Genomic DNA, 55,134 nt, shown 5'->3' with positions numbered 1-55,134 from the left:
TCTCGTGGCGACTGCCGCCGCTCTTTTCGCCGCCGGCACGCTCGCCACGGCCGTCCAGGCCCAGACCACCAAGTGCAGCGGCGCCAACGCCTGCAAGGGCACCAGCGCCTGCAAGACCGCCAATTCGGCGTGCAAGGGCCAGAATGCCTGTAAGGGCCAGGGCTGGACGGAAGCCGCCAATGCCGGCGAGTGTACCGCCAAGGGCGGCAAGGTGATGTAACGAACCGGCTTGCCGGATGACGGGCGCCGCGAGCGATCGCGGCGCCCGCTTCGTTTTCACCAAAGCGTTACCACCGTCGTTGATCGGCTCTGCTGCGGCGCACGTAGACGGGGAGCAACGCCATCAGCGCGTTGCTTCGCCATTAGGGAGATGATCGTCATGACCAAGCGCACTCTCGCGGCCACCGCCGCCACCGTCTTTGCCGTGAGCACCTTCGCGGCCGCCGCCCACGCCCAGGTCGCCTGCTCGGGCGCCAACGCCTGCAAAGGGCAGAGCGCGTGCAAGAGCGCCTCTTCTGCGTGCAAGGGCCAGAATGCCTGCAAGGGCCAGGGTTTCGTGATGACCGGCACGTCCTTCGAGTGCACGGTCATCAAGAGCAAGTAGCGCACAGTGCAGCCAGGACGGGTATCCGGCCGGATGCCCGTCCTGGCCATTCATAGATTGTGTGATTCCACCGTGCGGTACATACTTCTGCCGCTCGGCCGGCAACGACCGGTCCGGGTCCAACACAGGGAGAAGTTAGATGAACGCCAAGACGATTGTTGCCACTGCTGCCACCGCGTTCGCGGTCGCCACCTTCGCGACAGCCGCATCCGCCCAGGTCCCGTGCACCGGCGTCAACGCCTGCAAGGGCCAGAGCGCCTGCAAGAGCGCCAACAACGCCTGCAAAGGCCAGAACGCCTGCAAGGGCAAGGGCTTCGTCAACGCGGGCAGCACCATCGAGTGCACCGTGCTCAAGTCGAAGTAACTGTCGAACAGTCCTTTGCCGAGGACAGGCGGGCGTCCCGAGAAATCGTGGACGCCCGCTCTTTTCAGGAGGTGTAGACTCATCGTATGAGCGCCGCCGTCGATTTCGGCCTCGGGCTGCGTCCCGAACACTATGAGGAGATCGCCGCCACCCCCGGCCGGGTGAGTTGGTTCGAGGCGCTGTCGGAGAACTACATGGTGCCGGGCGGCAGCCCGCTGCGCTGGCTCGACCGCCTTCGTCGCGACTATCCGATGGCGCTGCATGGCGTCTCCTTGTCGATCGGATCCATCGATCCGCTCGACCGGCGCTATCTCGACGAGCTGAAGGCGCTGGTCGAGCGCGTCGAGCCGATGTGGCTGTCGGATCATCTCTGCTTCACCGGCCTGCGCGGGCAGAACATGCACGACCTGCTGCCTCTGCCCTACACCGAGGAGGCGCTGAACCACGTCGCCGAGCGTGTCATGCAGGTCCAGGACCATCTCGGCCGCCGGCTGGTGCTGGAGAACGTGTCGAGCTACGTCACCTACGCCGCTTCCGAGCTCACCGAATGGGAGTTCATCGCCGAGCTCGCCAAGCGCGCCGACTGCGAGATCCTGCTCGACGTCAACAATATCTACGTCAGCGCCTTCAACCACGAGTTCGACGCCATGGCCTTCCTGCGCGCCATGCCGCGCGAGCGCGTGCGCCAGTTTCACCTGGCCGGCCACACCCACAAGGGGAGCCACATCATCGACACCCACGACGAGCCGATCGTGCCCGACGTGTGGTCGCTCTACGCCGAAGCGGTGAAACTCTTTCCCGGCGTGCCGACCATGATCGAGCGCGATGCCAACATCCCGCCCTATGCTGAATTGCTGGCCGAACTCGACGAGGCGCGGCGCATTGCGGCCAGCGTCACGCGGCGAGCCGCGTGATGAGGGCGGCATGAGCAGCAACGCCGGTTCCTTGGGCGACCTTCAGCGCGCCTTCCAGGATTACCTGCTTGCCGCCAGCGACGGCTTCCAGGGTGCGGTGCGCGACACCAGCAAGGCCGATCGCCTCACCCTGCTCGACGTCTATCGCGACGGCTATGCCCTGCGCCTGATCGAGGCGCTGACGACGGACTATCCCGGCGTGATGGCCATGGCCGGACCGGCCGACTTCGATCACATGGCGCGCGCCTATATCGCCAGCCATCCGTCGCGCCGTCCCTCGGTGCGTTGGTACGGCCGCGATCTCGCCGACTTCCTCAGCTCCACGGAGCCCTATCGTCGCACGCCGGCTGCCGCCGAGATGGCGCGCTTCGAGTGGGCGCTGGGCGAGGCCTTCGATTCGCCCGACGTGACACCGATCACCGCCGACGCGCTGATGGCCTTGCCGCAGGAAGCGTGGGAAACGCTTGCCTTCGCCACCCTGCCCTCGCTGCGCCGACTGATCCTGGCCTTCGAGGTGCCTCAGGCCTGGCAGCGCCGAGAGGAGGTCCAGCCGGGCGATCTTTTAGTCGAGCGCGCACCTGGGCCGCTCACCTGGGCGATCTGGCGCCCCGATCTGGTGTCAAACTTCCGCTCCCTGGACACCGACGAGGCGGCAATGCTCGACGCGCTGGTCGAGGGTCGCTCTTTCCCCGAATTGTGCGAAGCCGTCGCGCCGTTTACCGGCGAGGCGCAGGCGCCGGCCCGTGCCGCTGGCCTGTTACGGGCCATGGTCGAGGGTGGCATGATCGCGGAGTATCGTTACTAACTTCCCTTCCGCCGCCGGCCTCAATATGGTCGCGCGCAGGAGGACGAAGGAGAACGAGAGCGAATGCGGACGTGGCGGAACCGGTAGACGCAACGGACTTAGACGGATGGTTTGAGTGCTCGCCGGGAAACCGGCGATGCAGAACTGCTCAAAGTCGGGGAAACCTTCAATGGCAATCCCGAGCCAAGCCCGGCAACGGGAAGGTGTAGAGACTAGACGGGCAGCACCTAAAGCAATCGCCAAGGTGAAGGGATAGTCCAGACCACGAACGGCCATCCTGCCGAACGGCTGGATGGCGCGGCGGCGAAAGCCGAAGTGGTATGAAAATCCGTTGAGGGCAACCTCGTGAGGGTTCGATTCCCTCCGTCCGCACCACTCCTCTCGAATCCTTTCAGAGCACCTTGCCCGTGCTGTCGTCGATCAGGTGCATGTTGCTGAGGTCCGCCCTGAGCTTCATGGGCTTTTCTGCCGTCGCGCCGGCGTTGGGATTGACGCGGCCACAGACCTCGGTGCCCTCGATGGTGAAATAGACCAGCGTCTCCATGCCCATCGGCTCGACCACGTCGATCAGGATCTCGAAGTCGTGCTGGTTGGGCTCGATGTGCGGCCGGGTCTCGATGATGTGCTCCGGACGCAGGCCCAGCAGCAGGTTGGGCTTGCCGACATGCGGCGTATAGCGCGCCGTCCGGTCGGCTGGCACCGGGAAGGAAAGCGTATCGCTCAGCCGCAGGCGCAGCGCACCCGCCGCCTGTTCGACGCGGCAGGCGATGAAGTTCATGGCGGGTGAGCCGATGAAGCCGGCAACGAACTTGGTGGCCGGCGAATGATAGAGATCGTTGGGCGAGCCGACCTGCTCGATCAGCCCGGCGTTCATCACCACGACTCGGTCGGCGAGCGTCATCGCCTCGACCTGGTCGTGGGTGACGTAGACGGTGGTGGTGCGCACCTTCTGGTGCACCTTCTTGATCTCGGTGCGCATCTGCACGCGCAGCTTCGCATCGAGATTGGAGAGCGGCTCGTCGAACAGGAACACCTTGGGATCGCGCACGATGGCGCGGCCCATGGCGACACGCTGACGCTGGCCGCCCGAGAGCTGCTTGGGCTTGCGGTCCAGGAGCTCGGTGATGTCGAGGATCTGCGCCGCCTGCTTCACGCGCCGCTCGATCTCGTCCTTGGGCGTGCGCTTCAGCTTCAGCCCGAATGACATGTTCTCGTAGACGTTCATGTGCGGGTAGAGGGCGTAGTTCTGGAACACCATGGCGATGTCCCGGTCCTTGGGCGGCACGTCGTTGACCACGTCGCCGCCGATGGCGATGTCGCCATCCGAGATTTCCTCGAGCCCCGCGATCATGCGCAAGGTCGTGCTCTTGCCACAGCCCGAGGGCCCGACCAGCACGATGAACTCCTTGTCGACGATGTCGAGGTCGATGCCACGGACGGCCAGGACCTCGTCGTACTTCTTGACGACCTTACGCAGCGTAACTTGTGCCATTTGTCAGTACCCTCTCAGCCCTTGGTCGCGCCGGCCGTCAGACCAGCGACATAGTAGTCCATCAGAAACGTGTAAATGAGAATAGGGGGAGCTGCCGCCATGACGCATGCAGCCATGATCGTACCCCAGGCGAATACGTCGCCGCGAATCAGTTCACGCACGATGCCCACGGTCAGCACCGCTTGATCCGCGCTGTAGAGATAGGCCAGGGGATACAGAAATGCCCCCCAGCCGACTGTGAAAGCGAAGATGGTCGCGGCGATGATCCCCGGCATGGCCACGGGGATGAAGACCTTCAACAGGATCTGTAGATAGTTCGCGCCGTCGATCAGCGCCGCTTCGTCGAGCTCTTTTGGGATGGAGCTGAAATAGCCGATCATGAGCCAGGTGCAGAACGGCACTGCCAAGGTGGGAAACAGCAGAACCAGTACCCAGGTATTATTGATGAGTCCGAGAGCACCGACGATCTGAAACAAGGGGATGAAGAGCAGCGACGGCGGAACCAGGTAGGTCAGGAACACGCCGGTAGAGATCACCTGGCTTCCCTTGAATCCCATCCGCGACAAGCTGAACGCGGCAAGGATGGCGATCGTCATACTCAGGATCACGACGAGCCCCGTGACCCAGACCGAGTTCAGGAAATAGCGTTGGAACTGTGCGTTCGTCGCCAGGTAGATGAAGTTGTCCAGAGTCGGATTCTGCACCACCCACGGACTGCCTTGCTGGGCCGAGATTTCGGCCGACGACTTCAGGCTCGTCATGATCATGTAGAACGGCGGAACAAGGAAGATCACCACGAAGACGCTGAGCGCCGCATAGCTGCCGCCCAGCGCCCAGCGACGCTGTCGCTCCAGGCTGCCGACCTTGGCTTTGCGCGGGGTCGCCTCCGAAGTCGCCATCGTAGTGGTCATGTCGAGACCTCCCTGCTCCGCTTGAGTACATCGCGCAGCACGAAGAAGGCGAGCGTTGCCAGGACCGGGAACATGAACAGGCTGACCGAAGCACCACGCGGAATGTTGCCCGACTCGATTCCGACATTGAATGCATAAGTGGCGAACAGGTGGGTGCTGTCCTGCGGGCCGCCATTGGTCAGGATGCGCACGATGTCGAAGTCGGCAAACGTGACGATCAGGCTATAGAGCATCGTGATCAGGATGATGTTGCGCATCATCGGCAGAGTGATGAACCTGAGCTTCTGCCACGCCGTGGCGCCGTCGATGGCGGCGGCCTCGTAGAGTTGCTCGGGCACCGACTTGAGCGCTGCAAGGTACATGATCATGAAGAAAGGCGCGCCGAACCAGACATTGACGGCAATCACGGCGATGCGCGCGTTCCACGTCGTGCCAAGGAACGGGATCGATTCGAAGCCCAGCCAATTGAGCGTCCAGTTGAGCGCCGAATAGGACGGGTCGAACAGCCACCACCAGGTCAGTGTGGAGAGCGCCAGCGGAATCACCCACGGCACCAACAGCAGGCCGCGCCAAATGCGCTGGTTCCTGCCACGGATGTTGTGCATGAGATGCGCCACAATGAAGCCTATCACCGCCTTCATCACCACCGCGGTGATCGCGAACAGACAGGACTGGAAGATCACCAGCTGGAAGGAGGGGCGCGTCAGCAGGAAGGCAAAATTGTCGAGCCCGACGAAGTGCTCCATCTTGCGGTCGAGCATGCTGAGGAAGATCGCATAGAAGGTCGGATACAGTTTCAGGCCGACGATCAGGACGATCAGCGGAGCGCACAGCAGAAGCGCGGTCGTGGAGCGCCGCCGTGCCAGCTTCTTCAGGCTACCCGCCCGGCGCGACGCCGCCGACGCTTCCGTGCCAATACCGATTGCGATGGTGCGACCGTTGGCCAAACGAGCCTCCTCGATCAGGTGGTGCAAGTCGGCCGCCCCAGAGGACGGCCCTGCCAGTGCGGGCCCAGCCGGCAACGAGGTGCCGGCTGGGACTCAACGGTCGTCAGAGGAACCCTTCGAGCTCGCGATTGCCCCAGGTAATGACTTGGTCGATCGACTCACCCGCCTTCATCTTGGCGAACATGGTGGGAAGCGTGCCCCGGTTGTAGATCTGTACGGCGATCTCCGGAGGTGCCGGCATGTGCGCAAGATGCGGCACCGCGTTGTGCTGCTTGCGGACCGGGTAGTTGAAGAGGCTGCCCTCAGGCGGTCCGATCTTGTCCCACACTTTCGACTCCGCCATCTTCGCGAAAGGCGGCAAGTCATATCCCATGACGGACGTGCTGCGGGCGTCGACGTTGTCCGGCTGCATCAGGAACTCGATCAAGTCCTTTGCCGCACTCTTGTTCTTGGCGAATTGCCAGATCCCCCAGAAATTCATGCTATGCGGCACGAACCTGCCCTTGGGACCTGTCGGCGTGGGGAAATGCCATGTGTCCGCGGCGACGGCTGGCGCGTCGCGGACCGCAACAGCCCAGGCCGAAGGCGGGTTATAGATGAGCGACGCGTTACCGGCGATCAGCGCACGGTTGTTCGATGCATCGTCCCAGCTCTGCGCATCAGCCGGCAGGAACTTCACCAGCTTTTGGCAATATTCCAGCGCCTGCCGCACCGCAGCCGACTTGATCTGGATGTTCCCCTTGGCGTCCACCAGCTCGGCGCCGAAGGAAGCGAAGAGCGAGCCCGCCGTATCGACGTTGTCGGCCGTCGTCCCGAGGCCGATGCCGAACGGCTTGCCTGCCTTGGCGCAGGCCTCGGCCGCCTTGAGCATAGCCTCGTTGTCCCATGCCTTCGCCTCGGCAGTCTCCACGCCAGCCTCGGCCGGATACATCTTCACGACATCGATCCCGGCGTACTCCTTCATCATGCTGATGCGTGCCGCCGGCCCTTTGTTCTGCGTGCCCCAGCTGGACGGCACCGCCACCCACTTGCCCTTGTTCTTGCCGAGATAGTGGGCAACTTCGTTGGCTTCACCGCCGCTGGCGACGAGCCGACCGACGACGTCGTCGACAACCTCGAGCTTGTCGGCGTGTTCACGGACGTTCCAGTTTCCGATGGTGATGATATCGTGGCCACTGCGGGCCTGCGCCTCGGCGTTGATGGTCAGCAGGTTCTGCCGGCCCTGTGAGGTGATGAAATCCGCCTTCACCTCGACCTTGTTCTTGTTGGACCAGGCGGTAACCTGCTTCTTTATCTCGTCGTTGCCGGCGGGTACCCAGTGGTCCCAGAAAAAGACCGAAACCTGCCCGGCGGCGTAGGCGCCGCGAACGAATGGGGCAGCGACCAGTGCCGTCGACGCCGCGGCAGTGGCCGAGACAAAGCGACGACGCCCTACCTTCTTGACTACCATGCATTCCTCCCAATACTTGTTGACTCTGATGAATAGAGTCTTGACGGAATGCTAGGCATATGCCGCAGGACAAGCAATGCATTTTCGGCGGACCCGACCGATTCTGCCCACCATGCGCCCGGTGAGAACCAGCCGCCGCGTCATCTTCCAGTCCACTTGAGAAGTATTCGCGGTGTCCGATTTTCACGTCGACGGCCCGGAGAACGCGGCAATACAGACGACACAATCGGCAGCGTTTGCAACACGGCAGCGATACGCGACATGATTAAACGGATACCTGCCGGAGAGTGCCGACCAACAGGGGTGCCATGAGGCCGACGTCGATCGTGAGGAAGCCTACCGCCGTTTTTCGCCAGACCGGTTCTCTCGAGGTCGGGCAAGGCAAGATCACCGGAATCATCGCCCTGACACTGGGCGGGCTTGCCGTCCTGTCGGTGCTCGCCTTCCATTTTCCCGAATACTTGACCACGCCGGATCTGCGCAAGAAGTACGACGTGAACGTTCTTCGCGAAGTCCTGCTCGTAGGGATGGTGATCGGCGGCGGTCTCGCCCTTGCCAACCTTGTCCGGTTGCGCAATCGCTGGCTGAACGGCACCGCCCTCCTCCTGATCGGCATTGCCGTGGCCGCGGGTGGCCATCGCGTTCCAGTCGGCGACTTTCCAGACAACACGCCCTACATCGGACTCGATTGGTTCGTGCTCGACCTGCTGGGCTCCAGCTTGGTGTTCATCCTGATCGAGAAGCTGTTTCCGCTGCATCGCGGACAGCCCGTCTTCCGGCCGGACTGGCAAGTCGACTTCACGCATTTCGTGATCAACCACCTTCTCGTCGGACTGGCGCTGGTGATCGTCAACTTCGCCATCCACCGTCTGTTCGGCTGGCTGGTCTACGCGCCGCTTCAGAAGTGGGTCGGTGGACTGCCGTTCTTTGCCGAGTTGTTCTTCGCGCTGCTGGTCGCCGATCTGGTCCAATACTGGACGCACCGGGCGTATCACGAGATTCCATTCCTCTGGCGCTTCCACGCGGTCCATCACAGCGCCAAGCACATGGACTGGATGGCCGGCTCCCGGCTGCATCTGTTCGAGCTCCTGACGACGCGCGTGTCGATCCTGGGCGTTCTATACGTGCTCGGTTTCACCGAAGCGGTCATGAACGTCTACATCGTCATCGTCGGCTTCCAGGCGGTGTTCAACCACGCGAACGTCGCCCTGCCGACCGTCTTTGCCCGCGCGCCGCTGAAGTGGCTGATCGTGACGCCCGACTTCCATCATTGGCATCACAGCTCGGAGCGGGAAGCCATCGACCGCAACTACGCCGCCCATTTCGCCTTCATCGACTACCTGTTCGGCACGGCCGTGAAGTCGGACCGGCGTTTCCCGGGAACGTACGGCGTGTTGGGCGACTACATGCCGAATGGCTACGTTCGGCAGCAGCTCTTCCCCTTTACCTGGCGGCATTGATTTCCCGCCGGGAGCAGACCCCGGACGCGATCAATTCCATCCCCTATCGGCTTATCTCGCCTGAACGCGGAAGGTTCAGATGATACCGGGTGTGCTTCAGCTGCCCTGTCTTCGTGAGTGCCCCTCTTGAAACGAGGTCCTGCAGGTCGCGCGTCGCCGTCGCACGCGATGTTCGCGTGATGGCGATGTAGTTCTCGGCGCTCAGGCCGCCTTTGAAGCCGTCAATTCCTTCCCTGAACATTCTCGCGACGGCCTTGTCCTGACGGTCGTTCATCTGGCCACGCACCCGCTCATAGAACTTTGCCTTGGCGAGGTAGAATTCCAACCGCTTGAGGGACGTTGCCTGCGCGTCAAGGATGACCTGGCCAAAGTACGTCAACCAATCGGTGATATCGTTGGCCTTGTTGTTCCGCTCCAGCGCCGCGTAGTAGTCTTTGCGCCTGCGTTCAATCGTCTGCGCCAATGCGATAAGGCTTGGTTGACCAAGATTTTGCGCCAGAGCCTTTTCCGAAATCGCCCGTCCGATGCGGCCATTGCCGTCTTCAAAGGGATGGATGCTCTCGAAATAGAGATGCGCGATCCCCGCCCGGGCAATCGACGACAGCGCCTTCTTCCCGCGTTGGGCGGATTCATTGAACCAGGCATTGAAAGCCTTCATCTCCTTCGACACCTGATTCGAAGGTGGCGCCTCGAAATGAATCCTCCGTCGGTGCAGCGGTCCGGAAACGACCTGCATGGGATCGCCGCGCTTTCGGTAGCCGCCGATCACCGAGACGTCACGGCTTCCCTTCAAGAGCATCCTGTGCCAACGAAACAACATCCGGTCGGACAGCGGCGACGCGAAGGTGCGATAGAGATCCACCATCATCTCGGCGATGCCACGCTCCGCCGGGGAAATGCGTGGCCTGTCCGGTCCCAGGCCAAACTGATGAAGGAGCGAGGACTGAACGCTGTCACGATTGAGAAGTTCACCCTCGATCTCGGACGTCTTGACCGCCTCATCGCTGATCAGTTCGATCTTGAGTCGATCCTGATCGGCCGCGCTGACATGCTTGCAAGCCCCGATGAACTCGCCGGAACGCAGCAGAAATTGCCGCTCAAACGGCTCCAAGGCTACCGAATCGTAACAGAACTCGGGCCAGTCGGACTGCTCCCAGTTCCACTTCATGAGTTATAAGTGCCCTTTCTATAGCTCAGTATGGTTCAAATCATGAGTTATAGCAATGAATGTCATAACTCAGTTCTCAGCTCTTTCTGTCAGTGGCGAGTGCCATCTCCACACTCGTCTTGACCAGTGAAACGGCGGTGGTGCCAGCCCCTTTGCATCCCGACCGTTTTTGCGCATTCTCGGCGGCATAACCCCGGGAAGGACCAGCGCATGAAGTTCGGCATCTTCTATGAGTTGCAGCTGCCGCGTCCCTGGAAGGAGGGCGACGAGCACCGGCTCTACCAGAATGCGCTCTCCCAGCTCGAGCTCGCCGACAAGCTGGGCTACGACTACGCCTGGGAGGTCGAGCACCACTTCCTGGAAGAATATTCCCACTCGCCTTCGCCCGCCTCGTTCCTTGCGGCGGCCAGCCAGCGCACCAAGCAGATCCGGTTGGGACACGGCATTCTGCAGCTCACCACCAACCACCCCGCCCACATTGCCGAGCGCGTCGCCTGCCTCGACCTGCTGTCGAGTGGCCGCGCCGAGTTCGGCATGGGCGAGAGCGCCTCGATCACCGAGCTGGAGCCGTTCGACGTCATCATGGAGAACAAGCGCGAGGTCTTCGAGGAGGCCGTGCGCGCCATCATCCCGATGTTCAAGGACGGGCCCAGCGAGCACCAGGGCAAGTACTTCAACTTCCCGCTGCGCATGGTCGTCCCGAAGCCGATGCAGAAGCCGCATCCGCCGCTCTGGGTCGCCTGCTCGCAGCTCGAGACCCTGGCCAAGTGCGGCGAATGGGGCATGGGCGCGCTCGGCTTCCAGTTCGTCTCGGCCGACGCCGCGCACGCCTGGGTGCACGCCTACTACAACGCCTTCGTGAAGCGGCAGAAGCTTTTGGCCGACTACAAGACCAATCCCAACATCGCCTTGGTCTCGTTCTTCATGTGCGCCAAGACCGATGAGGAGGCGCGCGCCCGCGCCGACGGCGACACCTTCTTCCAGTTTTCACTGCGCTTCTACGGCGCATCGAGCGACCGCCGCCGGCCGCCGGCCGGCACGGTCAACATGTGGGAGGAGTACCAGAAGTGGAAGGCGGCCAATCCCGAGGCCCATGCCGCGGCCCTGCGCGGCGGCCTGATCGGCTCGCCCGACACGATCCGCCGCAAGCTGCGCAAGTTCCAGGAATCCAACATCGACCAGGTCGTGCTGCTGAACCAGGCCGGCAAGAACACGCATGAGCACATCTGCGAATCGCTGGAGCTGTTCGCCAAGGAAGTGATGCCCGAGTTCCAGGAGGCGCATCCCAAGCTGCTCAAATGGAAGGAGCAGGTGCTGAACCGCGACATCCAGCTCGACGAGATCGACACCACGGCCTTCACCGACCGCTACGGCGGCACCATGAAGGCGATCGCGCCAGCCAAGGCCCAAGCGGCGGAATAGGGCCGCGGAGTAGCCTCCGCCGGACATGGCCCGGGTCCATATTCTAGGCGCCTCCGGCTCGGGCACGACGACGCTGGGGGCAGCCCTCGCCGACCATCTTCGGCATCCGCATATCGACGCCGACACGCTCTTCTGGCTGCCAACGGACCCGCCGTTCACGACGAAGCGGCCAAAGGACGAACGGCAGGCGATGCTGCATCGGCTGCTCCCTGCATCGGGGCAATGGGTATTCTCGGGATCGGCGCCGGAATGGGCCACGGCACTCGAGCCGTTCTACGATCTCGTCGTCTTCCTGCGGCTGGACCGGGCAGTCCGCATGGAGCGCCTACGGCGGCGCCAGGTGGTGCAGTACCGCGGGCGTATCGAAGCGGGCGGCGACATGGCGGCGGCTAATGTCGAATTCATGAAATGGGCTGAGGCCTACGATGTCGCGGGGCCGGAGCTGCGTAGCCTGTTCGTTCACGAGACTTGGTTGGCGACGCTGAAGGTTCCCGTGCTCCGACTTGATTCTGCCGCTCCTCTGAAAGAACTCGTCTTTGCTGTTCTCTCAAGGCTCGATCACAGGCAATAATCCGCCGCGGTTTCAACCTTGTAGAGTGGTGGCTTACCCATGACCGACGAGACGAACCAACCGCCTGCCCTCGCCGTCATCGATTCCCTTGGCGTCGACGTCCTCACCGACAATGTCAGCGACACCTATGTCAGCAAGACGACCTTCGCGGTGTCGGAGTTCGCAAACGTCGTGCTTGCCGGTGCGACGGAAATCTCCGGCGAGACACTTCTTGCCGCCAACCTGGGCTACGGCCTGCGGCTGCGCTCGAAGCTCGGCGGCCGCCAGCACACGATGCTGTTCGACACCGGCACCGAGGGCGCCGTCTTCATCCGCAACTGCCGCAACCTCGGGCTCGACCTCGGCACGGTCGAGGAGATTGCGATCACGCATGGCCATTGGGACCACATGGGCGCCCTGCCGGCCGCGATCGACGCCATCGTCAAGCGGCGCGGCCGCAACGCGGTCACGGTGCACGTCAATCCCGGCATGTTCAACGAACGCGGCGTGCTGCTGAAGAGCGGCACCATCTTCCCCGCCGCCCGGGTGCCGACGCCGGCCCAGATGGAGGAGCGCGGCGCCAAGGTCGTCAACGACGGCAAGGCCCGCCTGCTGCTCGACGGCCACTTCTACTACAGCGGCGAGATCCCGCGCGTCAGCTCCTTCGAGACCGGCCGTGAGGACCATCTCTGCCGCAAGGACAACTCCGAGGACTGGCGGCCCGATCCCTACCTGATGGACGAACGCATGCTGATCGCCAACGTGCGCGACCTCGGGCTGATCGTGTTCAGCGCCTGCAGCCACGCCGGCATCGTCAACGTCTGCACCGAGACGCGGCGGCTGTTTCCCGGCATCCCGATCCACGCCGTCATGGGCGGCCTGCACCTGGGCGGCGTCATGGAGCATCTGATCCCGCAGACGGTGGAGGCGCTGAAGCCGTTCGACATCCGCAATCTCATCACCGGCCACTGCACCGGCTGGCGGGCCCTGCATGCGCTGGCCGACGCCTATGGTGAGCGGGTCAGCCAGTCGGCCGTCGGCACCAGCTACACGTTCGACGCCGCGGCACCGCCGGCCGGCGCATGACGTCGCCCGCGACGTTCACCGTACCGCGCCGTGCCAGAAAACTGCCGGTGACCCTGGTCACCGGCTTTTTGGGCAGCGGCAAGACCACGCTGGTCAACCACATCCTGTCGAACCGCGACGGCGTGAAGGCCGCGGTGCTGGTGAACGAGCTGGGCGAGATCGGCATCGACAACGACCTGATCGTCGCAGCCGAAAGCGGCATGATCGAGCTCAGCAACGGCTGCATCTGCTGCTCGACCAACAACGACCTTCTGGACAGCATTGTACGCGTGCTGAGCCGGCCCGACCCGGTCGACCACATCCTGGTCGAGACCACGGGCGTCGCCGATCCGCTGCCCGTCGCGCAGACGTTCCAGCGGCCGGAGTTCCGCGACGCCTTGCGGCTCGACGCCATCGTCGCCGTTGCGGACGCCGAGCAGTTCAGCCTCGATCTGTTCGACAGCCCCGCCGTGCGCAGCCAGCTCCGCCACGCCGACGCCATCCTGGTCAACAAATGTGACCGTGTGGGCGAGGAGCGTCTTGGCAGTGTCGAGGGGAAGATCCGCGCAGTGAACGCCGAGGCGCGATTGCTGCGCACCACGCGCAGCGCCGCACCGTTGCCGCTGATCCTCGATGTCGACCTGCATCGGCCGGCGTCTCACGACCACGGCCATCATCACGCCCACCTCGATGAGGACGGCTTCGTCTCACTGTCCTTCGAAAGCGACCGTCCCTTCTCGGTCGCCCGCTTCCAGGCATTTCTCGACGACCGGCCGCCCGGCCTGTTCCGCGGCAAGGGCTTCCTGTGGCTGGCCGAGACCGGCAAGCGCTATGTCTTCCACCTCGTCGGCAGCCGTTTCTCGCTGGACGAAGACCCGTCGGCAGCCGGCGCCAACCGCCTGGTCCTGATCGGACGGCAGCTCGACACCGAGGAACTCCGGCAAGGTCTTTTGCGGTGCCGCGTCGACGCAAACGGGATCGCGTTCGCGCGACCCCGCAGCTAGTGTCTGCAAGCCATTGATGCGCAAACGACGCGTCGCGAGCCGCGGCTCGATCGCAGGCCGGGGCGAATTCCCGCTATTTTCCGCAAGACCCGCATGGCCCGACAAGCCATTGAATCTTCGGCCTTTTTGAATTTGCGCAATTTCCGCAGGCGGTTTTCACCCTGTGGCAAGGCCGGCGGCTTCGGGTGGCTTCGCTCGGGACGACAGATGGCTGGACCCGGCAGGGCTGCTGCCGGGCGCCATGATATCGGATGGACGATGCATAGAGCAGAGCCGCCGGGAGGCGGGCGCAGGAGCAGTATAACTTAGGTGCTTTAATGAATCAACTGCGGTTCTAATTATTGCGCCCCATAAGGGGCGTCGCGACGCAATTTCTCCAGGGTCGAAGGCCGGTGCCAGCAGTGCTGGCAATCTCACCGGACCGGCGCGCGGCCTCCGCTGCGCGCTTCGACGAAGTCCTTGTTGCGTTCACGCAGTGCCGCATCGGCCGCACCGTACAGGAACGGGAGGTAGGCGTAGCGAACGCCTTTCGTCACCGCTGTCGCCTCATGCAACAGCGTGCACGAGAACACGACCGCCCCGCCGGCCGGTGCGCGATAGAGGCGGTCGCCGAATTCCGGGAAACGGAGATCGCCTCCCTCATAGTCCGCATTCAGATTGATGGTCACCGCAAACCGGCGATGGGCGGTACCCGCGGTGGTGTTGTCGCGATGCGGCCGGAAGTAGCCGCCGACGCCGGCGTCGTAGCAGGCCACGATATGGCGCTCGATGCGGGTCGCCTCGAATTGGAAGGCGCGTCTGATCTCAGGTGCGAGGCGGTCGTGCACGCGATGCATCGCCGTATCACGCAGGATCGGGTCGTCGATCGGGCAGTCCTGTCGGCGCTTGAAGCTATGGTCGATCGAACCCACGGTGACGCCATCCCGCTGCGTCATGAAGCCGGAGTCATGCCCGCCGCGCAGCCTGTAGTAGTCGATCAGCCGCCTGCAGAGTGCGGGCTCGAATATCCGTTCCATGATCAGGACGGGGGCGTGATTGATGCTGCCCTGGGCGGCCTGGTAGCTCTCGAGGTTCCGCAGGCCTGCGACGATCGGAGCGAGGTATGGCTTGCGCTCGACGAAGTCGAGCATCTGCAGCAGGCGGTAGTTGCGGTCCAGCACGAAGATCCGGGGCGCTACCGGACCGTCCGTCTTGGCGAGCAGCCCAAAGCTTCGCGCGGCGGACCTGTCATAGTCCATCAGGTAACGGATGCCGGGCATCTCCTCGGCGATGGCAAACGCGTCGACGTGATCCGGGCTCGAAACGATGTAGAACAACGAAGCCAGCACGTCGTCGAACGCGGACCGGACGCTCCTCAGCTCGGTCATGAACGCCTCGAGCGCCGGCGAGGCCGGCGCCCCCGGGAAGACAAGGATCAGGTTGCGCCCCGTGCACGTCTCGAGCCGAAACTCGGCGTTGTCGGGACTGGGCAAGGTGAGCGGCGGCAGGCGTTCGAACTGTTTCGGCGTTCGGGACATGGCCGGTTTGGCTCGAATCAATGCGATGTGCCGGTGATCGCGCGGCGGGCCTTGTCGAGGCTCTCGCCCTGGATCGTGCCGGCAAGATCGCGCAGGCGCTCCCGGTCGGCGACGTTATTGACCGGGATCGAGAACTCGCAGTGGGTGACGACGCCGCCGTAGCGGTCGGAGAGTTTGCGCGCGATCTGGTCGTAGGTGCCGATTGTCACGTAGGTATGGAGGATGTCGTCGGTGATGTACTTCGGCATCTCCTCCCAGCGCTGGGCGCGCGACAGGAGCTTCAGCTCGTCGGCCAGGTCGCCGAGGCCGTGATGGACGAAGGCCGCGCGATACTGCGGCGTCGAGCCATAGAACGAGATGCGGGCGCGCACGTCGACGATCTTCTTCGCGAGCTCCTCCTCGGTGGCAGCGGTGGCGACCAGCGGCTTCATGCAGACCTGGAACTGGTCGAGCGAGCGGCTCGCCTTGGCCGCACCGGCCCGCACCGCCGGCAGCATGACCTCGGCGATGTACGAAGGCGTACACACCGGATGAGGGCGCAGGCCGTCGGCGACCTCGCCGACGATCTGGCTCATTACCGGATTGACCGCGGCGAGTTGGATCGGGATGTCCGGATGCTCGATGGGGCCGGGATTGAACAGCGGCACCATGAGGTTGATGTTGTAGTGCGGTCCCCTCACATCGAGCTTGGCGCCGTTCTGCCAGCAATCCCACACGGCACGCACAGCCTGGACGTACTCGCGGATCCACGGGCCGGCGGGTGATGCGGGCATCCCGAAACGACGCTCGATATGCGCCTTGACCTGTGTGCCGAGCCCCAGCGTGAAGCGCCCACCCGACAATTTCTGCAAGGTCCAGGCGCTCATGGCCGTGACAGTCGGGCTGCGGGGGAAGGCGATGGCGACCGACGTGGCGAGCTTCAACTTCTCGGTCGCCTGGGCGGCGAGCGCCATGATGACGAAGGGATCGTCCTTGGTCTCCTCGACCACCATGCCGTCGTAGCCGATCTCCTCGAGCAGCTTCGCATTGCGGCCGACGCTCGCAAGGTCGAGCGATATTTCAGGCGCCCGCAAGCCGGGATCGACCTTGCCGAGCGGCAGGAGAGTTTCGAGCAGCATTATGTTAGGGAGGATATGAGTGGCAGGCTCCCCTGTCATCCTGAGCGCAGCGAGGATCTCATGCCGGTTGCAAGCGGCGATGAGGTCCTTCGTTGTGCTCAGGACGACAGAAGGAGGACGCGTATGAAGGATCTCGCAGGGCGGATCGCCGTCATCACAGGCGGCGGCACGGGCATGGGGCGCGAGCTCGCCCGCCAGCTCGTGGCCGAGGGCTGCAGCATCGCCATGTGCGACGTGTCGGCGGCGGCGATGGCCGAGACCAAGCGCCTGTGCGAGGCCGAGCGCCTGCCGCAGGGGCTGCGCATCACCACGCACCTCGCCGATGTCTCCAACGAGGACGACGTCAAGCGCTTTGCCGCCGAGGTGGCGCGCGACCATGACACCGACAAGATCCATCTGCTGTTCAACAATGCCGGCATCGGCGGCGGCGGCAGCATGATCGTGCACGAGCGCTCGGAATGGGAGCGCACCTTCAACATCTGCTGGTTCGGCGTCTATTACTGCACTCGCGCCTTCCTGCCGATGATGCTGAAGGCCGACCGCGGCCACATCGTCAACACCTCGAGCGTCAACGGCTTCTGGGCGTCGATCGGCCCGATGGTGCCGCACACCGCCTACAGCGCCGCCAAGTTCGCGGTGAAGGGTTTCAGCGAGGCGCTGCAGACCGACCTCAACATGAACGCGCCGCACATCAAGTGCTCCGTGGTGATGCCGGGCCATATCGGCACCTCGATCGTCACCAACTCGCGCAAGATCCAGGCCGGCCACGAGTCGCCCGACTTCACCCCCAAGGAACTGGCCCAGATGCGCGCCCGTGTGGCGTCGATGGGCGTCGATGTCTCCAAGCTCACCGACCAGGACATCGGCAAGCTGGCCCACGAGCGCGCCCGCCGCTTCCTCGAGGATGCGCCGACGACAGCCGCCGAGGCCGCCACGATCATCCTTGACGGCGTCAAGGCCGAGCGCTGGCGCATCCTGGTCGGCAAGGACGCGGAGAAGATCGACCGCATGGTGCGCGACGCGCCGGAGCGGGCCTACGACACCGATTTCTTCCAGACGCTGGCCAAGGAAGTCGGCTGGAAACTCGGCGCCAACTAAGGCGGTCGACGCAACCCTGCCCCTCGCCGCTCGTTTCCCTGTATCGGGAAAGGAGCGGCGTCATGACGAGTTTTTTACGCCGACGTGGTCTGCTGAATGTCGGAATGGCGGGAGGGCTTGTTCTCGCCACACCCGTTGCCGTCAGCGGGGTATATGCCCGTGACGCCAAGAAACCGGGCGCCGACGAAGCCGCCGCACCGCCGGAACAGCTGATGCGCGGTCACGCCATCCTCGCGCGGGTGCTGCTGATTTATGAGAGCGGCCTGCGCCGCGCCGGCCAGGGCGAGGACATTGACCCCGCCGTGTTCGCGCGGGCAGCCGAGATCACCAAAGGCTTCATCCACGGCCACCAGGAGAAGGTCGAGGAGGAGCTGGTGTTCGCCCAGTTCAAGAAGGCCGGCCGCATGGTCGAGCTGGTGGGCGTGCTCGCCGGCCAGCATGCTGCGGGCGCCAAGCTCACCGACAAGATCCTCGCTGCGGCGCCGCAGACCCGCACCAAGGAGCCGCGTGAAGCGATGGGCCGCGACGTCCAGGCGCTGATCGCCATGTATCGTCCCCACATGGCACGCGAAGCGACCGACGTCTTCCCGACGCTGCGCCATCTCGTGACCGCCGAGGAGTACGCCGAGATCGCCGACGAGATGATGAAGCGCGAGCGCCAGGCCGTGGGCGCCGACGGCTTCGAGAAGGTCGCCAAGCAGGTGGCCGAGGTCGAGCAGGTGATCGGGATTGAGGACATCGGCGTGTTCACGCCCAAGAGCTGACGGCCGTGGACGAGGATCTCGAGCGGTTGAGCCGCGAGGAGCTGATTTTCGAAGTGAAGCGCCTGCGCGCAGGCATCCGCGAACATCGCGACAGCTCCGGCCACGATCTCTGCTGGCACCATCCGCAGCTCTGGGGCCTGCTGCCCGAGCCGATCAAGCCCGAGATCGCCGTGCCACCGTGGCCGAAGTTTTTGCGCGGCTGCGTGAAGTACCGGGAGTCTCTCGATCGCCAGAGGCCGGACGCACCGGTCTACGATCAGGAATTCTCAGACTCTTCTGGACCGCGAGCCTCCAGCTCGCTCAAGAATCATGAGCGAGCCGGAGGCTCGCGGTCCGGAAGACCATGACGCCTCGCTGGCACTAACCTCTGTAGTGACAGGACACCCAGTGCCCCGGCTTGCTCTCGCGCAGCTCGGGGACGCGCTGGGCGCAGTCGGGCTTGGCGATGGGGCAGCGGGTGTGGAAGTGGCAGCCGGATGGCGGCCGGATCGGGTTCGGCACGTCGCCCTGCAGCATGATGCGCTTGCGCTTCACCGTCGGGTCGGGGATCGGCACGGCCGACAGCAGCGCCTCGGTGTAGGGGTGCAGCGGGTTGTCGTAGAGCTCGCGCGAGGGTGCGATCTCGACGACGCGGCCGAGATACATCACCGCCACGCGCGTCGAGATGTGCTCGACCACGCTCAAGTCATGGGCGATGAACAGGTAGGTGAGGCCGAACTGCTCCTGCAGGTCCTCCAGCAGGTTGATCACCTGCGCCTGGATCGACACGTCGAGCGCCGACACCGGCTCGTCGCAGACGATCAGCTTGGGCTCGACAGCGAGCGCGCGGGCGATGCCGATGCGCTGGCGCTGGCCGCCCGAGAACTCGTGCGGGAAGCGGTGCATGTGGTCGGGCTGCAGGCCTACCGTCTCGAGAAGCTGCACGACGCGGTCTTCCATCGCCTTCTGCGTCGGCGCGAGCTTATGGATGGTGAGCGCCTCGCCGATGATCGCCCCCACCTTCAGCCGCGGGTTCAGCGACGCATAGGGATCCTGGAAGATGATCTGCATGTCGCGGCGCAGCGCCTGCAGCGCGCCGTGATCCATCTTGGTGACATCGTTGCCCTGGAACCAGACCTCGCCCGAGCTGGGCTCGATCAGGCGCAGGATGCAGCGGCCGGTCGTCGACTTGCCGCAGCCCGATTCGCCTACCAGCCCCAGGGTCTCGCCTTTGCCGATCTCGAAGCTGACGCCGTCGACGGCATGAACCTGGTCGACGGTGCGCGATAGGATGCCGCCCTTGATCGCGAAGCGCTTGCGCAGGTCGCGGACCTTGAGGAGTTCCTCGGCGGGAGCGCCAGGGACGATGGGAGCGACGATGGGAGGGGCGTTCATAGCACGCACGCCACGCGATGGCCGGGCGCCACTTCCTTGAGCGGCGGGATGCCCTGGGTACAGATGTCCATGGCATACTTGCAGCGCGCCGCGAAGCGGCAGCCAGCCGGCGGGTTGAGCAGGCTCGGCACGGTGCCCTGGATCGATTCCAGCCGCGCCTGGCGGCTCACCGCACGATCGATTCGCGGGATCGAGCGGATCAGGCCCTGGGTGTAAGGATGCCGCGGATCGCTGAACAATGCCTCGACCGGTGCCTCTTCGACGACCTTGCCGGCATACATCACCGTCACCCGCTGGCAGGTCTCGGCGACCACGCCCATGGCATGGGTGATCAGCATGATCGCCATGCCGAACTTCTCCTTCATCTCCTGCATCAGCTCCAGGATCTGCGCCTGGATGGTGACGTCGAGCGCGGTCGTCGGCTCGTCGGCGATCAGGAGCTTGGGCTGGCAGGAGAGCGCCATGGCGATCATGACGCGCTGGCGCATGCCGCCGGAGAACTGGTGCGGATAATCGTGCACGCGCTTCTGCGGGTTGGGGATGTTGACCAGCCTCAGCATCTCGGCGGCGCCGGCCATCGCCTGCCTGGGCGACAGCTTCTGGTGCAGCGCGATCACCTCGGCGATCTGGTCGCCCACGGTGTAGACCGGGTTCAGCGAGGTCATCGGCTCCTGGAAGATGATGGCGATCTCGCGGGCGCGGATCCGGTTCATCTCGGCCTGCTCGAGCGGGATCAGGTCCCTGCCCTGCCACAGGATCTGGCCCGCCTCGAAGCGGCCCGGCGGCATGTCTATGAGCTTGAGGACCGAGCGCGCCGTGACGGTCTTGCCGCAGCCCGATTCGCCCACCACGCCCACGGTCTCGCCGCGGTCGATGTGCAGGTCGACGCCGTCGACGGCGCGAACCATCCCATCCTCGGTCTTGAACCAGGTTTTCAGACCACGGATGTCCAACAAGGTGTCTGGCACGAAAGTGTCTGGCACGCTGGCGCTTGCTCCTAGAGGACGCGGCGCGGATCGAAGGCGTCGCGCAGCCCGTCGCCGATGAAGTTGATGGCGAGTACGGTGAGGAAGATGGCGGCGCCCGGGAACAAGGCCCAGTGGGCGGCGATATCGAGATAGTCCTTGGCATCGCGCAGCATCGAGCCCCAGGTCGGGACGTCGGACGGGAAGCCGAGGCCGAGGAACGACAGGGTCGATTCGAAGATGATGGCGGCGGCCACGTCGATCGTGCCGACCACGATCACCGGCCCCAGCGCATTGGGCAGGATGTGCTGCACAACCTGGCGGACCTTGGAAGCGCCGAGCGCACGGGCCGCCTCGACAAACTCCTTTTCACGCAAGCTGAGGAACTGCGCGCGCACCAGGCGCGCCACCGGCATCCAGCGCAGGGCGCCGATCACCACCACGATGAGGATGAAGGCCCCGCCCTCGACGCCCATCACCTTCTTCATGCTGTCGCGGAACAGGTACATCACCAGCAGCAGCACCGGCAGCGTCGGCAGCGCCAGGAAGAGATCGGTGAGCCACATCAGGAAGGCGTCGACCCAGCCGCTCGACATGCCGGCGACCGAGCCAACCAGCACGCCGACGGTCAGCGCCACCAGCATCGCGGCGAAGCCCACCGCAAGCGAGATGCGGCCGCCGTACATCATGCGGGCCAGCAGGTCCTGGCCGAGATCGTCGGTACCCAGCGGATGGGCGAGCGAGGGGCCCTGCAGCTTGGCGGCGAAGTCGATGTCGTTGATCGCCACCGGCCAGAGGTAGGGCCCGACCAGCACGGCCAGCACCAGGATCAGGAGCACAACGGCCCCCGTCACCGCCAGCACATGGCGGCGGAAACGGCGCCAGGTTTCGAGCGCCGGCGAGATCGAGCGCGCCTTGCGCGCCTGCGCGGCGGCGACCGCTGGTGCCTGGACAGGCGCTTCAGCGGAAAGAGATGCGGGGGTCGAGCCAGCCATAGAGGATGTCTGCGATGAGGTTGAAGAGGACGACGAGACAGGCGAACACGAAGGTGACGCCCATCACGACGGGAGTGTCGTTGGCAAGGATCGCCGCGATCAGCAGCGAGCCGATGCCCGGTACGCGGAAAATCTGCTCCGTGACGATGGCACCACCGAACACGGCCGGCAGCTGCAACGCGATCAGCGTAACCACCGGGATCAGGGCGTTGCGCACCACGTGCCTGACGATGACCTTGCGCTCGCCGATGCCCTTGGAGCGCGCCGTCGTCACGTAGTCGAGGCGGATCACGTCGAGCACGGATGAGCGCATGAAGCGCACAAGCGTTCCGGCCTGGGCAAGACCCAGCACAACGACCGGCATGATCGACTGTTTGATGTGCTCCGCGTAGAAGGCCCAGCCCGTGGCGTTAATGTCGGCACGGTAGACGAACGGCAGCCAGTCGAGCTGGATCGAAAACACCAGGATCAGCACAAGCCCGGTGAAGAAGGTCGGCAGCGAAAAGCCGATCATGGCGAAGGTGCTGGCGATCTGATCGAAGATCGAATAGGGGCGGACGGCGGCCAGCACGCCGACCGGAATGGCGACCGAGATGGCGAGGATCTGCGAGGCGCCGACCACGATCAAGGTCACCGGCAGGCGTTGCAGGATCAGCTTGTCGACGTCAATGCGGCTCTGGAAGGAGAAGCCCCAGTCGCCCTGCATCATGGCGGCGAACCAGTGCAGGTAGCGCTGCCATACCGGATCATCGAGGCCGAACTTGGCGCGCAGCGCCATGCGGACCTCGGGCGGAATGGCGGGATTGGTCGCCAGTTCCTCGAAGGGATCGCCCGGCGCCATGGCGAGGATGCCGAACAGGATGACGCTGATCCCGAGCAGGCTGGGGATGGCGATCAGCAGGCGGCGGATGATGTACTGGCGGTTCACGAGATGTCTCTCGGGACAATATGCAATTCCGGGGCCGAAGCCCCGGAACCGCAACGTTCAGCGATCACGCGTCTTTATACCAGTCGGACAGGTCCCACGTATTGTTGTCCCAGCCGCTGATCGAGGCATTCAGCTTCGTCCCGGTGGCGGCGACGCCGGGGCGCATGACAACGGGGATGACCACGTAGTTGTTGATCACCATGTTGTTGGCCTCGATGAACATCGCGGCGCGCTTGACCGGGTCGACCTCCGATTGGGCGGCCTTGTAGTTGTCGTCGTATTCCTTGTTCTGCCAGCGCGTGATGTTGCGGCCCTGCCACTTGTTCTCCTTGGTGGCGGCTTCATACGAGGCGAACTGGACCATGAACACTTCCGGGTCCGGCTGCGACATGGTCGTCGTGTACATCTGAATGTCGCAGTAGAACTTGGTGTAGGTGTCCGGGTTGGCGACATCGGACGAGAAGAACACCGACGCCGTCACCGACTTCAGCTCGATGTCGATGCCGGCCTTCTGCGCGGCCTGCTTGATGATCGCCTGCGTCTTCTGGCGCGGCTGGTTGATCGAGGTCTGGTAGACGAACTTCAGCTTCTTGCCGTCCTTCTCGCGGATGCCGTCGCCGCCCTTCTTCCAGCCGGCCTTTTCAAGGACCTCGTTGGCCTTGTCGACGCTGAACTCGTACTTGGTCGTCTTGGAGACGAAGCGCGCCGGGTTGTTGACGAAGTTCGCCGTGGCGGGGCCGGTACGGCCGTAGATGTGCTTCTCGATCGAATCCTTGTCGACCAACAGCGAGATGGCCTGGCGCACCGCCGGGTCGGAAAGCGTCGGATGCTTGGTCTTGAGGCTGGCGCGCTCGCCGTCGACCTCGGTCCAGGGATCGGTGAAGTTGAGCTGGATGTGCTCGATGTTGCCGCCCGGCGAGATCTCGACCTTGCCCTTGCCGCCCTTCTCGAGGCGCGCCAGGATTTCGTCCTCGACCTGCAGGTTCCAGGCGAAGTCGTACTCGCCCGACTGCAGCACCGCCCGCGCCGCGGAGACCGCATCGCCGCCGCCCTTCATCTCGATGGCGTCGAAGTAGGGCTTGTTGTTCTCGTAGTAGTTCGGGTTGATCACGCCGGACACCATGTCGCCCGGCTTGAAGTCCTTGAACATGTAGGGCCCGGTGCCGACCGGCTTCAGGTTGGTCGGCGCTTCGCGCGACTTAGCGCCGATGTAATCGGCGAACAGATGCTTGGGAATGATCATGCCGCGCGTGCCGACGAAGGCGTCGGCCCAGAACGGCGTCGCCTTGGCGAACTTCACCATCACCGAGTACTGGTCGATCTTCTCGACCACGCACTCGTTGTAGGAGGCTGCGGTCGTGGCGGCGGTCGCCGGGTCCTTGGCGTATTCCCAGTTGAAGACGACGTCGTCGGCGGTGAACGGCTTGCCGTCGTGCCAGGTGACGTTCTGCTTCAGCTTCCACACCACCGACTTGCCGTCGGCGGCGAGCGTGCCGTCCTCGCGGCCCGGGATCGAGGCGGCGAGCTTGGGTTTCAGGTTGCCGTCGGGATCCCACGCGGCCAGCGGATCGTAGAAGAGGCGGCTGCCATCCTGGTCCTTGGTGCCGACAGCGAAGTGCGGATTGAGCAGAGTCGGGCCCTGCCACCACAGCACCTTCAGAAGGCCGCCGCCGCCGCGCTTCGCAGGTTTGTACTGAGACTTCGGCTGCGCGTGCGCCACGCCCGCGATTGCCAGCAACTGCGTTGCCATCGGTGCGGTCAGGCCGACCGCCAGCATCCTTTGCGCAAAGCCTCGTCGTGAAAGCTTCCCATGCTTCACGGCGCCGATCAGGCGGCGCAGTTCTTGTTCGTTCATGACTCGCTCCCTTAAACCCCTTCTCGTCATTCCCTGCGACGCTCTCGCTATCCTGCAAGATGCGTGCAAGTCTCAATCAGAACAGGACGCAACGGCCCCGTCAATGACGGCCGTTGTCGTTAAGGAGGGGAGATGGCTTGGCTCTATCTTGTATTGGCGGGAATTTGCGAGATCGGCCGGCCGGTCAAGCTTGCGTGAAGAAGGAGCACGAATCATGCGTATGAAGGACAAGGTGGCCCTGGTGAGCGGCGCAGCGGGCGGCATGGGGGCGGCGACCGCCCGCCTGTTCGCCCGCGAGGGCGCCAAGGCCGTGGTGGTGGCCGACCTGTTGGACAAGGAGGGCGAAGCGGTCGTCGCCGACATCAAGAAGGCAGGCGGCACCGCCACCTACATGCATCTCGACGTCACCGACGAAGGCCAGTGGAAATCGGTGGTCGACAAGACCGTGTCGGCTCATGGCGGGCTCAACGTGCTCGTGAACAACGCCGGCATCTCGGGTTCGGCCGAGCAGGACCTCTACGACACGGCGGCCTGGAACCGGCTGATGGGCATCAACGCCACCGGCGTGTTCCTCGGGATGAAGTACGGCATCGCCGCCATGAAAAAAGCCGGCAACGGCGGATCGGTGATCAACCTGTCGTCGATCTCCGGCATCGTCGGCCAGGGTTACATCCATGTCGGCTACAATGCCTCCAAGGGCGCCGTGCGGCTGATCACCAAGGCGGCGGCAGCACAGCACGGCCGCGATCGCATCCGCGTCAACTCGGTCCATCCCGGCCTGATGCCGCCGATGCGCACCTCGGGCCGCACCGCCGACCCCGAGACGCGCGCCAAGACGCTGAAGGGCGTGCCGATGGGCCGCGCCGGCGAGGTCGACGAGGTGGCCTACGCCATCCTGTTCCTGGCATCGGACGAATCGTCCTACGTCACGGGGGCGGAGATTGTGGTCGACGGCGGCTGGACGGCTGTCTGATGATGGGCGTCTGATGGCTGATCCGAAGAAGCCTGCCACGACCATCGCGCCGTGGCAGGTGCTGGGCTCGAAGTACTCCTATCGCGACCGCTGGCTGGCGGTGCGCAGCGACACGGTGCGCGTGCCCAACGGCACGATCCTGTCGCCCTACCACACCATCGAATTCCCCGAGTGGATCTGCGCGATCGCGCTCACGCCGGAGCGCGAGATCGTGCTGATCGAGGAGTATCGCCACGGCATCGAGCGCAACTCCTTCGAGCTGCCCTGCGGCACGCCCGACCATGAAAGCGAAAGCGTGCTGGACGCGACCAAGCGCGAGCTGCGCGAGGAGACGGGTTACGCCGCCGAGGAATGGCACGCTCTGGGCTCGTCGACGGCCAACACGGCGCGCCAGAACAACCGCGTCCATGCCTTCTTGGCGCTCGATGCCCGCAAGATCGCCGAGCCGGAGCTGGATGCCGGCGAGATGATCAGCACCCACCTCGTGCCATGGGAGCGCTTCCTGGCCGACCTCGCCGACGGTCGGCTGGAGATTCCGGGCCTGCACCTCGCCGCGCTGTGGCAGCTTCGGGTGTTCGCCCGCCAGACACGCGATCCGCGGCTGTTGGCGCTGGGTCTCTAGTCTTCTGATGGGACCGCGGGCTTGGAGGCCTGTGGTCCCAGAAGACTCCTAAGCGCGATAGCGGGCCGCGGCGTGGGACTGGCGGAAGTTGGGCAGCATCGCCATCCGGGCGCCGGAGAAGGCATCCCACTGCGCGGCGTCGGGCAGCGGCGGGATGGTCACCGGCTCGCGCCGGTCGAAGCCGACAAGGGCCGCATCGACCAGCTCGTCGACCTCCATGACACCCGGGATGGTATTCACATCTCGGCCGGCATGCGTCCAGATCTCGGTGCGCGTGGCGCCAGGCAGCACGGCCTGGACATAGACGCCGCGTGGCCCGAGCTCTCCCTGCAGCGACTGCGACAGGGTCAGCACGAAGGCTTTCGTGGCCGGATAGATGCCGGGGAATATTTCCGGTGCGAGCGCCAATACCGACGCCACGTTGACGATGGCGCCCTCACCCTCTGCGGCAAACCGCGGCGCCACGGCGGCGGCGAGCCGCGTGACGGCGGTGACGTTGAGGCGGATGAGTCTGTCCAACGAGTCGAGGTCGGGATTGCTGAAGCCACCGGGCACCGTCGTGCCGGCATTGTTGATCAGGATGCCAATCCGGCTGTCTTCCTGCAGGCGCAACTCGACATTGCTGCGGTCGGCGGAGTCGGTGAGGTCGGCCGGCAGCACTTCGGCGGCGACGCCAGTCTCGCTCTTAAGCCGGGCGGCCAGCGCGTCGAGCTTGGCCTTGTCACGGGCCACCAGGACGAGATCGTGGCCGCGACGGGCGAGCCGGTCGGCATAGACGGCGCCGATGCCCGTGGAGGCCCCGGTGACGAGGGCGGTGCGGTTGGCCATTGCGAACTCCTTGTTTGAATGACGATCGTCATATATTTACTTTGATGACGATCGTCATATATAATTTCGACAGGCATCGGTGAGGTAATTTCATGCGGGTCAGCCGGCAGAAGGCGATGGAGAATCGCCAGCTCATCGTCGACGCAGCGTCGCGCCTGTTCCGCGACGAGGGCTTCGACGGCGTCGGCGTCGACGCCATCATGAAGGAGGCCGAGCTGACCCACGGTGGCTTCTACGGCCACTTCGCGTCGAAGGACGCGCTGATGGCCGAGGCGATGGCCCATGCCGTCGAGCGCAGCACGGCGTGGCAGGAGCGGCTCGAGAGCCTCCCTGAGCTCGTGGCCGCCTACCTGTCGGACCGCCATCGCACCGACAGGGCTAACGGCTGCGTCGTGGCGGCGCTCGGCGCCGATGCGGCCCGGCAGAGCCCGGGGCTGCGCAAGGCAATCACCGCAGGGATACGCCAGCAGCTCGACCGCATCGTCTCCCTGCTGAAGCGCGGCACCCCGGCAGCCCGCCGGCGCCACGCTATTGCGACCTACGCCGGCATGGTCGGCGCACTCACATTGGCGCGCGCCGTCGACGATCCGGCGCTGGCGCGGGAAATCCTTACCGTGGCAAGGGACGCTTTCGGCAAATAAAGCTCCGCTGTCATCCCGAGCGAAGCGAGGGACCTTTCCTGTTGCCTCAAAGGCCCCTCGCTTCGCTCGGGGTGACAAGACGTCCCTTTTCACCGAGCTTCGATTGGTGCCTACTGACGCCATGAATCGCAGACGCTCCGACCAGGGCTGGCGCGCGGCGGCATTGGCCGCGGCGCTGTTTGCGATCACGCTGAATTTCCTGCAGCCGCTGGCTCATGCCGCCCTGATGCGCAGCGGCGCGCCGGGCAACTGGGCTGCGATGTGCCTGCCGAGTATGCAGCAGGCCGGCTCCCAGCAGGGCGACGAGCAGCGTCCGGCCAAAGCCAGCACGTCGCACGAATGCTGCCTGGGCCTGGCCCATGCGACGACCCTCGCCGCGCCGTCGACGACATTCGTTTCCGTCGACCGTCCGGCAACGACTGTCCGTCCGCTCGAGACAGCCGAGGCGCAGACGCCCGTCGGCATCCGCGACGGGCCCAGCCAACCGCGAGCGCCACCCCTCCCCGTCTGACGCCTGAAACCGCGACGCACTTGGCCGTGCGTCGCGTTCGTTCGTCTTTTGGGGAGTTTTGTTCATGTTTACCGTTCGCGCGGCGACGTTCGCCGCATGTGCGGGCCTGGCGCTGATCCCAGCGCTGGCCAAGGCGCAGGACACGCCGCCGCCCGCCCAACCCGCGCAGCAGGCGCCCGTCAGCCTGCCGCCCATCACCGTCAGCGCCGGCCGCGGCTCGGCGCTCGACAAGCTCGACGTCAGCACCACGCTGATGACGCGCGAGCAGATCCAGGCGCTGCCCGAGACCGGCGTCGACCAGATCGTCAACCGCATCCCGGGCGTCTGGCTGCCCAACATCCCGACCGGCCAGCTCCATCCGACGGCGCAGCCGGTCAATATCCGCGGCTTCGGCACCAGCACGACCATCAACACCCTGGTGATGGTCGACGGCGTGCCGATCAACGATCCCTACTTCCGCACCATCAACTGGAGCACCATCCCCAAGAACTCGGTCGAGCGCATCGAGGTAATCAGGGGTGGCGGCGCCACCAGCCTGTGGGGCAACATGGCGATGGGCGGCGTGATCAACATCATCACCCGCGAACCCAACCGGACGGGAGCGTCGGCCGACGCCAGCTACGGCAGCTACAACACCTCGACCGCCGAAGCGGCCGGCAGCTATGTCGTCAACGACAAGGTCAAGGTCGGGGCAAGCTACAACCACGCCCAGAGCTCGGGCTATAACCTCACCCCCGCGCAGTACCAGAACGTCAATCTGGTGCCGACCGCGTCGAAGGCCGACAACCTTGCCGCCAGCGTCTTCATGACGCCGACCGACAAGCTGAAGCTCTTCGCCAAGGCCTACTGGAACCAGACCTATGAGGACGGCCTGGTCTGGACCTTCGCCCACAACAACTGGTCGACCTATCGCCTGCTGATGGGGGCCGCCTACCAGATCGACGAGCAATCCTCGATCAACGCCAGCGCCTGGGTGGCCAGCGGCTCGTTCGGCACCATCAACGTGGCGAGCGGCTCTTACACCCTGAACAACATCAACGCGACCAACCAGTTCGTCAGCCAGATCGAGGCTTCGCCCAGCGCCGACCAGGGCGGCTCGATCTTCTACGAGGCGAACGTCGGCCCGCTGCGCGACGTCAAAATCGGCGTCGACGGCCGTCGCACGCTGATCACTGACTACAACAGCCTCTATGCCAGCGCGGTCGCGAATCCTACGGCGTTCGTCACCAACGGCGAGCACCGCTTCCAGGGCGTGTTCGGGCAGGGCACGTACCGCTTCACCGGTGTGCCGGTCGACATCACCGTCGGCCTGCGTGGCGACTTCTGGCAGGCGCTGAATGCCAGCGTGCTCACCCAGAACTCGAGCACGCTGAACGTGGTGCCCAACACCAGCGCCTCGAGCTTCGATCCGCGAGTCGGCTTCAAGTTCTACGCCAGCGACGAGGTGACGCTGCGCGGCGCGATCTACCGCAACTTCTCGGCGCCGGGCATGAACCAGATGTACCGCAGCTTCGCCAGCGGCACGTCCTTCACGGCGACGAATCCCAACCTGCAGCCGATGACCAATTTCGGCCAGGAGGTTGGTCTCGACTTCGAATGGAAGGGCTTCACCCTGTCGGGCACCTACTTCAACAACAACCTGAACAACTTCATCGACTTCGTGACGGTGTGCAACACCAACCCGGTCTGCGCGGCGCCCTTCATCACGACGGCGGGGCTGAGCCCGGCCTTCACGACGATCCGCCAATACCAGAACGTCGGCAACGCCACCTTCCAGGGATTCGAGCTGATCGCCACCTGGCAGCCCTTCGAGCAACTCCGCTTGATGGGAAGCTTCACCAACACAGTCGCCTATCTCACCAGCTCGACCAATCCGGCGCTGGTGCGCACCGGCGTGCAGCTCGGCCAGGTGCCGAGCTATATGTTCACGGCCGGTGTCGAATGGCGCCCGATCGAGAACCTGGTCCTCACGGCCTCGATGAAATCCTTTCCGCCGTACTGGAACGACACCGGTCACACGCAGTTGAACGACGGCGCCACCCTGATCGACCTCGGAGCGCGCTGGTCGCCTGCCAAGGACGTCGACATTTATGCCAGTATCCAGAATCTGACGAACGTCCAGTTCCTGGCGTCGGGCTATACGCTGACGTCGTTCGAAGGGTCGACCGTGAGTACGACGTCCATCCCGCAGCTCGGCATGCCGCTCACCGCCATCGCCGGCTTGAGAGTGAGGTTCTGATGCGTCCATTGCTTGCACTTGCCGCGCTCGTCCTGTTCGGGTCCACCGCCGCTGCCCAGCATCAGCACGGCAAGCCCGGCAGCATACTGGAAGCGTTCACCGCCACGCCGGCCTTTGGGCCGGATGGCGCGCTCTGGGTCGTGCGGCCCAACATCGACCGCGTCGTCGTGCAGCGCTCGGCTGACCTCGGCAAGACGTTCGACGCACCGGTCACGGTGACGCCCGATCCCATGAACCTCGACTGGGGACCCGATGCGCGGGCGCGCATCGTCGTCGATCCCAAAGGCCAGCTCGTCGTCACGTTCGGCACTTTCCAGGACAAGAACTTCAATGGCCGCGCCTATTTCGCCCGCTCGAGCGACGGCGGCGCCTCCTTCACCAAGCCGCGTCCGATCACAGCCGACACGACCAGCCAGCGCTTCGAGGTCGCGGGCGTCGATCCTGACGGCCGCGTCTTCGCGGCCTGGCTCGACAAGCGCAACGTCGCCAAGGCGCGTGCCGCCGGCAAAGCCTATGACGGCGCGGCTCTCGCCTATGCCTGGGAAGACGGCGATGCGGATTTCGGCAACACCGCCATCGCCCTCGACAACACCTGCGAATGCTGCCGGCTGGGGCTCGCCTTCGCCGGCGCCGGCCGGCCAGCCGTGGTGTTCCGCAACATCTTCCCGGGCTCGGTCCGCGATCATGGCGTGATCACGTTCCGCGATCCCGCGACGCCTGGACCGGTGCGCCGCGTCAGCGTCGATGACTGGAAGATCGAGGCCTGCCCGCACCATGGCCCGAGTCTGGCGATCGCGCCTGACGGCTCGTACCACGTCGCCTGGTTTACCGACGGCAGTGTGCGCAAGGGCCTGTTCTATGCCCGAGCCGATTCCGGCGACGCTCCCTACTCCCAGCCGCGGCCGCTATCAGCGGCGAATCGCCAGCCGTCACGGCCCTATCTCCTGGCCAACGGCCCGGCGCTGCATCTCGTGTGGAAGGAGTTCGACGGCGACAAGGTGGCGGTGCGCTGGCAGGTGAGCCACGACAGCGGTCGTCAATGGAGCGCACCGCGCACCGTGGCCGAGACGGCGGACGCCTCCGATCATCCTCTGCTCGTCGCCGACAAGCAGCGCGCCTACCTGTCGTGGCTGACCAAGAACGAAGGCTACCGCCTGATCCCGCTGGGAGACCAGCCATGAGACTGTCCCTCTTCCTCGCCCTGCTGCTCGGCCTCGCGACGGTCGGCCCGGCCAAGGCTGATCCGCTGCCTTTCGAACGCGGAAGCTGGGCCAAGCTCAGCGCGGCCCATGCCGGGCAGCCGACCGTGATCCACTTCTGGGGGCTGACCTGCGCGCCCTGTCTGGTCGAGATGCCGCAATGGGCGGCGCTCAAGAAGGCCCGGCCCGACATGCGCCTGGTGTTGGTCGCCGCCGACCCTGTGCCGCAGGATCCCGAGCGTCTCGACGCGACCCTGGCGCGTTTCGGTCTCGACAAGGCCGAGAGCTGGTCCTTCACCGACCGCTTCTACGAACGCCTGCGCTACGAGATCGATCCGGCGTGGGCCGGCGAACTGCCGCGCACCGTGATGATCGACCGCGACGGCAAGGCGACGGTGCTGCCCGGCGTCGCCGACCTCGCCCAGGTCCGCCAATGGCTCGATGCCCAATCCAAGTCTCATTGAGGAGCCTGTCATGTTCATCCGATTGCTTTCGCTCACCGCCGCGGTGGCTGTACTCGCCACGCCGGCGTGGGCGGCCGACTACAAGCTCGGCTCGCTCGAGATCGACCAGCCGTGGACACGCGCCACCCCACCCACCGCCAAGGCCGGCGGCGGCTTCGTCACCATCACCAACAAGGGCACGACGCCCGACCGGCTGATCGCGGTGCGCAGCGCCGCCTCGGACAAGGTCGAGATCCATGAAATGAAGATGGACGGCAACGTCATGCGCATGCGCGAGCTCGACAAGGGCGTCGAGATCCCGCCCGGCGCCACCGTGGCGCTGAAGCCCGGCGGCTATCACATCATGTTCATGGAGCTGAAGGCGCCCTTCGCCAAGGACGCCAAGGTGCCGGTGACGCTGGTCTTCGAGAAGGCCGGCAGCATCGATGTCGCGATGGCTGTGCAGGGGATGGGCGCGGCGGCACCCGACCAACCGAAGCACTGAGAGGCGCGCGGGCAGCGACAAGTCGCCGTGCCATTTTTCATGCGTCTTTCATGCTCGCAGCTCAGAGCCGGCGATGTCGTCGTCGCGCAGGTCGGGCAGCGGCTCCTGAACTCACAGCGCCACCCGAGATGCGCGCGCGAGACCACCTGCGCCGCCGGCCCGTTTGCCAGACGCTGCGGAACCAGAGCCTGCTGAACCCGAGCCGCGCCGGTCGAGCTCGGCGTCGGGCAGATCGTCCAGAGTCCCGCGTCTGCCCAACGTGCGCGAGAGCTCGGTCAGCCAGACGCGGGTGTTGATCTGGTAGCGCGCCGGGTAGCGTGGATCGGGCATGGCCGCTCCTCAGCCCGTTCTCACCGGCTCGCCGCCGACCTGTTCCCGAACGACCCTGGCAAGGATGCTGCCGCGCTCGACCTCGAGCAGCGACCTGGCGTCGACCCGGGCGAACAGATCCAGCAAGGGGGCGACCAAGGCGGTCCATCCCGTCTGGTGACTGGCACCAAGGCCGGCGCCGTTGTCGCCGTGGAAGTACTCGTAGAACAGGATGAGGTCGCGCCAGTGGGGATCATCCTGGAACTGGGCCGTTCCGCCGTAGACCGGCCGCCTCCCGTCGGCGTCACGCAGGAAGGTGCTCGTCAATCGGCGGACGATCTCCTGCGCCACTTCGAACAAGGTCATCTGCCGCCCCGAGCCGGTCGGACACTCGACTTTGAACTCATCGCCATAGAAGGCGTACAGGTTCACCAGCGCCCGCACGATCAGCGTGTTGACCGGCATCCACACCGGTCCGCGCCAGTTGGAGTTGCCGCCGAACATGCCGGTGTCCGATTCGGCGGGCAGGTACTGCACCTTGTACTCCTGGCCATCGACATGGAACTCGAACGGATTTTCCAGGTGATAGCGCGAGAGCGAGCGGATGCCGTGCGGCCCGAGAAACTCCTTCTCGTCGAGCAGGTAGCCAAGCACGCGCTCGAGCTTCCGGCGGTTGAGGATCGACAACAGCCTGCGCCCGTTGTGACCGATGAAGCCCGCTTCCGTCGGCGCCACCTGGGATACCAACTCCGGATTGCGATCCCGGAACAGCGCGACCATCGCCATCAGCTTGGGAAAGCGCTTGATGACGTCGGGCTCGATCACCGCCGAGGCGCAGAGCGGCAGCAGGCCGACCAGGGACCGCACCTTCAAACGCATCGCCCGGCCGTCAGGCAGTCGCAGCAGGTCGTAGAAGAAGCCGTCCTCTTCGTCCCACATCTCGTCGTGCTGCTCTCCGCGACGATCCATGGCGTAGGCGATCCACATGAAGTGCTGGACGAACTTGAAGGCGAGCTCCTCGTAGACCGTGTCGGTCTCGGCGAGGATGAGGGCGATCTCCAGCATGCACTGGCAGTAGAACGCCATCCACGCGGTGCCGTCGGCCTGCTCCAGTGAGCCGCCGGTCGGCAACGGCGCGCTGCGGTCGAAGATTCCGATGTTGTCGAGCCCGAGGAAACCGCCGGCGAAGACGTTGCGCCCGGCCGGGTCCTTCCGGTTGACCCACCAGTTGAAGTTCTGAATCAGGCCGTGGAAAGAGTGTTCCAGGAACTTGAGATCCTCCCGGCCGAGCTGCTTCTCGTACCTGTAGAGCCACAGCGTCGCCCAGGCGTGCACCGGCGGATTGACGTCGCTGAAGTTCCATTCGTAGGCGGGGATCTGCCCGGTCGGGTGGAAGTACAGACCGCGCAGCATCAGCAGCAGCTGCTCCTTGGCGAAATCGAAATCCACCTGGGCCAACGCGATCGTATGGAAGGCAAGGTCCCACGCCGCGTACCAGGGATATTCCCACTTGTCGGGCATGGAGATCACGTCGGCATTGAGCATGTGGAACCATTCCGTGTTCCGCACGCCGCGGACGGCGGTCTCCTGCAAAGGATGGCTGTGGTGCTCCCGCAGCCAGCGCTCGAGGTCGAAGTAGTAGTATTGCTTGCCCCACAGCACGCCAGCGATCGCTTGGCGATGGACGCGACGCTGATCCTCGGTGAGGGACCGCGGCACAATCCGCTGATAGAACTCATCGGCGTCGGCGATGCGGCTCGCAGCGACCTTTTCGAAATCGCCGAAGGCATCGTCCATCCTGCTGGCCGACAGGCGAAGGCGGACCGTCGTGCTGGCGCCCGCCGGCAGCTCGAGGGCATAGTGGGCGGCCGCCTTGGTCCCGGTCCTGGCGGGATTCACTGCCTCGGCTTGTCGCGAGATGACCCAGGCGTGGAAGGCGTCCTTGACGTACGGCGAGGCGTTCGGCTGATCCCAGAGCCGCCGCGCATTGCTCTCGTTCTCGGTGAAGAGCAGCTCCGGCGCGCCGTCGCAGTGCAGCCAGTACTCGCCGAGATCAGGGTGCGTCGCCTGAAGGAGACCCGGCGCCGCCTCCCGCAGCGACGGTTTGCGTGCATCCTCGCCCCACGACCAGGTGTTGCGGAACCACAGGGTCGGCAGGACGCGCAGGCGGGCCAGCTCGGGCCCGCGATTGTGGACGGTGATGCAGACCAGCACGTCCTCCGGACCTGCCTTGGCGTACTCGACGAAGACGTCGAAGTAGCGGTCGCCGTCGAAGATGCCGGTATCGAGAAGCTCGTACTCGAACTCCTTGCGCGATCGGCCCCGGTTCGTCTCGACCAGGTCGCGATAGGGAAACTCGCGTTGCGGGTACTTGTACAGGTATTTCATGTACGAGTGCGTGGGCGTGCTATCGAGGTAGAAGTAGTACTCCTTCACATCCTCGCCGTGATTGCCCTCGCTGTTGGTGAGCCCGAACAGGCGCTCCTTCAGTATCGGGTCGCGCTCGTTCCACAACGCCAGCGCGAAACACAACCGCTGCCTGTCGTCGCACAATCCGCCGAGCCCATCCTCGCCCCACCGGTAGGCTCGCGAACGTGCCTGGTCGTGGGTGAAGTAGTTCCAGGCGTCACCGTTCTCGCTGTAGTCCTCTCGGACCGTGCCCCACTGCCTCTCACTGAGATACGGTCCCCATTTCTTCCATGGGACCTGCGCCTCGCGCGCTGCGTTCAAACGCGCCTGTTCCGCCACATCGACGATCGCAGGGTCCATGCTTGCCTCCGCACCGCATGCGGTCAACCGGGGTCGAGGCAACGCTCGCCGGACCGCTCCCTCGTCCTAACATTCGGCGCGGCGGGCGAACATGGTCATTCCCACCAATGCTTTCCGGCACGATGCCGGCCGTCGCTGGTGAGACTGATTGTCAACGACTTGTAACAGGAATCGCCACCGATGCCTGATCTAATGTGAAGCGCAAGAGCACCGGGCCAGGATGAGCTGCATTTGGCGCATGAATTGCATTGGTGTCCAAGAGCAAGCCGTGCGCGTCGTCACGATCGCACCGCACAATCTCCAGTCGTTCATGACCTGGCGCTCGACATGACCGTGGGTTGGCGATGATGGCTCTGGAATATAAGGGACGAAACGCCAGGCGGCACCGACGCATTGGCGGCACGAGTGACACATGAAGGTCCTGTTCGTCACCAGCGAGTTTGCGGACTTCACCAAAGCGGGTGGGTTGGGCGAAGTTGCGGCGTCTCTCCCGCGCGCCCTCAAGCGTGGCGGCACCGATATTCGCATCCTTCTGCCCGCCTATCCGGAGGTGATTGCGAAAGCGGGCACCATCTCGATCATCGCAAGCCTGCCGGGGCGTGCGGAGATAGAGCCGTGTTTCCTCGGCGAAGTTCGGACGCCAGACGGCTTGATCTTGTACCTCGTGCTCGCGCCGTCGCTCTATCAGCGCGGCGGAACGCCCTATGGCGGCCCGCACGCCGGCGACTGGCCCGACAACGACCTGCGCTTCGCCCGTCTCGCCCTCGCTGCGGCGGAGATCGCCAAGGGGCAGTGTGCCGGGCTTGCCTGGAAGCCCAACCTGCTGCATGTCAACGACTGGCCGGGAGGCCTCGCGCCGGCCTACCTGCGCTGGGATGGTGCGTCGCTGCCAACGGTCTTCACCATCCACAACATCGCTTACCAGGGCGTCTTCAACAGGGATCGCCTGCACGGCTTGGGCATCCCCGAGGCCGCGTTCCATATGCACGGCGTCGAATTCTACAACCGCTTGTCCTTCCTGAAGGCGGGCGTCTTCTATTCCGACGAAGTGACGACCGTGAGCCCGACTTACGCGCGCGAAATCACCACAGAGGCGCTCGGGTGGGGCCTGCATGGCCTCATGCAGACGATTGCCGCCGACGGCCGCCTGGTCGGCATCCTGAACGGCCTCGACGACAGCTGGGACCCGAGCTCCGATCCACAGCTGCCGGACCACTTCGATAGCCAGGATCTTTCGGGCAAGCGGGCGTTGGCCAACCTCGTGCGCACCGGGCTCTGCCTGAAGCCCTCCGATGGCCCGCTGTTCGGCATCGTGTCGCGTCTGGTGCACCAGAAGGGGCTGGACATGGTGTCCGACGTGGCGGAGGCCATCGTGCAGCAAGGCGGCCAATTCGCGATCCTGGGCCTCGGCGATCCGCAAACGGAACTCTTGCTGGGCCGATTGGCGCGCGGCCAGCACGACCACATCGCCTTCCTGAACGGCTTCAACGAGGCGATGGCTCGCCGGATCCTCGGTGCAAGCGACTTCTGCCTCATGCCGTCGCGATTCGAGCCCTGCGGACTGGTGCAGATGCAGGCGCAGCGCTATGGCGCCCTGCCAATAGCGCGCGCAACGGGAGGGCTCGCCGACACGATTGAGGACGACGCCACCGGGTTCCTGTTCACCGAGTGCTCGGCCGCCGGACTCCATGCGGCCTGCCAGCGCGCCTTGAGAGCCTATGGCGATCCGGTCGTGTTTGAGAACATGCGTCGAGCCGCGATGTGCCGGCGCTTTTCGTGGTCAACCGCAGCCGAGCAGTATGAGGCGCTTTATCGCCGATCGATCGGCCGACCGGTGTCCGATACAGCTGCGCTACAGCGGTTACGGCATTCACCGAGCTCTGAACTTCGCGCGGTAGCCTAGACGCGCAGAATGGGCGCCTCCATGATCGTTGGGCCAGGTCTCGCCACCCACCGACCAGGGCCCAACTCTTGGCGAACGCGGCGCTGCTTCTATCCGAAGCAAAGAGTTCAACGGGTCCCTGGCGCCGCCGGACTCGCACCGAGCGCATGAGTAGCGCATCATCTCACGTCGATCGTGCGGCTTCGAAGTGTGCCGGGCGATCAAGCCCTACATCGCCTGCAGGAGCACCCAGGCGATCATGGCCATGCCGATCACCGACACGAACCAGGCGAGCGTACGCAGCCAGGGGATGCCGGCCACGTAGATCACGGCATAGGCGAGACGCGCCCAGAAGAAGATCATGGCGCCCATGGCCGTGGTGGCGTTGGCCTTGCCCGCCGCCGCCACAATCAGGACCAGGGCCGCGAACAGTACCAGGTTTTCGATCATGTTGAGATGGGCGCGGCGCGCGCGGCCGGCCCATCCGCCATACTCGGGCAGGCTCTCGCGATTGCCGGCCAAGGTCGGCAGGCCGACGAGTTGATTGGCGCCGGTCGCGGCGATCAGGACCTGCACGAAGCACAGGATGGTCGAGAACAGAAGGTACTTGAGGTCGGGTGACATAGGCGTTTTCTCCCCTGTCGCTTTATTTGGTCCCGAACAGGCGGTCGCCCGCATCGCCCAGGCCGGGGACAATATACCCGTGATCGTTGAGCTTGGCATCGATCGCCGCCGCGAACACCGGCACGTCGGGATGGACCTCGGCGAAGGCGCGCGCGCCCTGCTCGGAGCCCAGCACGCAGATGAACTTGATGCGCTTGGCGCCCGACTCCTTCAGGCGATCGACGGCGGCGATGGCGGAGTGCGCCGTCGCCAGCATGGGATCGCAGACAATGACGTCACGGTCGGAGATGTCCTGCGGGATCTTGAAGTAGTACTCGACCGCCTGCAGCGTCTTGGGATCGCGGTAGAGGCCGACATGGCCGACGCGCGCCAACGGCACGAGATCGATGATGCCCTCGGCAAGCCCCAGCCCTGCCCGCAGGATCGGCACGATCACCAGCTTCTTGCCCTCGAGCAGCGGCGCCTTCATCGCCTCGATGGGTGTCGTGATGTCGCGCTCGACCAGCGGCAGGTCGCGGGTGGCGTCGTAGCCCAGCAGCAGGCCGATCTCGCGCAGCAGGCGGCGGAAGTTGGTGCTCGACGTTTCCTTGTCGCGCATCTTGCTGAGCTTGTGCTGCACCAGCGGATGGGTGACGACGTGGATCGAATGCGGCAACGACATCTCAATATCTCCCCAAATAATCCTGTCATCCCGAGCGCAGCGAGGGACCTTTAAGGCCACGAGGAACGGTCCCTCGCTGCGCTCGGGATGACAACGGCGCTCTCTCGACGAACTGACTCAAAACACGGTGCCGTCGCTCACGATGGCGATCGGCGGGCCGCCGCCGGGACGGCGTTCCGCGGCAAGCACGCGGCCGGCGAACCAGGTGCCGGCCTCCAGGACTTTCACCAGCGGCAGGCGCGTGGCATCGAGGCCGAGATGGCCGCGCACGTGCTGCGCGATGCGATCGAGCAGCGCCACTGTAAGCGCCCGCCATTCGACGATCGGCTCGTCGCCAACGGCATAGGCCTTCTCCAGCAGCGCCCTCTGCTTGGGGCGCAGCGCCCCGGCATCGACCAGCAGGCCGCCGTTGCGGTATTCGGGCAGGCCGGTCAGCTCATCGAGAGCCACGACCTTGAGGCCCGCGCCTTCCAGCGGCTCGACCAGGGAATAGGACAGCCACTGCGACAGCTTGTGGAACGGCACCCAGCCGATGGCCGCGTGCTGCCAGACGTCGCCCATGGGCAGCGGCCAGATCGGCGACAGCTTGTCGAGTACGGCGGCCAGGATGCTCGCCGCCTTCACTTCGGGGCGCGCCACGATGTCGAACAAGTCGCCCGGCCGTGACAGGCCGATGCCGCCCAGCTTGCGCAAAAGCTCGGCGCGGCCCTCCAGGCCGGTCAGCGGATTGTGCGCCTTCACCTGGAAGCCCATGGCGATGTCCATCGGCGTCAACGTGGCCAGCCGCTCGGCATCGACGCGCAATGGATCGCCCTTGGCGTCGCGGCTGAAGGCGCCGTTGGCGAACATGTGGAAGCTCGCCACGCCCAGCCCTTCTGAGCGCGCATAGGTCTCGCCGGTGCCTGGCTCGCGATACGACCAGGTCGGACCCGCGCCGGCATCGAGCAGCACCGACACCACGGCGAGGTCCATGCGCCGGCGCGCGACCTCCTCCTTGGGCAATCCGGACAGCCGCTCCGCGAGCGCCTGCCAGCGGTCGCGGCCGCCGGCCTCGAAATGCCGCCAGCGCGAATGGAACGGGATCGCGGCCGGATTGGCGAAGCGCTGCCGCGTCACCGCGAGCGTCGCCTGGACAGCGGCCTCGAGCCCGTTGGGATCAACCGAGAACCAGGCCGATCGCCCGTCCTCGGCATATTTCAGCATCGCCTCCGCCCGCTCGCGGATTGCCGCGGGCGTGCGCAGGTACGCAAGCTCGGCGGGGTTCACTCGTTGAGACCCCGTCCCTTCGCCTTGGCGAGCTCGGCCGTCTCCGGCTTCTTGGACGTGAAGTAGCCAGCGGCTTTCTTGGCATCCATCTCGACCTGGGCATCAGCGGGGATCAGCTCATCGGGGATCGCCACCTGCTCGACGATCTCGATACCCTGCTCCCGGAGCGCATCGGACTTCATGTTGCTCATCGACGCGAAGCGGTCGATGCGGGCGATGCCCAGCCAATGGAACACGTCGGGCATCAGCTCCTGGAGGCGCATGTCCTGCACACCGGCCACGCATTCGGTGCGATTGAAGTACTGCGCCGCAGAATCGCCGCCGGGCTGGCGCTTGCGCGCGTTATAGACCAGGAATTTGGTGACCTCGCCCAGCGCGCGGCCTTCCTTGCGATTGTAGATGACGACGCCGACGCCGCCCTTCTGCGCCATCTCGATGCAGATCTCGATGCCGTGCGCGAGATAAGGCCGGCAGGTGCAGATGTCGGAGCCGAACACGTCCGAGCCGTTGCACTCGTCGTGGAGACGGCAGGCAATCTTCGTATCAGGCTTGCCGAGCTTCGACACGTCGCCGAAGAAGTAGATCGTCGAACCGCCGATCGGCGGCAGGAACAGCTCCAGGTCGGGTCGCGTCACCAGCTCGGTGTACATGCCGCCGGTCTGCTCGAAGAGCGTGCGGCGCAGGTCGACCTCCCTGACGCCAAAGCGCTCGGCGATGCCGGGCAGCCACCACACCGGCTCGATCGCCGCCTTGGTGACCTTCACGTCGCCCGATCCGCTCAGGATGTCGTTGTCGGGCTTCAGCCGGCCGGCGGCCATGGCGTCCATGATCTCCGGCATGTTCACATGCGCCTTGGTGACCGCGATGGTCGGCCGGATGTCCCAACCGGCGGCCAGCTTGTCGGCGAACACCTCGGCCACCATGTGGCCCCACGGATCGAGCGACACGATCTTCTTGGGATCGAACCAGCTCTCGAACGGGCCGATCGGCTCGGCCGGCGAGGTGTTGGTGAAGTCCGGGCGATGGTCAGGCTTCAGTTCCTGTGCCGCGATCGCGAGCGCCCGGTAGATGCCGTAGGACCCGGAATGCACACCGATGGCATTGCGCTTGGCGGGATCACCCACGGTGCCCACGACGGGTCCGCGAAGTTTGGGATCGCGCGCACCCCAGATTATCGGGGGAGCCGCCTGGCCGCCCTGCGAGGGGTGGGTGTTCAGTCTGATGTGAGCCATGTGCTTTCCAGATGCCAAAAGCCGGGAAAGCGAGGCATTTTAGGCGCTGTGAATGATAAATGGAAGATGCCGCAAAGCGCGGCAAAAGCGCGGCTTTCGAAATTTCTAGGCAACGGGCTGCTCCTGCTGGCTTCGCTCGGGATTAGCCTGGCGGCGGCCGAGGCGTTCACACGTTGGCAGGACGACGTGCCGTTGTTCGATTTCCCCTTGCCCTTGCCGGTCGGCCAGGACACGGCTGCCTCCCATGTCGCTTCGCTGCCGTCTGTCGCAGGCGTCAACCGCGACTGGTTCTCGGACAAGGTGCCGCCACCACCGCGACAACCGGTGCCCGAGCAGTGGCAGCGCTGGTATGACGACCTGGAGCGCAAACACGCCGCGACCGGGTCGCTGTTCCGCGGCGGCGACATGTTCAAGGTCTGGAACACGGCCCTGACGCCCAACCCCTGTGAGCATATCATGCTGCGCGACGCGCCCGGCGCGCTCTTCGTCTTCGATCCGCCGGACGGCAACCCGCTGCCGCCCTTCCGCTTCCTGCCGAGCGCCACCAATCCGGAAACGATGGTGACCAACGAGTTCGGTTGGCGGGGCGGGCCGGTCACCTTCGCGCGCAGCCCACGCACCGTGCGCATCGTCTTCGTCGGTTCCTCGACGGTGGTGAGCAGCCATCACATGCCGCATTCCTTCCCCGAGTTCGTCGGCCACTTCCTCAACCGGTGGGCCAAGGCGCGGGGGCTCGACGTGCGCTTCGAGGTGCTGAACGCGGCGCGCGAGAGCATCGGCTCGACCGGCATCGCCGCCATCGTGCGTCAGGAAGTGGTGCCCACCCGGCCCGACCTCGTCATCTACTACGAAGGTGGCAACCAGTTCGCGCTCGAGTCGATCGCCGACAGCGTGCCGCAACGGCCGTCAACCGCCGACCGGGCACCGCCGGGACCGCTCGCCAAGCTGCTGAGGGACGCGGCGCGCTGGTCGGCGTTGGCGAGGCGTCTGGAGGCGAGCACCGGCCTGCTCGATCAGCCGGGCAACGGCGCGGAATGGCCCAAGCCCGCCTACACCCTCAAGTGGCCTGCCGGCCTCGACGAGAACGCGCCCGACATCACGCGGGCCGATCTGCCGGTCAATCTCCCTGTCATCCTCGGCGACCTCGACCAGATCAGGACCGACCTGGCCAAGGTCGATGCCGAGCTCGCGATTTCCTCGTTCATATGGATGGTGCGCGACGGCCTCGTGCTCGACCCGATGCGTCATCGCTACATCCTCGAGCAACTCAACGGCGGCTACTTTCCGTTCAGCTATCGCGATCTCGCGCGTCTCGCCGCCTTCCAGAACCGCGTGTTCGCCGCCTATGCCCGCGCGCACGGCCTGCCTTTCCTCGACGTTGCGGCCACGATGCCCTTCGATCCAAACCTGTTCTTCGACGCGGTGCACAAGACCTATCCCGGCGAGCGCATGCAGGGCTGGGTCACCTTCCTGCTGCTCGTGCCGCTGATCGAGCAACGGCTGGCGAGCGGCGCCTGGCCAAAACCGGTGCCGACGATGCCGCCGACCCATCCCGCCTTCGTCGTGCCGCCGCGGCTCGTGCCGCTCGACTGCGGCAAACCCCGCTGAGCGCGCGAACGCCGGTCATGCCCTCATCCGGCATGCCTGCTCACGATGCGTGCCAGCACTTCGGTCTGTGTTGCCGGCGACTTCGCCTTCCTGATTCGTGGACGTTTCAGCGCGCCGGCTTCGAACGCGGCGATCACCGCGTCGTGCACGTATGAGGTGCGACAGACCGTGGGTGTGTTGGCCAATTCCTCGGCCACCTCGATCACCGCCTCGCGCACCTGGCGTCGACGTTGACGTTCGCTGTCGGCCGGCTCGGTCGCGGCAAGCGCCTTCAAGGCGGCCGACGAAGCGACCAGAGTGCGAAAATCCTTGAGCGAGATAGGCCTGCCGGCAACTTCCTGCAGGAACGCGTTGACCTCCGCGGCGCGCATCGGCCGCATCGTGTCGCCCTCCCGGTACTGGAACAGACGTCGCCCGGGCAATTCCAGCAGTCGCGTCAGGGCGGTGTGGAGACGTGCGCTCCGCACCTGTTTGCCGATGATCCTGCCACCCTTGGCCTTGAACGAGAGCGTCACGAGGCGCTTGTCGGCGAGCCTGACATTCGACTTCAGCAGGGTCGTGGCACCGCGCGTGCCATGCTCGCGAGCGTATTCCTCGCCACCGGCGCGAATCGCCGTGAGGCGCACCAGCTCGACGATCGATGCGGCAACGAAGCGCCGATCGATCTCCTCGACAGACAGGCAGCGGCCGACGGCCCGGCGGACTGCCGGCAGCGACTTTGCCAGGCCCGCGAGCCTGCGTGCCTTGAGCGCCTCGCGGACCTCTGTCCATTTGGGGTGATAGCGGTACTGCAGCCGGCCGGCGGCGTCCTCGCCGATCGCCTGCAAATGGGCGGCCGGGTCGGCCGCGAAGCGGACGTTGGCATAGGCCGGCGGGACAGCCAGCGCCTTCAGGCGGCGAATTTCTTCCTGATCGCGCACGAAGGCGCCGGAGGGCTTGACGAAGGCAAAGCCCTTGCCACAACGCTGGCGCCGCAGCGTCAGCGCCGCCGGTCCGACGATCACGAGGCCCTTTTCCTCGACCAGCCGGGCGACAATCGAACGCTGCGACATAAGTGGAAAAACGCCGGCCCGAGGCGGGCGTTCCGCGACATCACGCGGCGATTCGTTTTGCCTGCAACCTGGAAGCGGTCCAGGCGTTGACCGTCGATGGGGAGTGTATGAACGCAGCGGGAATGACCAAGGCAGCGTTGTTGGTAGGCACCACCGAGGTCGAGCGGTTTCGCCTGCTGGTCGAGGCCGTGACCGACTACGCCATCTACATGCTCGACACCAACGGGATCGTGACGAGCTGGAACGCCGGCGCCGAGCGCATCAAGGGCTACAAGGCCAGCGAGATCCTCGGCCGCAGCTTCGCGAACTTCTACGAGGAGGCCGACCGCAAGGCAGGTATCCCTCAACGCGTCCTCGCGATCGCCACGCGCGACGGCAAGTTCCAGGCCGAAGGCTGGCGCGTGCGCAAGGACGGCAGCCGTTTCTGGGCCTTCGTCATCATCGATGCCATTTACGACAACGGCGAGCTCATCGGCTTCGCCAAGATCACGCGCGATCTAACGGAGCGGCGGGAGGCCGAGGAGGAGTTGCGGCGCAGCGAAGAGCTGTTCCGCCGGCTTGTCGAGGGCGTGACCGACTACGCGATCTACATGCTCGACCCCGACGGCATCGTCAGCAACTGGAACGCCGGTGCCCAACGCATCAAGGGTTACGGTCCAGACGAAATCGTCGGCCAGCACTTCTCGATCTTCTATACCGACGATGATCGTAGCCGCGGTGAGCCGGCGCGCAGCCTCGCCATCGCCGAGCGCGAAGGACGCTTCGAGGCCGAGGCGTGGCGGCAGCGCAAGGACGGCAGCCGCTTCTGGGCCAATGTCGTGATCGACGCCATTCGCGATCCGTCGGGCAAGCTGGTGGGTTTCGCCAAGATCACGCGCGACATCACCGAGCGCCGCGAGGTGCAGCTTGCGCTGGAGCGCACGCGCGAGGCGCTGGCGCACTCGCAGAAGATCGAAGCGATCGGCAAGTTGACGGGCGGCGTGGCGCACGACTTCAACAATCTCCTGACCGTCGTGCTGGGCAGCCTGGATCTGTTGCGTCGCTACCTGCCCAACGACGATCCTCGCGTCACCCGGCTGCTCGACAACGCCCTGCAGGGCGCGCAACGCGGCGCCACCCTGACGCAGCGCATGCTGGCCTTCGCACGCCGGCAGGAGCTCGACCTGCGGCCGGTCGATCTGGTGGAGCTGACGCGCGGCATGCGCGACCTGCTGCAACGCTCGCTTGGCCCCCAGATCGCCATCGAAACGCGCTTTCCGCTGCCTCTCGACTACGTGATGGCCGATCCGCATCAGCTCGAGACGGCGCTGCTCAACCTCGCGATCAATGCCCGAGACGCCATGCCGGCTGGCGGCATCCTGACCATCGCCGCCCGCAACGAGGCGACCGTGGCCGATGCCCCTCTGCGCCCCGGCCGCTATGTCAGGCTGACGCTGCGCGACACCGGCGAGGGCATGGATGCCGAGACGCTGACGCGCGCGACCGAGCCGTTCTTCACGACCAAGGGCACCGGCAAGGGCACCGGACTTGGCCTTTCCATGGTTCACGGCATGGTCGAGCAGCTCGGCGGACAACTAATCCTGCACAGCAAGCCGGGCGAAGGCACGACTGCCGAGCTCTGGCTGCCGGCGGTCGAGCAGGCGGCCGCGACCGAGCCGTCGGAGGCCGGGATCAGGACGATCGCGCAGAGCCGGGCGCTCACCATCCTGGCCGTCGACGACGATGCGCTGGTGCTCGCCAACACGCGCGCGATGCTCGAGGATCTCGGCCATACCGTCGTCGTGGCCTACTCCGGCGAGCAGGCGCTCGAGCGGCTCGAACGCACGCCCACAGTCGACCTCGTCATCACCGATCACGCCATGCCCAAGATGACCGGCAGCGACCTGGCCAAGACAATCATGGCTCGTCGTCCCGGCATGCCGATCATCCTGGCGACTGGATACGCCGAGCTGCCGCCGGCTGCGGAGTCCAGCGTGCCGCGGCTGTCCAAGCCTTTTCGGCAGGATGCCCTGGCCGAGGCCGTGGCCAATGCGGTCAGGACCAGCCGCGAGGCGTCGCCCTAAAGCGACATCCAATCTAGATGGAACCGCGTGCGGTTGTGTTCGGCTAGACGGATTGTGCCTTGGGATGCGATTGTCACGGCATGATCCGTCGTCGTGTTCTCTTCGCGCTTCCCGCACTCTCGCTTGTTTCGGCTCGCGCCTTCGCCCAATCGGTCAACACCCTGCCGGGAATGACGACCGTCACCTTTCCGCCCGGCTCCAACTCGACGACGCTTGCCGGCCAGTTGGCGCCGGGTGGCCGCAGCGTCTACTACGTGCAGGCGAAGGCGGGACAGACTCTCATGGTGTCGGTGATGCCGGTCGCGACCGGTGTCAGCTTCCAGGTCTTCAAGGTCGATGCGAGCCTGGCCAAGGGCGCCGACGGCCTGCCCGTCGTGACCGGCGGCACGCTGCCGGATGCCGGGCCGGCCGACAACGCGACTGCGTGGATCGGCGCCATCCCCCGTGACGGCAATTACCTGGTTCTGGTCACGATGCGTCCCGCCGCGGCACCGGCCCCCAGTCCGTACAATCTCACTGTGTCCTTGCAGTAAATCGAAAATATTTGCCTTTTTGATGCAATTATAATGTCAGAAATTGATTGCGCCGTGGGTGCAATCAGTTCATAAAACTGACGTCGAGTGATCGAGGGACGCCGGGGTGCTTGGGGGAGTTCGGCCCCTTCGATCGTCGACTAGGTGTGTGGAGTGCCGGCGCGTTCGGGGTGGACCGCCGGCATCTCCTTCCTTCTCAGAACATCCGACGTCAGGACTTGCCGGTGCAGGTGAAGGTGATTGACCGCGGCTTGAAGACAGGCGCGGGCTTCTTCGACGCCTCGAATTTCCGGGGCCATGCGCCGCTCTTCAGATGGCGCTCCACGATCGGCACCAGGCCCTGCAGGAACACCCAGGCTCGCAGACGCTCGCCGGCATAGCTGTTGTGGATGGCGTCGACGAAGAGATCGGGATCGAACGGCATCAGCCGCGCCACGTCGATGAAGGCGAGGCCATGCGCACGGGCATACTCGGCGAAGACGCGGTTCTGGAAGGCAGCCATCCGCTCCATGTCGCGATAGTGGAACGGTCCGTAGTTCTGGTTGATATGGTCGAGGATCGAGCGGTGGCGGATAGGATCCAGCAACATCCCATCCTTCACCAGCCAGAAGAATGACGCGATGACCAATTCAGTCCCGACGGCGTCGCCCGAGGCTCGGATGGTATCGAGATCGCGCAGAATAGTCGGCAGATGCACCGGCAGGTCGGTGCGGGTGATGTCGGGATCGCGTTCATCGAGACCCTTGGGCCACTGCAGCGTGTAGTCCTTCTTCGGCCATTCGGCGCCGCCTTCGGGCAGGCTGCGCGCGCTGAACAATGCCTGCATGCGTCGAACCAGCGCCGATTCGTATTGAAGGTCGGTCAACCACGAACCGCTGGCAGCGGTGCCGCCGCCAACCGGCTGCGCCGGACAATGGTCGCCGGCGGCGCTGGCGCCGCCAGGCGTGGCGGCCGTCATGGTGCGCAGATCGAACTGGTTCGCGCCTTCGTAGTAGACGAGCAGGTCCGGACGCAGCGGCAGCACTTCGTCGCGCACGATCACGACGTTGTCGCTCGAGGTGATGCTTTCACGGCCCGCGTTGAGGATCTCGAACCTCACGCCGAGCTTGCGAGCAGCGGCCCACATGTTCAGCCAGCTGCCGACGAACTCGGGATACGAATAGGGAAAGTAGTGATTGCCGACGGTCGTCGAGGCACCGATGAAGGCGATGCGCACCGTCCGCGGCTGACGCTCGAACGGCACGGGTGGTCCGCGAAATCCGTAGTCGTTGGTGACCAGGCCAATCGGCGTCGTCGCGTTGGGCAGGAAACGGTAAGGCGGCCGTGCCTCGCCCGACGGCGGATCGTACAGATAAAGGTGCCCCGGCGCGCCGCAGAGATAGGCGTGACGGCAAGGATCGCCGACGAAGTTGGCGTTCCAGGCCTTGAACATGTCGGCACGGCGTGTGCCCTCGGTGACGCCGCTCTGCTCGACCTTGCTCACCAGGTCGAGCCATTCCTGCGGTATCGCCCTGCGGTTTGGCAACGGCGGCGGATTGGCGAAGAACCACGCGCGATCGACTCCGGGCGCAAGGGCGATCTCGTCCAGATGGCGACCTGTAGGCGCGTTGTCGGCGTTCGCATCGAGTTGGCGCACGACAAACTCGGCCGCGCCGGTGCACAGCGCAACAGAGACCACGACCAGCAGAGCGTTCAGCCAAACCCTTCCCACGACTCTGGTCCTACACGATTCATCGGCCCCGTTGGATGCAAAAAGGCGGGCCATCGCACTGCATCACCCCTGAAGTATTTGCAGCAACTATTACCCCCGGCGTGGCGTTTGGGCGAAAAGAGAGCTAACCGTCTGTTTCGCGTGACTTTTTGCACTCCCCAACAGCCCCTGAGGAGTTCGAGTGATGCCGCTCAGTTGTTCGACCTTTCCCGCTTCCCGGCTCTGCATCGTCAGTGGCGAGAACACAGTGACGCGATCCGACATCGACGCCTATCTCACCGGTACGATCGCCTCGGGCGCCAAGGGCTACGCCAAGCTGGTCGACATCACCGGCTGTACACTGGCGCTCGACGCCGACGACCTGGAGGCGGTCGCTGATCGCCTCATGCAGTACGGCAGGGGCGAGCGGGCGGGTCCCGTCGCCATGGTCGTCGGCTCCGCTCTCAATCTCGACAGGGCGGTGCTGCTGAAGCAGCGGTCGGGCGATCGTCCGTTTCGCATCTTCACCAGCGTCGGTGCGGCGCGTTCCTGGTTGGCGAGCTATCAGGAGAGCTACAATCCCGCGGCCTTTGCGACCGGCCTCAGCACGCGGTGGCGCAGCCTGCGCACCGGCTGACTGCGCCCCTTCTGACTGCGCGTCGAGAAACAGCCGCCTTGCCTCGCCCGCCCAAAGCGGGTGAATTGGCGCATGCAGTTCGGCTGGCTTACCCTTCAAATGTCGCCCTCGCCCGACGAGGACGCCCAACGTATCGACAACCTGATCGACCAGGCCTGCGGCGCTGAGCGCCTGGGCTTCTCCGACGTATGGTTGACGGAACACTATTTCACCGGCGAGAGCGTCTATTCGGATTCGCTGATGTTCGCCGCGGCGCTCGCCGTGAAGACCGAGCGCGTTCGCATCGGCTTCGCCGTCGTGCAGATGCCGTTCCATCATCCGGTGCGGCTCGCCGTGCAGCTCGCCCTGCTCGACAACCTCAGCAAGGGCCGCATCGATGTCGGCATCGGCAAGGGCACGGTCTACAACGAGTACGAGTTCGTGGGGCACGGGCTTCGCAGCACCGACAGCCGCGAGCGCATGGAAGAGGCGGTCGACATCATCGAGCGCGCCTGGCGTGAGTCTCCTCTCACCTACGACGGCCGTTTCCACAAGGTGCATATCCCGGCGATCCGGCCCAAGCCCGTGCAGCAGCCCGGACCGCCGCTGTGGCGCTCGGTGATCTCGCCTGGCTCGTTCAAGGACTGCGGCAAGCTCGGTGTGCCGATCCTGACGGCGCGCCTGCCCGTCGAACGCATCAGGGAGCGGTGGGCGACCTACGAGGCCGGCATCGCCGAAGGCGGCCATGACGAGCGCACGCGGGCGCGGCTGCTGTCGCAGAGTGCGTTGTGGCGCAACGTCTACGTGGCCGAATCGGACGCGCAGGCCGAGGATGAGCTCGCCGCGCTGCTCACCGAGACGCGCGCCCACATGATGCATGTGCGCGATGCCTACAATCCGGCCGACTTCGAGCCCGAGCCGGCCACGCTCAATGCCTGGACGGATCCCAAGGTGCCGGATTCGGTCGCCATTCCCTTTGCCCTTCAGACCGGATCGCTCTACGGCTCGGTCAAGCGGGTGCGCGAGCAGGTGGCCGAGCTGCGCGACGTCGGCGTCCAACATCTGCTCTGCCAGACCGGCTTCGGCGCCATGGACCATGCGCAGAACATGGCCTCGATGCGCCGCTTCGGCGAACAGGTGATGCCGGCGTTCCGGGACTAGACGCAGAGCGTCGTCAGCGATAGCTCATGCGGCCGCCATCGAGGCCGGGCCCGACGCACCAGTTGAGCTGGCCGAGCGGCAGGCGCTGCGCCGACGCCACCATCGACACGGCGGCGCGATCGATGCAATGGCCGTTGTTGCCGTCGTAGACCGGGGCCATCAGATGGCCCTGCGGATCGTGACCGGCACCCAGCACATGGCCGATCTCGTGCAGCATCACCGCCGTCAGGTCGCGCACGGCGAAGCGATCAGCGATCACGTAGACGAAGCCGCCGCCGCGATTGCCCACGGTCATGGCGAGAGCGCCGCGGTCGCAGGCCGCCGGATGACGGCTGTCGACCTTGGCGACGATCCAGGCTCCCTGACGGCGGAGCTGAGCCATTGCCCTGTCCGAGGCATCGGCCGGCAACAGGACGGGGCGCAGCCGCACGAAGCCGTTCAGCACATGATTCCATTGCTGCAAGGCCAGCCCGATGCGCTCTCTCTCGGTGGCATCGAAGTCATGATCGACATAGACGGTGAGCGTGCGTGCGCTGGCCGCGGCGGCTGACGGCCTGTCCGTGTAACGGTAGGCGGAGACGTCGTATCGTGCCTCGCCGGTCGCCGCGGCCGCGGTCATGAGCGACAGCGCAACAGCGAGGGCCAGCAGCGCCAGGCCAGAAGCCATCAATACCGTTACGAGCCGCGTCAGGCGCACCGAAAACCCCGCTCCTACGGCGGGTATACGGGCCGCTTACCGGCGCTATCCCTGATGGAATCGGGGCAACTTCGTGGCGCGCCTCATCCACCTCCCCCGTCTTACGGGGGAAGCAGGGAGGGGGAGAACAACGGAGGTGGTGTGCGGAAGGCGAAGATCATGATTCATGATCTGAAAAAGCCTGACGTTCTCGTTGAGGCCTCCCCCCGTATGACGGGGAGGTGGAAGACTAACAATCGCCCACGCGCTTGCCGCTCAACACGCTGCTGCCCTTGACCGTGGTGCCGGCCTTGTCCTTGACCGTGAGCTGGCCCAGGCCCTCGTAGCTGTCCGGCTTGTAGCTGATCTCCGCCTCGGCGGTGACGCCGGGCGTCTCGGCGGTCGACGGACAGACCGTGGTCGCCTTGAAGATGCCGGGCTGCTTGGGCCCTGGGCTGAAGGTGCAGCCGTGCTTGGCGAAGTCGTCGGGGGTCGGATAGAGCAGGCGCTCCAGGGTGGCCTCGCCGCCTTTGATGCAGACGCGCTTGGAGGTGGCCGGCATCGGCTGCACCCCTTCAAGGGTCGTCTTGTCGGTGGTCTCCCACAGACCCGCTTGGATGGCTGTCTGGCCGAAAGTCGGGCCGGTGATCAACGTGGCCGCAATGGCTGCGGCAATGACAGAACGCTTCATCGACTTGGATCGCTCCTGCTGTCTGGCGACAGCGCAGCATAGCCCGCTGCGCTGTCGTCGGGCGATCCAATTCGGATGCTTACTGCTGGCGCTGCGGCGCCGGAGCGGGATTTGCTGGGGCCGGCTGCGCCGGAGCGCGTGGCTGCTCAACCGTGACGTTGACGTTACTGTCGGGCGCGCGGGCAACGTTGCTGTGCAGGCCGGGCGCTCCGAGCATGAAATAGCCGCCAATCAGCACCGCCACCGCCAACGCTCCGACGATGAAGTACAGGCCACCGCCGCCGGTAGTTGGACCGGCGGTTACATGGATGTCGGTCTTGGGGTCATAGTCGGGCATGTTTCACCTTTCATGCAGCGTCTCCGTAAAACGGCACCGACAAAACTTCGTTCCCGACGATCAGAAGAGCGGGTAGGTCGTCGACGTCTTCCTCTTCCTCGACGCTGCACGCGCCAAGTTGCGAGGAACCGCAGGCCCGGGCTCGGCGTTACAGTTCTAATGTCGACTGTGCCTCCGCCCTCCGAAACGCCGCTCAGCGGTCGAAAGATCCTGATCGTCGAGGACGAGGCTCCCATCGCCCTCAACCTCGCGGCAGCGGTTCAACAGGCTGGCGGCATCGTGATCGGGCCTGTCGCCTCCGTGGCTGGCGCCCACGCGGTCATGGCGGACAACCGCCTCGATGGCGCCCTTCTCGACATCCGGCTGCGCAATGAGACGTCGTTCCCGCTGGCCGACGTCCTGGCGGTGCTGAACATCCCCTTCGTATTCGTGAGCGGCCTGTCGAGCGCCCTCATGCCCTACACGCACCGCGAACGGCCGCTGTTCGACAAGCCCTATGAGCCGGACGAGGTGATCGCGGCGCTCGCCCGCCTGGTCAATGACTCCGGGACGGCTGAGCCTCGAGCCAACGACGCGCCTGCTTGACGTCCTCGAATACCTTCATCGGACGATCGGCCACGGCAGCCGCCCCCAGCAGACGCGCAATGCGCTCGGCCTGCTCGGCGGTGGCGACGACAGCCAGCGGGCCCATGGTGCCAAGCGCGTGCAGCGCGCGGATGCGCACGACGATTGACAGCAGGTCATCGGGCGTCATGGCCGCCCGTGCACGCGTGCCGTCGAGCAGCTTGCTGTAGGCCAGCGCCTCCGCCCCCTCGACCGCGTCGAAGAAGGCCATGGCGTCGGCCATCGACACTTCGCCGTCCGCGACCAGCTCGACGGCGCGCCTGCGTGAATCGATCGTCCAGTAAAGCGCCATCTATGCCGGCTGGGCGTCCAGCCAGCGCCGGGCGGCACGGACGTCGCGGAAGATCTTGATCGGGCGATCGGCGGCGGCCAATGCTCCGAACAGGCGGGCCAGCCCATGTGTGTGTTCGGAGACCACGACGATGGCCAGCGGCCCCATCGCTCCTGCCGTGTGATAGGCACGGATACGCGCGCCCAGCAGCATCATCTCCTCGTCGGTCAACCGGGAATCGCCGTGCGTTCCGTCGAACAGCTTGCGGTAGGGCATGCTGCCGGCCACGACCACGGCGTCGAGATACTCCTCGAGATCCTGCAGCGTGACGTCGCCTTGGCATATGGCCGTCAGCAAGCGCTGGTCGTGATCGATCGTCCAAGTGATGGGCACGCAAGACCCGCCGATTCTCTGCCGATTCTCCCCGGCGGCACAGTAGGGAGGGCGCGCACCGGCTGCAACCTCCGTTCACAGGGCACGTTGACCTGGAGGTCGATCATGAGCAGCAAGAGCATTCCCCTCGGAACCCAGGAGCACGAGATCCTTCGCGCCATCGCCCGCAACGCGGCGGCGCTGGCGGTTCCGCTGTCGTCCACGCAGCGCCTGCGTTTCGAGATGCTGGGCCTGATCGAGGATCGCGCCGACGGCATTCGGTTGACCGAGCGTGGGCGCGCGATCGCCGCCGCGCCGAGCGAAGCGCCGCCGCAGGCGGCGCCGGAGCTGCAGCAGCACGCATCGGCGCCGCGCGACCGACGCGGCCGCCGGCTGGGCCTGCGCCGCCGCTCTCCGTTCTGACAAATCCAAGACGAAAGAGCGGCCGATGGCGTCCGCAGAACGGCGCCACCGGCCAGCCGCGCGCCTACCAATAGGTCGGAGCGTTGTAGTAGCGATCGACCTGGCGGCCGTAATCCGGCGTCCAGTGGAAGTCCTCGTCCATGTCGTAGGTCGGCGCCGCTTCGAGCATCCTCTTGTCGAGGTTGACGACATAGCCGCCCTTGCTCTCGTCGTAGTTCAGGGCCGACCAGGGAATCGGATGATACTTCTCACCGATGCCGAGGAAGCCGCCGAACGACATGATCGCGTAGATCGCCTTGCCGCTCACCTTGTCGAGCATGATGTCGTCGATCGTGCCGAGCTTGTCGCCCTGCGGGTTGTAGACGGAGGTGCCTTCGACGCGTTCGGCGTTGATGAGCGTGTTGGGCGTGATCCTGGTGATGTCGGCCATCGCTGGGTTCCTTCTTGATTGTTGGTGCGTGCGCGATAAACGTCACGATGGTTCGACGAGTTGCCGCGGCAGGCCGCTCTAGCGTCGCGGCGCGAGGTCGGGCCAGCGGGCAGCGATGGCCATGACGATATCGTCGATGCGGGCGGCGAGAATGCGCTCGCCCTTGAAGGCGGTTGCCCGGGTCGGGTCGCCGGTAGCGCCGGTGCGCTCGAACGGCCCGTCGAGCGCCAGCTTGTCAGTGCGCACGCTGCGCGGGTCGAGCGCCAGCATCACCGACGTCTCGCGCTCGTCGGCGTGGCCGCCGTCGGCGACGGCGAGCAGCTTCTCGGCAGCGGAACCCATGCCGCGCATGTGCAGCACCAGGAGATCGGCCGCGCCGGAGGCGACCTCGTCGATCGGCTTCTCGGTCGACACGCCGGTGTTCAGGATGACGAGCCGCCGGACGCCGTGGCTGCGCAAATTGCCCAGCAGTTCGGCCAGCAGAGCCTTGAAGGTCTCAGCCGACAGATGCTGGCTGCCGGCGAACGAGGTGAAGGCGGGATAGAAGCCGAAGCCGACGACGGGTGCGGCGACCGCGGGCAGGCGCTCGATCAGCCGCTGGGCCAGGGCGCGCGCCGTCAGCGCGTCGGTCTTGAGCGGCAGATGCGGGCCGTGCGCCTTGGCGGCCGCGCCGACCGGAACCACGACCAATGCCGCCGCCTCGAAACGAGCTTTTGCCTCGGGCCAGGTGAGGTCTTCGAGCCAAACGCCGGTGTCGGTTGTCATGGGACCACGCTAGCATGGAGACAGTGAACGGGGAGAAACTGATGCAAAAGATCGCTCTTTTCCTTGCGCTGCTCGTGGCCGCGTTGCCGGCCAACGCGGCCGACCTCGAAGCCAACAAGAAGGTCGTGCTCGACTTCTACGAGAAAGGGCTGAACCAGAAAGATTTCGATGCCGCGGCCAAGCATTTCGGCCCGCACTACATCCAGCACAATCCCGGCGCACCGGACGGCATCGAAGGCTTCAAGGCCTTCATCGCCATGCGCAAGGAGAAATTCCCCACCGCCAAGAGCGAGATCAAGCGCGTCTTTGCCGAAGGCGATTTTGTGATCCTGCACGTCCACAGCGTGC

Annotated in this window: 57 protein-coding genes and 1 pseudogene (2 of these 58 running past the window's edge); 30 read left to right on the top strand and 28 right to left on the bottom strand. The window is 65.2% G+C overall.

What is annotated here, in order from left to right:
- The 5 genes from bufA2 (RSO01_RS01185) to RSO01_RS01165 all read left to right on the top strand — a co-directional run.
- Positions 1 to 220: the 3' portion of a BufA2 family periplasmic bufferin-type metallophore gene (gene bufA2 / locus RSO01_RS01185; protein WP_147145324.1), read on the top strand. The gene continues 14 nt to the left of window position 1, outside the view; only the last 220 of its 234 coding nucleotides appear in the window; its start codon lies off the left edge, out of view; the stop codon is at positions 218 to 220.
- 159 nt (positions 221 to 379) lie between these two features.
- Complete coding sequence (bufA2, locus tag RSO01_RS01180) at positions 380 to 604, top strand: BufA2 family periplasmic bufferin-type metallophore (RefSeq protein WP_246157931.1); 225 nt, start codon at positions 380 to 382, stop codon at positions 602 to 604.
- Between the two features lie 139 nt (positions 605 to 743).
- Positions 744 to 968, top strand: coding sequence for a BufA2 family periplasmic bufferin-type metallophore (bufA2, locus tag RSO01_RS01175; protein WP_147145320.1), 225 nt, complete (start codon positions 744 to 746; stop codon positions 966 to 968).
- Positions 969 to 1,054: 86 nt separating this feature from the next.
- The gene (gene bufB, locus RSO01_RS01170; protein ID WP_147145318.1) at positions 1,055 to 1,882 is read left to right on the top strand and encodes an MNIO family bufferin maturase; all 828 of its coding nucleotides are present in this window, start codon (positions 1,055 to 1,057) and stop codon (positions 1,880 to 1,882) included.
- A 10-nt stretch (positions 1,883 to 1,892) separates the two neighbouring features.
- On the top strand, positions 1,893 to 2,687 hold the full coding sequence (locus RSO01_RS01165) for an HvfC/BufC N-terminal domain-containing protein (RefSeq protein ID WP_170302776.1): 795 nt from the start codon (positions 1,893 to 1,895) through the stop codon (positions 2,685 to 2,687).
- A 391-nt stretch (positions 2,688 to 3,078) separates the two neighbouring features.
- Here RSO01_RS01165 and RSO01_RS01160 read toward each other — a convergent pair whose 3' ends face one another.
- From RSO01_RS01160 to RSO01_RS01145, 4 genes are all read right to left on the bottom strand, one after another.
- Positions 3,079 to 4,179, bottom strand: coding sequence for an ABC transporter ATP-binding protein (locus RSO01_RS01160; protein ID WP_147145313.1), 1,101 nt, complete (start codon positions 4,177 to 4,179; stop codon positions 3,079 to 3,081).
- Positions 4,180 to 4,193: 14 nt separating this feature from the next.
- The gene (locus RSO01_RS01155; protein WP_147145311.1) at positions 4,194 to 5,090 is read right to left on the bottom strand and encodes a carbohydrate ABC transporter permease; all 897 of its coding nucleotides are present in this window, start codon (positions 5,088 to 5,090) and stop codon (positions 4,194 to 4,196) included.
- On the bottom strand, positions 5,087 to 6,037 hold the full coding sequence (locus tag RSO01_RS01150) for a carbohydrate ABC transporter permease (protein WP_373867861.1): 951 nt from the start codon (positions 6,035 to 6,037) through the stop codon (positions 5,087 to 5,089). The genes RSO01_RS01155 and RSO01_RS01150 overlap by 4 nt, the downstream gene beginning before the upstream one ends.
- A 103-nt stretch (positions 6,038 to 6,140) precedes the next feature.
- Positions 6,141 to 7,487 (bottom strand): ABC transporter substrate-binding protein, encoded by a 1,347-nt coding sequence (locus RSO01_RS01145; RefSeq protein ID WP_147145309.1) that lies wholly within the window; start codon positions 7,485 to 7,487, stop codon positions 6,141 to 6,143.
- Between the two features lie 326 nt (positions 7,488 to 7,813).
- Here RSO01_RS01145 and RSO01_RS01140 point away from each other — a divergent pair, with 326 nt between their 5' ends.
- On the top strand, positions 7,814 to 8,947 hold the full coding sequence (locus RSO01_RS01140) for a sterol desaturase family protein (RefSeq protein ID WP_218037205.1): 1,134 nt from the start codon (positions 7,814 to 7,816) through the stop codon (positions 8,945 to 8,947).
- A gap of 43 nt (positions 8,948 to 8,990) precedes the next feature.
- Here the strand turns inward: RSO01_RS01140 and RSO01_RS01135 are convergent, their stop codons facing one another.
- Entirely contained in the window at positions 8,991 to 10,115 is a 1,125-nt protein-coding gene (locus tag RSO01_RS01135; RefSeq protein ID WP_147145305.1) for a Fic family protein, read from the bottom strand.
- Between the two features lie 210 nt (positions 10,116 to 10,325).
- Between RSO01_RS01135 and RSO01_RS01130 the strand changes: the two genes are divergently transcribed.
- The 4 genes from RSO01_RS01130 to RSO01_RS01115 are packed head-to-tail and all read left to right on the top strand — an operon-like array spanning position 10,326 to position 14,156.
- The gene (locus RSO01_RS01130; RefSeq protein ID WP_147145303.1) at positions 10,326 to 11,537 is read left to right on the top strand and encodes an LLM class flavin-dependent oxidoreductase; all 1,212 of its coding nucleotides are present in this window, start codon (positions 10,326 to 10,328) and stop codon (positions 11,535 to 11,537) included.
- A gap of 25 nt (positions 11,538 to 11,562) precedes the next feature.
- Positions 11,563 to 12,108 carry an AAA family ATPase gene (locus RSO01_RS01125; RefSeq protein ID WP_147145301.1) on the top strand — a complete coding sequence of 182 codons (546 nt, stop codon included), beginning with the start codon at positions 11,563 to 11,565 and terminating at the stop codon, positions 12,106 to 12,108.
- A gap of 39 nt (positions 12,109 to 12,147) precedes the next feature.
- Positions 12,148 to 13,173 carry an MBL fold metallo-hydrolase gene (locus RSO01_RS01120; RefSeq protein ID WP_147145299.1) on the top strand — a complete coding sequence of 342 codons (1,026 nt, stop codon included), beginning with the start codon at positions 12,148 to 12,150 and terminating at the stop codon, positions 13,171 to 13,173.
- Entirely contained in the window at positions 13,170 to 14,156 is a 987-nt protein-coding gene (locus RSO01_RS01115; RefSeq protein WP_147145297.1) for a CobW family GTP-binding protein, read from the top strand. The genes RSO01_RS01120 and RSO01_RS01115 overlap by 4 nt, the downstream gene beginning before the upstream one ends.
- Before the next feature lie 413 nt (positions 14,157 to 14,569).
- Here the strand turns inward: RSO01_RS01115 and RSO01_RS01110 are convergent, their stop codons facing one another.
- Positions 14,570 to 15,673, bottom strand: a complete 1,104-nt coding sequence (locus tag RSO01_RS01110) for a 2OG-Fe(II) oxygenase (RefSeq protein ID WP_147145295.1) — start codon at positions 15,671 to 15,673, stop codon at positions 14,570 to 14,572.
- Between the two features lie 17 nt (positions 15,674 to 15,690).
- Positions 15,691 to 16,791, bottom strand: a complete 1,101-nt coding sequence (locus tag RSO01_RS01105) for a TIGR03617 family F420-dependent LLM class oxidoreductase (RefSeq protein ID WP_147145293.1) — start codon at positions 16,789 to 16,791, stop codon at positions 15,691 to 15,693.
- A gap of 123 nt (positions 16,792 to 16,914) precedes the next feature.
- Between RSO01_RS01105 and RSO01_RS01100 the strand changes: the two genes are divergently transcribed.
- The 3 genes and pseudogenes from RSO01_RS01100 to RSO01_RS01090 all read left to right on the top strand — a co-directional run.
- Positions 16,915 to 17,889 carry an SDR family oxidoreductase gene (locus RSO01_RS01100; protein WP_147145291.1) on the top strand — a complete coding sequence of 325 codons (975 nt, stop codon included), beginning with the start codon at positions 16,915 to 16,917 and terminating at the stop codon, positions 17,887 to 17,889.
- Positions 17,890 to 17,951: 62 nt separating this feature from the next.
- Positions 17,952 to 18,653: a hemerythrin domain-containing protein gene (locus RSO01_RS01095; RefSeq protein ID WP_147145289.1), complete on the top strand. Its 702-nt coding sequence runs from the start codon at positions 17,952 to 17,954 to the stop codon at positions 18,651 to 18,653.
- A 5-nt stretch (positions 18,654 to 18,658) separates the two neighbouring features.
- Positions 18,659 to 18,925: pseudogene (locus tag RSO01_RS01090) on the top strand (hypothetical protein); the annotation flags it as partial.
- 88 nt (positions 18,926 to 19,013) lie between these two features.
- Here the strand turns inward: RSO01_RS01090 and RSO01_RS01085 are convergent.
- The 5 genes from RSO01_RS01085 to RSO01_RS01065 all read right to left on the bottom strand — a co-directional run bounded on the left by RSO01_RS01085 (position 19,014) and on the right by RSO01_RS01065 (position 24,770).
- Positions 19,014 to 20,027, bottom strand: a complete 1,014-nt coding sequence (locus RSO01_RS01085) for an ABC transporter ATP-binding protein (RefSeq protein WP_147145287.1) — start codon at positions 20,025 to 20,027, stop codon at positions 19,014 to 19,016.
- Positions 20,024 to 20,935 (bottom strand): ABC transporter ATP-binding protein, encoded by a 912-nt coding sequence (locus tag RSO01_RS01080; RefSeq protein ID WP_147145691.1) that lies wholly within the window; start codon positions 20,933 to 20,935, stop codon positions 20,024 to 20,026. Before RSO01_RS01080 ends, RSO01_RS01085 begins: the two co-directional genes overlap by 4 nt.
- A gap of 89 nt (positions 20,936 to 21,024) precedes the next feature.
- A complete protein-coding gene (locus RSO01_RS01075) occupies positions 21,025 to 21,987 on the bottom strand; it encodes an ABC transporter permease (protein ID WP_147145285.1) in 963 nt (320 codons plus the stop codon).
- Positions 21,953 to 22,915, bottom strand: coding sequence for an ABC transporter permease (locus RSO01_RS01070; RefSeq protein WP_246157930.1), 963 nt, complete (start codon positions 22,913 to 22,915; stop codon positions 21,953 to 21,955). Before RSO01_RS01070 ends, RSO01_RS01075 begins: the two co-directional genes overlap by 35 nt.
- A 64-nt stretch (positions 22,916 to 22,979) precedes the next feature.
- On the bottom strand, positions 22,980 to 24,770 hold the full coding sequence (locus RSO01_RS01065) for a peptide ABC transporter substrate-binding protein (protein ID WP_147145283.1): 1,791 nt from the start codon (positions 24,768 to 24,770) through the stop codon (positions 22,980 to 22,982).
- Positions 24,771 to 24,984: 214 nt separating this feature from the next.
- Here RSO01_RS01065 and RSO01_RS01060 point away from each other — a divergent pair, with 214 nt between their 5' ends.
- Both RSO01_RS01060 and RSO01_RS01055 read left to right on the top strand, forming a co-directional pair.
- Positions 24,985 to 25,743 (top strand): glucose 1-dehydrogenase, encoded by a 759-nt coding sequence (locus tag RSO01_RS01060; RefSeq protein ID WP_147145281.1) that lies wholly within the window; start codon positions 24,985 to 24,987, stop codon positions 25,741 to 25,743.
- A 13-nt stretch (positions 25,744 to 25,756) separates the two neighbouring features.
- Positions 25,757 to 26,365: an NUDIX hydrolase gene (locus RSO01_RS01055; RefSeq protein WP_147145279.1), complete on the top strand. Its 609-nt coding sequence runs from the start codon at positions 25,757 to 25,759 to the stop codon at positions 26,363 to 26,365.
- A 48-nt stretch (positions 26,366 to 26,413) separates the two neighbouring features.
- On the opposite strand, the gene RSO01_RS01050 is transcribed toward RSO01_RS01055, so the two are convergent.
- Positions 26,414 to 27,193, bottom strand: a complete 780-nt coding sequence (locus tag RSO01_RS01050) for an SDR family NAD(P)-dependent oxidoreductase (RefSeq protein ID WP_147145277.1) — start codon at positions 27,191 to 27,193, stop codon at positions 26,414 to 26,416.
- 92 nt (positions 27,194 to 27,285) lie between these two features.
- On the opposite strand from RSO01_RS01050, the gene RSO01_RS01045 reads away from it, so the two are divergent.
- The 6 genes from RSO01_RS01045 to RSO01_RS01020 all read left to right on the top strand — a co-directional run bounded on the left by RSO01_RS01045 (position 27,286) and on the right by RSO01_RS01020 (position 32,731).
- On the top strand, positions 27,286 to 27,834 hold the full coding sequence (locus tag RSO01_RS01045; protein ID WP_147145275.1) for a TetR/AcrR family transcriptional regulator: 549 nt from the start codon (positions 27,286 to 27,288) through the stop codon (positions 27,832 to 27,834).
- Positions 27,835 to 27,955: 121 nt separating this feature from the next.
- Entirely contained in the window at positions 27,956 to 28,345 is a 390-nt protein-coding gene (locus RSO01_RS01040; protein WP_147145273.1) for a DUF2946 family protein, read from the top strand.
- A 64-nt stretch (positions 28,346 to 28,409) separates the two neighbouring features.
- Complete coding sequence (locus RSO01_RS01035; RefSeq protein WP_147145271.1) at positions 28,410 to 30,584, top strand: TonB-dependent receptor; 2,175 nt, start codon at positions 28,410 to 28,412, stop codon at positions 30,582 to 30,584.
- Entirely contained in the window at positions 30,584 to 31,765 is a 1,182-nt protein-coding gene (locus RSO01_RS01030) for a sialidase family protein (RefSeq protein ID WP_147145269.1), read from the top strand. The genes RSO01_RS01035 and RSO01_RS01030 overlap by 1 nt, the downstream gene beginning before the upstream one ends.
- Positions 31,762 to 32,247: a TlpA family protein disulfide reductase gene (locus RSO01_RS01025; RefSeq protein WP_147145267.1), complete on the top strand. Its 486-nt coding sequence runs from the start codon at positions 31,762 to 31,764 to the stop codon at positions 32,245 to 32,247. Before RSO01_RS01030 ends, RSO01_RS01025 begins: the two co-directional genes overlap by 4 nt.
- A gap of 10 nt (positions 32,248 to 32,257) precedes the next feature.
- Positions 32,258 to 32,731: a copper chaperone PCu(A)C gene (locus RSO01_RS01020; RefSeq protein ID WP_147145266.1), complete on the top strand. Its 474-nt coding sequence runs from the start codon at positions 32,258 to 32,260 to the stop codon at positions 32,729 to 32,731.
- A gap of 111 nt (positions 32,732 to 32,842) precedes the next feature.
- Here RSO01_RS01020 and RSO01_RS01015 read toward each other — a convergent pair whose 3' ends face one another.
- Together RSO01_RS01015 and RSO01_RS01010 are read right to left on the bottom strand one after the other, a co-directional pair.
- Positions 32,843 to 33,061 carry a hypothetical protein gene (locus RSO01_RS01015; RefSeq protein ID WP_174825906.1) on the bottom strand — a complete coding sequence of 73 codons (219 nt, stop codon included), beginning with the start codon at positions 33,059 to 33,061 and terminating at the stop codon, positions 32,843 to 32,845.
- Between the two features lie 9 nt (positions 33,062 to 33,070).
- Positions 33,071 to 35,809 (bottom strand): MGH1-like glycoside hydrolase domain-containing protein, encoded by a 2,739-nt coding sequence (locus RSO01_RS01010; protein ID WP_147145264.1) that lies wholly within the window; start codon positions 35,807 to 35,809, stop codon positions 33,071 to 33,073.
- A gap of 412 nt (positions 35,810 to 36,221) precedes the next feature.
- On the opposite strand from RSO01_RS01010, the gene glgA reads away from it, so the two are divergent.
- The gene (gene glgA, locus RSO01_RS01005) at positions 36,222 to 37,712 is read left to right on the top strand and encodes a glycogen synthase GlgA (protein ID WP_147145262.1); all 1,491 of its coding nucleotides are present in this window, start codon (positions 36,222 to 36,224) and stop codon (positions 37,710 to 37,712) included.
- A 207-nt stretch (positions 37,713 to 37,919) separates the two neighbouring features.
- Here glgA and RSO01_RS01000 read toward each other — a convergent pair whose 3' ends face one another.
- The 4 genes from RSO01_RS01000 to RSO01_RS00985 form a co-directional block, all read right to left on the bottom strand.
- Entirely contained in the window at positions 37,920 to 38,315 is a 396-nt protein-coding gene (locus RSO01_RS01000) for an MAPEG family protein (protein ID WP_147145260.1), read from the bottom strand.
- A 22-nt stretch (positions 38,316 to 38,337) separates the two neighbouring features.
- Entirely contained in the window at positions 38,338 to 38,976 is a 639-nt protein-coding gene (upp, locus tag RSO01_RS00995; RefSeq protein ID WP_147145258.1) for a uracil phosphoribosyltransferase, read from the bottom strand.
- Positions 38,977 to 39,093: 117 nt separating this feature from the next.
- Entirely contained in the window at positions 39,094 to 40,242 is a 1,149-nt protein-coding gene (locus RSO01_RS00990) for a URC4/urg3 family protein (RefSeq protein WP_147145256.1), read from the bottom strand.
- Positions 40,239 to 41,492, bottom strand: a complete 1,254-nt coding sequence (locus RSO01_RS00985) for a GTP cyclohydrolase II (protein ID WP_373867860.1) — start codon at positions 41,490 to 41,492, stop codon at positions 40,239 to 40,241. Before RSO01_RS00985 ends, RSO01_RS00990 begins: the two co-directional genes overlap by 4 nt.
- Before the next feature lie 48 nt (positions 41,493 to 41,540).
- Between RSO01_RS00985 and RSO01_RS00980 the strand changes: the two genes are divergently transcribed.
- Positions 41,541 to 43,082 (top strand): SGNH/GDSL hydrolase family protein, encoded by a 1,542-nt coding sequence (locus RSO01_RS00980; RefSeq protein ID WP_147145252.1) that lies wholly within the window; start codon positions 41,541 to 41,543, stop codon positions 43,080 to 43,082.
- 23 nt (positions 43,083 to 43,105) lie between these two features.
- Here RSO01_RS00980 and RSO01_RS00975 read toward each other — a convergent pair whose 3' ends face one another.
- Entirely contained in the window at positions 43,106 to 44,134 is a 1,029-nt protein-coding gene (locus RSO01_RS00975) for a DNA topoisomerase IB (RefSeq protein WP_147145250.1), read from the bottom strand.
- Positions 44,135 to 44,241: 107 nt separating this feature from the next.
- On the opposite strand from RSO01_RS00975, the gene RSO01_RS00970 reads away from it, so the two are divergent.
- Together RSO01_RS00970 and RSO01_RS00965 are read left to right on the top strand one after the other, a co-directional pair.
- Positions 44,242 to 46,197 carry a hybrid sensor histidine kinase/response regulator gene (locus RSO01_RS00970; protein WP_246157927.1) on the top strand — a complete coding sequence of 652 codons (1,956 nt, stop codon included), beginning with the start codon at positions 44,242 to 44,244 and terminating at the stop codon, positions 46,195 to 46,197.
- A gap of 80 nt (positions 46,198 to 46,277) precedes the next feature.
- A complete protein-coding gene (locus tag RSO01_RS00965) occupies positions 46,278 to 46,730 on the top strand; it encodes a hypothetical protein (protein ID WP_147145248.1) in 453 nt (150 codons plus the stop codon).
- Positions 46,731 to 46,941: 211 nt separating this feature from the next.
- Here the strand turns inward: RSO01_RS00965 and RSO01_RS00960 are convergent, their stop codons facing one another.
- Positions 46,942 to 48,441 carry an SGNH/GDSL hydrolase family protein gene (locus RSO01_RS00960; protein ID WP_147145246.1) on the bottom strand — a complete coding sequence of 500 codons (1,500 nt, stop codon included), beginning with the start codon at positions 48,439 to 48,441 and terminating at the stop codon, positions 46,942 to 46,944.
- A gap of 184 nt (positions 48,442 to 48,625) precedes the next feature.
- On the opposite strand from RSO01_RS00960, the gene RSO01_RS00955 reads away from it, so the two are divergent.
- Positions 48,626 to 49,057 (top strand): hypothetical protein, encoded by a 432-nt coding sequence (locus RSO01_RS00955; protein ID WP_147145244.1) that lies wholly within the window; start codon positions 48,626 to 48,628, stop codon positions 49,055 to 49,057.
- 72 nt (positions 49,058 to 49,129) lie between these two features.
- Positions 49,130 to 50,197, top strand: a complete 1,068-nt coding sequence (locus RSO01_RS00950; RefSeq protein WP_147145242.1) for an LLM class flavin-dependent oxidoreductase — start codon at positions 49,130 to 49,132, stop codon at positions 50,195 to 50,197.
- A 13-nt stretch (positions 50,198 to 50,210) separates the two neighbouring features.
- Here RSO01_RS00950 and RSO01_RS00945 read toward each other — a convergent pair whose 3' ends face one another.
- The 3 genes from RSO01_RS00945 to RSO01_RS00935 form a co-directional block, all read right to left on the bottom strand.
- Entirely contained in the window at positions 50,211 to 50,864 is a 654-nt protein-coding gene (locus tag RSO01_RS00945) for a matrixin family metalloprotease (protein ID WP_147145240.1), read from the bottom strand.
- A gap of 259 nt (positions 50,865 to 51,123) precedes the next feature.
- Positions 51,124 to 51,564 (bottom strand): DUF3617 domain-containing protein, encoded by a 441-nt coding sequence (locus RSO01_RS00940; protein ID WP_147145238.1) that lies wholly within the window; start codon positions 51,562 to 51,564, stop codon positions 51,124 to 51,126.
- A gap of 79 nt (positions 51,565 to 51,643) precedes the next feature.
- Positions 51,644 to 51,901, bottom strand: coding sequence for a hypothetical protein (locus RSO01_RS00935; RefSeq protein ID WP_147145235.1), 258 nt, complete (start codon positions 51,899 to 51,901; stop codon positions 51,644 to 51,646).
- A 159-nt stretch (positions 51,902 to 52,060) separates the two neighbouring features.
- Here RSO01_RS00935 and RSO01_RS00930 point away from each other — a divergent pair, with 159 nt between their 5' ends.
- Positions 52,061 to 52,486: a response regulator gene (locus RSO01_RS00930; RefSeq protein WP_147145233.1), complete on the top strand. Its 426-nt coding sequence runs from the start codon at positions 52,061 to 52,063 to the stop codon at positions 52,484 to 52,486.
- Here the strand turns inward: RSO01_RS00930 and RSO01_RS00925 are convergent.
- Together RSO01_RS00925 and RSO01_RS00920 are read right to left on the bottom strand one after the other, a co-directional pair.
- Entirely contained in the window at positions 52,437 to 52,817 is a 381-nt protein-coding gene (locus tag RSO01_RS00925) for an STAS/SEC14 domain-containing protein (RefSeq protein ID WP_147145231.1), read from the bottom strand. The genes RSO01_RS00930 and RSO01_RS00925 overlap by 50 nt on opposite strands.
- Complete coding sequence (locus tag RSO01_RS00920) at positions 52,818 to 53,189, bottom strand: hypothetical protein (protein WP_147145229.1); 372 nt, start codon at positions 53,187 to 53,189, stop codon at positions 52,818 to 52,820. It lies immediately after the preceding gene.
- 105 nt (positions 53,190 to 53,294) lie between these two features.
- On the opposite strand from RSO01_RS00920, the gene RSO01_RS00915 reads away from it, so the two are divergent.
- Positions 53,295 to 53,591: a hypothetical protein gene (locus RSO01_RS00915; RefSeq protein WP_147145227.1), complete on the top strand. Its 297-nt coding sequence runs from the start codon at positions 53,295 to 53,297 to the stop codon at positions 53,589 to 53,591.
- A gap of 64 nt (positions 53,592 to 53,655) precedes the next feature.
- Here RSO01_RS00915 and RSO01_RS00910 read toward each other — a convergent pair whose 3' ends face one another.
- Complete coding sequence (locus RSO01_RS00910) at positions 53,656 to 54,021, bottom strand: PRC-barrel domain-containing protein (protein WP_147145224.1); 366 nt, start codon at positions 54,019 to 54,021, stop codon at positions 53,656 to 53,658.
- Positions 54,022 to 54,099: 78 nt separating this feature from the next.
- Positions 54,100 to 54,786 (bottom strand): creatininase family protein, encoded by a 687-nt coding sequence (locus tag RSO01_RS00905; RefSeq protein ID WP_147145222.1) that lies wholly within the window; start codon positions 54,784 to 54,786, stop codon positions 54,100 to 54,102.
- A 41-nt stretch (positions 54,787 to 54,827) separates the two neighbouring features.
- On the opposite strand from RSO01_RS00905, the gene RSO01_RS00900 reads away from it, so the two are divergent.
- Positions 54,828 to 55,134 carry the 5' portion of a nuclear transport factor 2 family protein gene (locus tag RSO01_RS00900; protein WP_218037204.1) on the top strand. Its footprint extends 128 nt past the window's final position, so 307 of the gene's 435 nt are visible here — the first part of the coding sequence; its start codon is at positions 54,828 to 54,830; the stop codon falls past the right edge of the window.

The sequence above is a fragment of the Reyranella soli genome (assembly GCF_007992495.1).
In the GTDB taxonomy this organism is placed as follows: Bacteria; Pseudomonadota; Alphaproteobacteria; order Reyranellales; family Reyranellaceae; genus Reyranella; species Reyranella soli.
Note: the sequence above shows the minus strand (reverse complement) of the source record. Positions and strands in the feature narration are given on the sequence as shown.

Coding starts and splice junctions, on each gene's coding strand:
- bufA2 (WP_246157931.1), top strand. CDS start 380: ATGACCAAGCGCACTCTCGCGGCCACCGCCGCCACCGTCTTTGCCGTG.
- bufA2 (WP_147145320.1), top strand. CDS start 744: ATGAACGCCAAGACGATTGTTGCCACTGCTGCCACCGCGTTCGCGGTC.
- bufB (WP_147145318.1), top strand. CDS start 1,055: ATGAGCGCCGCCGTCGATTTCGGCCTCGGGCTGCGTCCCGAACACTAT.
- RSO01_RS01165 (WP_170302776.1), top strand. CDS start 1,893: ATGAGCAGCAACGCCGGTTCCTTGGGCGACCTTCAGCGCGCCTTCCAG.
- RSO01_RS01160 (WP_147145313.1), bottom strand. CDS start 4,179: ATGGCACAAGTTACGCTGCGTAAGGTCGTCAAGAAGTACGACGAGGTC.
- RSO01_RS01155 (WP_147145311.1), bottom strand. CDS start 5,090: ATGACCACTACGATGGCGACTTCGGAGGCGACCCCGCGCAAAGCCAAG.
- RSO01_RS01145 (WP_147145309.1), bottom strand. CDS start 7,487: ATGGTAGTCAAGAAGGTAGGGCGTCGTCGCTTTGTCTCGGCCACTGCC.
- RSO01_RS01135 (WP_147145305.1), bottom strand. CDS start 10,115: ATGAAGTGGAACTGGGAGCAGTCCGACTGGCCCGAGTTCTGTTACGAT.
- RSO01_RS01130 (WP_147145303.1), top strand. CDS start 10,326: ATGAAGTTCGGCATCTTCTATGAGTTGCAGCTGCCGCGTCCCTGGAAG.
- RSO01_RS01125 (WP_147145301.1), top strand. CDS start 11,563: ATGGCCCGGGTCCATATTCTAGGCGCCTCCGGCTCGGGCACGACGACG.
- RSO01_RS01120 (WP_147145299.1), top strand. CDS start 12,148: ATGACCGACGAGACGAACCAACCGCCTGCCCTCGCCGTCATCGATTCC.
- RSO01_RS01115 (WP_147145297.1), top strand. CDS start 13,170: ATGACGTCGCCCGCGACGTTCACCGTACCGCGCCGTGCCAGAAAACTG.
- RSO01_RS01110 (WP_147145295.1), bottom strand. CDS start 15,673: ATGTCCCGAACGCCGAAACAGTTCGAACGCCTGCCGCCGCTCACCTTG.
- RSO01_RS01105 (WP_147145293.1), bottom strand. CDS start 16,791: ATGCTGCTCGAAACTCTCCTGCCGCTCGGCAAGGTCGATCCCGGCTTG.
- RSO01_RS01100 (WP_147145291.1), top strand. CDS start 16,915: ATGAAGGATCTCGCAGGGCGGATCGCCGTCATCACAGGCGGCGGCACG.
- RSO01_RS01095 (WP_147145289.1), top strand. CDS start 17,952: ATGACGAGTTTTTTACGCCGACGTGGTCTGCTGAATGTCGGAATGGCG.
- RSO01_RS01085 (WP_147145287.1), bottom strand. CDS start 20,027: ATGAACGCCCCTCCCATCGTCGCTCCCATCGTCCCTGGCGCTCCCGCC.
- RSO01_RS01080 (WP_147145691.1), bottom strand. CDS start 20,935: ATGGTTCGCGCCGTCGACGGCGTCGACCTGCACATCGACCGCGGCGAG.
- RSO01_RS01075 (WP_147145285.1), bottom strand. CDS start 21,987: ATGGCTGGCTCGACCCCCGCATCTCTTTCCGCTGAAGCGCCTGTCCAG.
- RSO01_RS01065 (WP_147145283.1), bottom strand. CDS start 24,770: ATGAACGAACAAGAACTGCGCCGCCTGATCGGCGCCGTGAAGCATGGG.
- RSO01_RS01060 (WP_147145281.1), top strand. CDS start 24,985: ATGCGTATGAAGGACAAGGTGGCCCTGGTGAGCGGCGCAGCGGGCGGC.
- RSO01_RS01055 (WP_147145279.1), top strand. CDS start 25,757: ATGGCTGATCCGAAGAAGCCTGCCACGACCATCGCGCCGTGGCAGGTG.
- RSO01_RS01050 (WP_147145277.1), bottom strand. CDS start 27,193: ATGGCCAACCGCACCGCCCTCGTCACCGGGGCCTCCACGGGCATCGGC.
- RSO01_RS01045 (WP_147145275.1), top strand. CDS start 27,286: ATGCGGGTCAGCCGGCAGAAGGCGATGGAGAATCGCCAGCTCATCGTC.
- RSO01_RS01040 (WP_147145273.1), top strand. CDS start 27,956: ATGAATCGCAGACGCTCCGACCAGGGCTGGCGCGCGGCGGCATTGGCC.
- RSO01_RS01035 (WP_147145271.1), top strand. CDS start 28,410: ATGTTTACCGTTCGCGCGGCGACGTTCGCCGCATGTGCGGGCCTGGCG.
- RSO01_RS01030 (WP_147145269.1), top strand. CDS start 30,584: ATGCGTCCATTGCTTGCACTTGCCGCGCTCGTCCTGTTCGGGTCCACC.
- RSO01_RS01025 (WP_147145267.1), top strand. CDS start 31,762: ATGAGACTGTCCCTCTTCCTCGCCCTGCTGCTCGGCCTCGCGACGGTC.
- RSO01_RS01020 (WP_147145266.1), top strand. CDS start 32,258: ATGTTCATCCGATTGCTTTCGCTCACCGCCGCGGTGGCTGTACTCGCC.
- RSO01_RS01015 (WP_174825906.1), bottom strand. CDS start 33,061: ATGCCCGATCCACGCTACCCGGCGCGCTACCAGATCAACACCCGCGTC.
- RSO01_RS01010 (WP_147145264.1), bottom strand. CDS start 35,809: ATGGACCCTGCGATCGTCGATGTGGCGGAACAGGCGCGTTTGAACGCA.
- glgA (WP_147145262.1), top strand. CDS start 36,222: ATGAAGGTCCTGTTCGTCACCAGCGAGTTTGCGGACTTCACCAAAGCG.
- RSO01_RS01000 (WP_147145260.1), bottom strand. CDS start 38,315: ATGTCACCCGACCTCAAGTACCTTCTGTTCTCGACCATCCTGTGCTTC.
- upp (WP_147145258.1), bottom strand. CDS start 38,976: ATGTCGTTGCCGCATTCGATCCACGTCGTCACCCATCCGCTGGTGCAG.
- RSO01_RS00980 (WP_147145252.1), top strand. CDS start 41,541: ATGCCGCAAAGCGCGGCAAAAGCGCGGCTTTCGAAATTTCTAGGCAAC.
- RSO01_RS00975 (WP_147145250.1), bottom strand. CDS start 44,134: ATGTCGCAGCGTTCGATTGTCGCCCGGCTGGTCGAGGAAAAGGGCCTC.
- RSO01_RS00970 (WP_246157927.1), top strand. CDS start 44,242: ATGAACGCAGCGGGAATGACCAAGGCAGCGTTGTTGGTAGGCACCACC.
- RSO01_RS00965 (WP_147145248.1), top strand. CDS start 46,278: ATGATCCGTCGTCGTGTTCTCTTCGCGCTTCCCGCACTCTCGCTTGTT.
- RSO01_RS00955 (WP_147145244.1), top strand. CDS start 48,626: ATGCCGCTCAGTTGTTCGACCTTTCCCGCTTCCCGGCTCTGCATCGTC.
- RSO01_RS00950 (WP_147145242.1), top strand. CDS start 49,130: ATGCAGTTCGGCTGGCTTACCCTTCAAATGTCGCCCTCGCCCGACGAG.
- RSO01_RS00945 (WP_147145240.1), bottom strand. CDS start 50,864: ATGGCTTCTGGCCTGGCGCTGCTGGCCCTCGCTGTTGCGCTGTCGCTC.
- RSO01_RS00940 (WP_147145238.1), bottom strand. CDS start 51,564: ATGAAGCGTTCTGTCATTGCCGCAGCCATTGCGGCCACGTTGATCACC.
- RSO01_RS00935 (WP_147145235.1), bottom strand. CDS start 51,901: ATGCCCGACTATGACCCCAAGACCGACATCCATGTAACCGCCGGTCCA.
- RSO01_RS00930 (WP_147145233.1), top strand. CDS start 52,061: ATGTCGACTGTGCCTCCGCCCTCCGAAACGCCGCTCAGCGGTCGAAAG.
- RSO01_RS00925 (WP_147145231.1), bottom strand. CDS start 52,817: ATGGCGCTTTACTGGACGATCGATTCACGCAGGCGCGCCGTCGAGCTG.
- RSO01_RS00915 (WP_147145227.1), top strand. CDS start 53,295: ATGAGCAGCAAGAGCATTCCCCTCGGAACCCAGGAGCACGAGATCCTT.
- RSO01_RS00910 (WP_147145224.1), bottom strand. CDS start 54,021: ATGGCCGACATCACCAGGATCACGCCCAACACGCTCATCAACGCCGAA.
- RSO01_RS00905 (WP_147145222.1), bottom strand. CDS start 54,786: ATGACAACCGACACCGGCGTTTGGCTCGAAGACCTCACCTGGCCCGAG.